This is a genomic window from Streptomyces sp. McG3 (assembly GCF_018619185.1).
Classification (GTDB): domain Bacteria; phylum Actinomycetota; class Actinomycetes; order Streptomycetales; family Streptomycetaceae; genus Streptomyces.
This window is the reverse complement of the sequence record NZ_JAAXYC010000036.1, coordinates 1-41,619: the sequence shown is the minus strand read 5'-3', so window position 1 is coordinate 41,619 and position 41,619 is coordinate 1. Positions and strand designations below refer to the sequence as shown.

At 70.0% G+C, this 41,619-nt stretch carries 41 protein-coding genes; 11 read left to right on the top strand and 30 right to left on the bottom strand.

Annotated elements, in window-relative coordinates:
- Positions 1-301: 301 nt before the first annotated feature.
- Complete coding sequence (locus HET64_RS09090; RefSeq protein WP_215103566.1) at positions 302-1,012, top strand: GntR family transcriptional regulator; 711 nt, start codon at positions 302-304, stop codon at positions 1,010-1,012.
- 39 nt (positions 1,013-1,051) lie between these two features.
- On the opposite strand, the gene HET64_RS09085 is transcribed toward HET64_RS09090, so the two are convergent.
- The 11 genes from HET64_RS09085 to HET64_RS09035 all read right to left on the bottom strand — a co-directional run bounded on the left by HET64_RS09085 (position 1,052) and on the right by HET64_RS09035 (position 12,195).
- Complete coding sequence (locus HET64_RS09085) at positions 1,052-1,900, bottom strand: amidohydrolase (protein ID WP_215103565.1); 849 nt, start codon at positions 1,898-1,900, stop codon at positions 1,052-1,054.
- Positions 1,897-2,889: an aldo/keto reductase gene (locus tag HET64_RS09080; RefSeq protein ID WP_215103567.1), complete on the bottom strand. Its 993-nt coding sequence runs from the start codon at positions 2,887-2,889 to the stop codon at positions 1,897-1,899. The genes HET64_RS09085 and HET64_RS09080 overlap by 4 nt, the downstream gene beginning before the upstream one ends.
- A 35-nt stretch (positions 2,890-2,924) precedes the next feature.
- Entirely contained in the window at positions 2,925-3,680 is a 756-nt protein-coding gene (locus tag HET64_RS09075) for an SDR family NAD(P)-dependent oxidoreductase (protein ID WP_215103564.1), read from the bottom strand.
- The gene (locus HET64_RS09070; RefSeq protein ID WP_215103562.1) at positions 3,677-5,038 is read right to left on the bottom strand and encodes an enolase C-terminal domain-like protein; all 1,362 of its coding nucleotides are present in this window, start codon (positions 5,036-5,038) and stop codon (positions 3,677-3,679) included. Before HET64_RS09070 ends, HET64_RS09075 begins: the two co-directional genes overlap by 4 nt.
- A gap of 7 nt (positions 5,039-5,045) precedes the next feature.
- Positions 5,046-5,897 (bottom strand): fumarylacetoacetate hydrolase family protein, encoded by an 852-nt coding sequence (locus HET64_RS09065; RefSeq protein WP_215103560.1) that lies wholly within the window; start codon positions 5,895-5,897, stop codon positions 5,046-5,048.
- A 73-nt stretch (positions 5,898-5,970) separates the two neighbouring features.
- Positions 5,971-6,294: an L-rhamnose mutarotase gene (locus tag HET64_RS09060; protein ID WP_215103558.1), complete on the bottom strand. Its 324-nt coding sequence runs from the start codon at positions 6,292-6,294 to the stop codon at positions 5,971-5,973.
- The gene (locus tag HET64_RS09055; protein WP_215103557.1) at positions 6,291-7,835 is read right to left on the bottom strand and encodes a sugar ABC transporter ATP-binding protein; all 1,545 of its coding nucleotides are present in this window, start codon (positions 7,833-7,835) and stop codon (positions 6,291-6,293) included. The genes HET64_RS09060 and HET64_RS09055 overlap by 4 nt, the downstream gene beginning before the upstream one ends.
- Entirely contained in the window at positions 7,832-8,911 is a 1,080-nt protein-coding gene (locus HET64_RS09050; RefSeq protein WP_215103556.1) for an ABC transporter permease, read from the bottom strand. Before HET64_RS09050 ends, HET64_RS09055 begins: the two co-directional genes overlap by 4 nt.
- A complete protein-coding gene (locus tag HET64_RS09045) occupies positions 8,908-9,984 on the bottom strand; it encodes an ABC transporter permease (RefSeq protein WP_215103555.1) in 1,077 nt (358 codons plus the stop codon). The genes HET64_RS09050 and HET64_RS09045 overlap by 4 nt, the downstream gene beginning before the upstream one ends.
- A complete protein-coding gene (locus HET64_RS09040; RefSeq protein WP_215103554.1) occupies positions 9,981-11,069 on the bottom strand; it encodes a mandelate racemase/muconate lactonizing enzyme family protein in 1,089 nt (362 codons plus the stop codon). The genes HET64_RS09045 and HET64_RS09040 overlap by 4 nt, the downstream gene beginning before the upstream one ends.
- A gap of 37 nt (positions 11,070-11,106) precedes the next feature.
- Complete coding sequence (locus HET64_RS09035) at positions 11,107-12,195, bottom strand: sugar ABC transporter substrate-binding protein (protein ID WP_374105548.1); 1,089 nt, start codon at positions 12,193-12,195, stop codon at positions 11,107-11,109.
- Positions 12,196-12,424: 229 nt separating this feature from the next.
- Here HET64_RS09035 and HET64_RS09030 point away from each other — a divergent pair, with 229 nt between their 5' ends.
- A complete protein-coding gene (locus tag HET64_RS09030; protein WP_215103552.1) occupies positions 12,425-13,162 on the top strand; it encodes a GntR family transcriptional regulator in 738 nt (245 codons plus the stop codon).
- A 226-nt stretch (positions 13,163-13,388) separates the two neighbouring features.
- On the opposite strand, the gene HET64_RS09025 is transcribed toward HET64_RS09030, so the two are convergent.
- On the bottom strand, positions 13,389-13,988 hold the full coding sequence (locus HET64_RS09025) for a flavodoxin family protein (protein WP_215103549.1): 600 nt from the start codon (positions 13,986-13,988) through the stop codon (positions 13,389-13,391).
- A gap of 219 nt (positions 13,989-14,207) precedes the next feature.
- Positions 14,208-15,392: an alcohol dehydrogenase catalytic domain-containing protein gene (locus HET64_RS09020; protein WP_215103548.1), complete on the bottom strand. Its 1,185-nt coding sequence runs from the start codon at positions 15,390-15,392 to the stop codon at positions 14,208-14,210.
- A gap of 205 nt (positions 15,393-15,597) precedes the next feature.
- Between HET64_RS09020 and HET64_RS09015 the strand changes: the two genes are divergently transcribed.
- The gene (locus HET64_RS09015; protein WP_215103547.1) at positions 15,598-16,986 is read left to right on the top strand and encodes a PP2C family protein-serine/threonine phosphatase; all 1,389 of its coding nucleotides are present in this window, start codon (positions 15,598-15,600) and stop codon (positions 16,984-16,986) included.
- Positions 16,987-17,117: 131 nt separating this feature from the next.
- On the opposite strand, the gene HET64_RS09010 is transcribed toward HET64_RS09015, so the two are convergent.
- From HET64_RS09010 to HET64_RS08950, 13 genes are all read right to left on the bottom strand, one after another.
- Positions 17,118-17,594 (bottom strand): Asp23/Gls24 family envelope stress response protein, encoded by a 477-nt coding sequence (locus HET64_RS09010; protein WP_215103546.1) that lies wholly within the window; start codon positions 17,592-17,594, stop codon positions 17,118-17,120.
- A gap of 122 nt (positions 17,595-17,716) precedes the next feature.
- Positions 17,717-17,995, bottom strand: coding sequence for a gas vesicle protein K (locus tag HET64_RS09005; RefSeq protein WP_215103544.1), 279 nt, complete (start codon positions 17,993-17,995; stop codon positions 17,717-17,719).
- Positions 17,992-18,219: a gas vesicle protein gene (locus tag HET64_RS09000; protein WP_215103543.1), complete on the bottom strand. Its 228-nt coding sequence runs from the start codon at positions 18,217-18,219 to the stop codon at positions 17,992-17,994. Before HET64_RS09000 ends, HET64_RS09005 begins: the two co-directional genes overlap by 4 nt.
- 2 nt (positions 18,220-18,221) lie before the next feature.
- Entirely contained in the window at positions 18,222-19,061 is an 840-nt protein-coding gene (locus tag HET64_RS08995; protein WP_215103542.1) for a GvpL/GvpF family gas vesicle protein, read from the bottom strand.
- Positions 19,058-19,453 carry a gas vesicle protein gene (locus HET64_RS08990; protein WP_308369925.1) on the bottom strand — a complete coding sequence of 132 codons (396 nt, stop codon included), beginning with the start codon at positions 19,451-19,453 and terminating at the stop codon, positions 19,058-19,060. The genes HET64_RS08995 and HET64_RS08990 overlap by 4 nt, the downstream gene beginning before the upstream one ends.
- The gene (locus HET64_RS08985; protein ID WP_215103541.1) at positions 19,450-20,544 is read right to left on the bottom strand and encodes an SRPBCC family protein; all 1,095 of its coding nucleotides are present in this window, start codon (positions 20,542-20,544) and stop codon (positions 19,450-19,452) included. The genes HET64_RS08990 and HET64_RS08985 overlap by 4 nt, the downstream gene beginning before the upstream one ends.
- Positions 20,545-20,550: 6 nt before the next feature.
- The gene (locus tag HET64_RS08980; protein ID WP_215103540.1) at positions 20,551-21,447 is read right to left on the bottom strand and encodes a histone protein; all 897 of its coding nucleotides are present in this window, start codon (positions 21,445-21,447) and stop codon (positions 20,551-20,553) included.
- A 5-nt stretch (positions 21,448-21,452) separates the two neighbouring features.
- Complete coding sequence (locus HET64_RS08975; RefSeq protein ID WP_215103535.1) at positions 21,453-21,707, bottom strand: gas vesicle protein GvpG; 255 nt, start codon at positions 21,705-21,707, stop codon at positions 21,453-21,455.
- Between the two features lie 2 nt (positions 21,708-21,709).
- Positions 21,710-22,468: a GvpL/GvpF family gas vesicle protein gene (locus HET64_RS08970; protein ID WP_215103534.1), complete on the bottom strand. Its 759-nt coding sequence runs from the start codon at positions 22,466-22,468 to the stop codon at positions 21,710-21,712.
- Positions 22,469-22,471: 3 nt separating this feature from the next.
- Positions 22,472-22,933, bottom strand: coding sequence for a gas vesicle protein GvpJ (gene gvpJ, locus HET64_RS08965; RefSeq protein ID WP_215103533.1), 462 nt, complete (start codon positions 22,931-22,933; stop codon positions 22,472-22,474).
- A gap of 34 nt (positions 22,934-22,967) precedes the next feature.
- Positions 22,968-23,288 carry a gas vesicle protein gene (locus tag HET64_RS08960; protein ID WP_215103532.1) on the bottom strand — a complete coding sequence of 107 codons (321 nt, stop codon included), beginning with the start codon at positions 23,286-23,288 and terminating at the stop codon, positions 22,968-22,970.
- 855 nt (positions 23,289-24,143) lie between these two features.
- Positions 24,144-25,697: an alkaline phosphatase gene (locus tag HET64_RS08955; RefSeq protein WP_215103531.1), complete on the bottom strand. Its 1,554-nt coding sequence runs from the start codon at positions 25,695-25,697 to the stop codon at positions 24,144-24,146.
- Positions 25,694-26,272 carry a phosphoesterase gene (locus HET64_RS08950; protein ID WP_215103530.1) on the bottom strand — a complete coding sequence of 193 codons (579 nt, stop codon included), beginning with the start codon at positions 26,270-26,272 and terminating at the stop codon, positions 25,694-25,696. Before HET64_RS08950 ends, HET64_RS08955 begins: the two co-directional genes overlap by 4 nt.
- Positions 26,273-26,403: 131 nt before the next feature.
- Here HET64_RS08950 and HET64_RS08945 point away from each other — a divergent pair, with 131 nt between their 5' ends.
- The 4 genes from HET64_RS08945 (at position 26,404) to HET64_RS08930 (ending at position 32,354) form a co-directional block, all read left to right on the top strand.
- A complete protein-coding gene (locus HET64_RS08945) occupies positions 26,404-26,664 on the top strand; it encodes a hypothetical protein (protein WP_215103529.1) in 261 nt (86 codons plus the stop codon).
- A gap of 141 nt (positions 26,665-26,805) precedes the next feature.
- Positions 26,806-28,875 carry a discoidin domain-containing protein gene (locus HET64_RS08940; protein WP_215103528.1) on the top strand — a complete coding sequence of 690 codons (2,070 nt, stop codon included), beginning with the start codon at positions 26,806-26,808 and terminating at the stop codon, positions 28,873-28,875.
- Between the two features lie 126 nt (positions 28,876-29,001).
- A complete protein-coding gene (locus HET64_RS08935) occupies positions 29,002-31,068 on the top strand; it encodes an alpha-galactosidase (RefSeq protein WP_215103527.1) in 2,067 nt (688 codons plus the stop codon).
- Entirely contained in the window at positions 31,065-32,354 is a 1,290-nt protein-coding gene (locus tag HET64_RS08930) for an MFS transporter (protein ID WP_215103526.1), read from the top strand. The genes HET64_RS08935 and HET64_RS08930 overlap by 4 nt, the downstream gene beginning before the upstream one ends.
- 26 nt (positions 32,355-32,380) lie before the next feature.
- Here the strand turns inward: HET64_RS08930 and HET64_RS08925 are convergent, their stop codons facing one another.
- Positions 32,381-33,001, bottom strand: coding sequence for a TetR/AcrR family transcriptional regulator (locus HET64_RS08925; RefSeq protein ID WP_215103525.1), 621 nt, complete (start codon positions 32,999-33,001; stop codon positions 32,381-32,383).
- A 61-nt stretch (positions 33,002-33,062) separates the two neighbouring features.
- On the opposite strand from HET64_RS08925, the gene HET64_RS08920 reads away from it, so the two are divergent.
- Positions 33,063-34,403 (top strand): GH1 family beta-glucosidase, encoded by a 1,341-nt coding sequence (locus HET64_RS08920; protein WP_215103524.1) that lies wholly within the window; start codon positions 33,063-33,065, stop codon positions 34,401-34,403.
- Between the two features lie 147 nt (positions 34,404-34,550).
- Here the strand turns inward: HET64_RS08920 and HET64_RS08915 are convergent, their stop codons facing one another.
- The gene (locus tag HET64_RS08915) at positions 34,551-35,621 is read right to left on the bottom strand and encodes a hypothetical protein (RefSeq protein ID WP_215103523.1); all 1,071 of its coding nucleotides are present in this window, start codon (positions 35,619-35,621) and stop codon (positions 34,551-34,553) included.
- A gap of 2 nt (positions 35,622-35,623) precedes the next feature.
- Positions 35,624-36,073, bottom strand: a complete 450-nt coding sequence (locus HET64_RS08910; RefSeq protein WP_215103522.1) for a hypothetical protein — start codon at positions 36,071-36,073, stop codon at positions 35,624-35,626.
- Between the two features lie 77 nt (positions 36,074-36,150).
- Between HET64_RS08910 and HET64_RS08905 the strand changes: the two genes are divergently transcribed.
- The 3 genes from HET64_RS08905 to HET64_RS08895 all read left to right on the top strand — a co-directional run bounded on the left by HET64_RS08905 (position 36,151) and on the right by HET64_RS08895 (position 40,513).
- Positions 36,151-39,174, top strand: coding sequence for a CHAT domain-containing protein (locus HET64_RS08905; protein WP_215103521.1), 3,024 nt, complete (start codon positions 36,151-36,153; stop codon positions 39,172-39,174).
- A gap of 498 nt (positions 39,175-39,672) precedes the next feature.
- Positions 39,673-40,098: an aspartate 1-decarboxylase gene (gene panD / locus HET64_RS08900; RefSeq protein WP_215103520.1), complete on the top strand. Its 426-nt coding sequence runs from the start codon at positions 39,673-39,675 to the stop codon at positions 40,096-40,098.
- A 61-nt stretch (positions 40,099-40,159) separates the two neighbouring features.
- The gene (locus tag HET64_RS08895; protein WP_215103519.1) at positions 40,160-40,513 is read left to right on the top strand and encodes a GNAT family N-acetyltransferase; all 354 of its coding nucleotides are present in this window, start codon (positions 40,160-40,162) and stop codon (positions 40,511-40,513) included.
- Positions 40,514-40,586: 73 nt separating this feature from the next.
- Here the strand turns inward: HET64_RS08895 and HET64_RS08890 are convergent, their stop codons facing one another.
- Entirely contained in the window at positions 40,587-41,357 is a 771-nt protein-coding gene (locus tag HET64_RS08890) for a PIG-L family deacetylase (protein ID WP_215103518.1), read from the bottom strand.
- Between the last annotated feature and the right edge of the window lie 262 nt (positions 41,358-41,619).

Sequence of the window (41,619 nt, the reverse complement as noted above, 5' to 3'; positions counted from 1 at the left end):
GATCGAACATGTGGGTGCGGCTCCTTCGGTGGGGGCGGGCCGGACTCGGCGGCACAGCAGAAGTGCAGCGGCATGCAGGGGGCATGTCAAGAGATTCGACGTCATTTCCTATAGGAGAAAAGGTTGCTCTGCCGTGAACGCGGAGAATGTCTTCGGTGAATGACCGCCTTCTATGCCTGTTTCCTATGTGATTTTGAGGATTCCGTGGTCGGACCGTAGGAGGTGCGATGGGTGGGACCGGAGGTCCGTCTCGCTAAACTGCCGGGGCCGAACGCGCAGTGAAGTGAGGACCTGGATGCCGATGCGTGACCCGCATGTCTTCGACGACCGGGCCGACGGGCCCGCGCCCCCCGCGGCGCCGGTTCGCCAGCCGCTGTCCGACAGCGTCTACGAGCAGGTCAAGGCCATGGTCATGGACCATGAGATCGCTCCGGGCGCCCGTGTCGGCATCGAGGCCCTGTCCCGCAGGCTCGACGTCTCACCGACCCCGGTCCGCGAGGCACTGGCCCGGCTGGAATCCGACGGTCTCGTGGTCAAGCGTTCCCTCTCCGGCTACCGCGCGACCGAACTGCTCACCCGGCAGGGAGTCGAGGAGTTGTTCGAGATGCGGCTCCTCCTGGAACCGAAGGCCGCGGCACTGGCGGCCGTGCATGCGGACGAGTCCCAGCTCGATGCCATCGAGGCCATCCAGGACGACATGGAGACGCACCCCGGCCCGGCCGGGCCGTACGCGTCCTACCGTGAATTCGCGGCCCTGGACCAGCGCTTCCACGACGTGGTGGCGGCGGCCGCCCGTCGCCCCCTGCTCCTGGACGCGGTCGAGCGGCTCCACACGCATCTCCACATCTTCCGTCTCAGCAGTCTCCCCGTCGCGGACGACCCGACCGCGGCCGAGCACGAGCGGATCGTCCGCGCGATCCTCCGCCGGAGCCCCGAGCGGGCCGCACAGGCGATGACGGACCATCTGGCCCACAGCCTGGAGCGCCAGCTCAGCCGGTTCGAGGGGGAGTGACCGGCCGGACCGACGCCCCGACCGGGGACCGGCGGACGGCTACGGGGCCAGCCGGTAGACCCGCCGCGCGGTTCCGGCCCACACCTCGTCCCGCTCGGCGGGGGTGAGCTCGTCGAGCAACTCCGCGGTGGACTCCACGACCCGGCCGTAGCTCGCCGCGAGCGTGCTCACCGGCCAGTCGGAGCCGAACATCAGCCGCCGAGGCCCGTAGGCCTCCCGCACGGTGTCGGCGTAGGGCGCGAGGTCATCGACGGTCCATGACCGCCAGTCCGCCTCGGTGACCATTCCGGAGAGCTTGCACACCGTGTTCGGCAGGGCGGCCAGCTCGCGTACGCGGCCGGCCCACGGCTCCCGTTCGCCCGAGGCGATCGGGGGCTTGCCCAGGTGGTCGAGGACGAAGGTGAGGCCGGGAACCGCCGCCGCCGCCCGGGTCGCCGCCACCAGTTGGTGCGGCAGCACCAGGAGGTCGTAGACGAGTCCGGCCGCCGCCACCGCGCGCAGGCCCCGCAGCACCTCCGGACGCGTCAGCCACTCCGGGTCCGCCTCGCCCTGGACCTGATGGCGGATGCCCCGCAGGAGTTCGCCGCCCGGCAGTGCGCGCAGCCGGGCGAGTTCGTCGGCGATGCCCGGCGAGGTGAGATCGGTCCAGCCGACGACCGCGCCGATCAGGTCACTGGCCGCAGCCAGGGCCAGGAACTCGGGTGTCTCGTCGGCCACGGTGACCGTCTGCACGAGCACCGTGGCCGACACCCCGGCCTCCCGGGCCTCCGCCTCCAGGTCCTGGTGGAGGAACGAGCGCCGCAGCGGGGCCAGTTCAGGCCCCTCGATCCACGCCTGGTCGCGTAGGCCCAGGTCCCACAGATGGTGATGGGCGTCGATGACGGTCATGTCGCTCTCCTCCCGGGCACCGGCACATCGGCCCGCAACAGGTCCTGTGCCCGCAGCCCGTCCCACACGGCCTCGGGAAGAGTCCGGTGGAACTGTTCGACCGCGTCATGGACCTCCTCGGCCGACCGGGCCCCGAGGAGGACGGAGCTTACCGCCGGATGCCCGAAGGGGAAGCGGAGCGCCGCCGCGCGCAGCGGCACCCCATGGGCCTCGGTGACATCGCGCATCCGCAGCGCCCGGCCCACCAGCGCGCCGGGGGCGGTGGCGTAGTCGTACGTGGCGTCAGGTGCCGGGTTCGCCAGCAGACCGGAGTTGAACACGCCACCGATGATCACGCTCTTGCCCGCCGCGACCGCGGCGGGCAGCAGCGAGTCCAGCGCGCCCTGCTCCAACAGCGTGTACCGTCCCGCGCAGAGCACGGCGTCGATGTCCGTGTCCGTGACAAAGCGTGTCAGCATGCGCGTCTGGTTCATCCCGACGCCGATCGCCCGCACGACTCCCTGCGCCCGCAGCTCCTCCAGCGCCGGATAGGCCTCCTCGATGGCCTGTTCCCCGTGCTCATCGGGGTCATGGAGCAGTACGAGGTCGACCCGGTCGAGCCCGAGCCGGTCGAGGCTGTCCTCCAGCGAGCGACGTACGCCGTCGGCGCTGAAGTCCCAGCGACGACGGTGCGTGGCCGGGACGGCGAAGCCGTCGGCCCGGTCGTCCCCGCCGCCGTCGTGCGGCTCCAGCACCCTGCCGACCTTGGTGGACAGGGTGAAGCTGTCCCGGGGCCTGGACCGGAGGGCCGCCCCGAGGCGGCGCTCGGACACACCGACCCCGTAATGCGGGGCGGTGTCGAAGTAGCGGATGCCGGCCGCCCAGGCGGCGTCCACCGCCGCTGCCGCCGCCTCTTCCCCCACGTCCTCGAAGAGCCCGGCGACGGCCGCGCCGCCGAAACCCAGCGACGTGACGGAGACGTCGCTGTCGCCGAGGGTGCGGGCGCTCATCACCGGTCCGGCGCCGCTGTCACCGGAGGCGCTCATCACCGGGCCTCCGGCCGTAGCCGCAGCCCCTGCATCCCGCCGTCCACCGCGAGGGAGGTACCCGTGACCGAGGCAGCGGCGGGGCTCGCCAGATACACGATGGCGGCGGCGACCTCCTCGGCGGTGACCAGACGGCCCATGGGCTGGCGGGCGTTGAGCGCCGCGCGCTCGGCGGCCGGGTCGGCGGCCGCGTCGAGCAGACGGCCCACCCACGGGGTGTCGGCCGTGCCGGGGTTCACACAGTTGACGCGGATGCCCTCGCGGACGTGGTCCGCCGCCATGGCCAGCGTCAGCGACAGCACCGCTCCCTTGCTGGCGCTGTACAGGGCGCGCTGCGGGAGCCCGGCCGTGGCAGCGATCGAGCAGGTGTTGACGACGGAGGCGTGCGCCGAAGCCCGCAGGTGGGGGAGGGCCGCGCGGGTCGTGCGCACCATGCCCAGGACGTTCACGTCGAACACCCGGTGCCACTGCGCGTCGTCGTTGTCCTCCACGGTGCCCGCCGCGCCGATGCCGGCGTTGTTGATCAGGATGTCGATGCCGCCGAGGTCGTCGGCGGCGGCCGCGACGGCGGCCCGTACGGACGCGTCGTCGCTCACGTCGGCGGTGTACCCGTGCAGGGGCCTGTCCACCGTCGACGGGTCGAGGTCCACCACGGCGACACCGGCACCGCGGGCGGCCAGCAGGTCGGCGGCAGCCCTTCCGATGCCGGAGGCACCGCCGGTCACCAGGGCTCTGAGGCCGGACAGTTCGCTCATCGGTTCGTCTCCTTCTCCTGTGCGGCGAGATCGGCCGCCCAGAAGGCGCCGTCCGGATAGCGGTAGGCGGCGAGCGAGCCGGCGTGCATCTCCGAGGAGAAGCCGGGTGCCCGGGGAGCCGTGTAGTGCCCGTTCGCGATGATCACCGGATCCTTGAAGTGCTCGTGCAGGTGGTCCACGTACTCGATCACGCGGTCCTCGGTGGTTCCGGACAGCGCGACGAAGTCGAACATGGACAGATGGCGGACCAGTTCGCACAGACCGACGCCTCCGGCGTGCGGACAGACGGGGACGCCGTACCGCATCGCGAGCAGCAGGATCGCCAGGTTCTCGTTGACGCCGCCGACCCGGGCCGCGTCGATCTGGAGGATGTCGATCGCACCGGCCTGCAACAGCTGCTTGAACATGATCCGGTTCTGGACGTGCTCGCCGGTGGCGACCTTGACCGGGCTGACGCCCTCGCGTATCGCCGCGTGCCCGAGGATGTCGTCCGGGCTGGTGGGCTCCTCGATCCAGTACGGGGCGTCGGCGGCGAGGGCGTTGGTCCACTCGATCGCTTCGGCCACGTTCCAGCGCTGGTTGGCGTCGACCGCGATCCGGATGTCGGGGCCGACCGCCTCGCGAGCCGCACGCAGCCTGCGTACGTCATCGGTCAGGTCCGCGCCGACCTTCAGCTTGATCTGGGTGAAGCCGTCGGCGACCGCCCGGCGGGCGAGCCGGACCAGCTTCTCGTCGGAGTAGCCCAGCCAGCCGGGGGACGTGGTGTACGCGGGGTAGCCCTCGGCCAGGAGACGCTCCTCGCGCGCCGCGGCGCCCTCCTTGCCGCGGGTGAGGAGGGCCAGGGCCTCCGCACGGCTGAGGGCGTCCTCGATGTAGCGGTAGTCGACCTGGTCCGCGAGCCATTCCGGTGGGGCGTCGGCGAGCAGCTTCCACAACGGCTTGCCGGCCCGCTTGGCGGCCAGGTCCCACACCGCGTTGACGACCGCGCCGATCGCCATGTGCATCACGCCCTTCTCCGGCCCCAGCCAGCGGAGCTGGCTGTCGCCGTTCAGGGCGCGGCTGACCGAACCGGGGTCGGCGCACACCGCGTGGACCGGCAGACCGACGACGTGGTCGCGGAGCGCGGCGATCGCCGCTGCCTGCACCTCGTTGCCGCGGCCGATGGTGAAGGTGAAGGCGTGGCCCTCCAGCTCGTCGCCCGCGTCGGTCCGCAGGATCACGTAGGCGGCGGAGTAGTCGGGGTCGGGGTTCATCGCGTCGGAGCCGTCGAGCTCCCGCGAGGTGGGAAAGCGGACGTCGATCACGTCGACATCGGTGACGCGCGCGGTGCCGCCGACGTGCTTCTCGTGGGGGTTCATGCGGGCCTCACGCGTCCTGGAAGGTCTGTCGCTGGCTGCCGAGCCCGTCGATACCGAGCTCGACCGTGTCGCCGGCCCGCAGATACGGGGTCCCCGGGAGCCCGAGGGCCACCCCGGCCGGTGTCCCGGTGTTGATGATGTCGCCCGGCTCCAGGACCATGTACTGGCTCAGGTACCAGATGATGTGGGCGACCGGGAAGATCATGTTCCTCGTGGTGCCGTTCTGCCGGGTCACACCGTTGACGTTCAGGCGCAGGCCGAGGGCCTGCGGGTCGGACACCTCGTCCGCGGTCACCAGCCAGGGGCCGAGCGGGTTGAACGTCTCGCACGACTTGCCGAGGTCCCACTGCGAGGACTGTTCGAGCTGGAAGGCGCGCTCGGAGACGTCGTTGCTGATCGCGAAGCCCGCGATCACGCCCGCGGCATCGGCGGGCCCCTCCAGATAGCGGGCGCGGTGGCCGATGACGACCGCGAGCTCCACCTCCCAGTCGGTCTTCTCGGACCTGCGGGGGATGAGGACGGTGTCGTGCGGACCGACGACGGTGCCGGGATCCTTCATGAACACCACCGGACGCGGCGGTACGGCGGCCCCGGTCTCCTCGGCGTGGTCGCGGTAGTTGAGCCCGACGCACACCACCTTTCCGGGGCGGGCGACCGGCGCGCCGACGCGCAGCCCCGTGGCGTCCAGGGCGGGCAGTTCGCCGGCCATCAGGGCGGCCCTGGCCCGCTCGACTCCGTTGGCGGCGAGGAACGGCCCGTCGATGTCGCCGGTCAGGCCGGTGAGGTCACAGGTGCGTCCGTCGTCGGTGAGGACGGCCGGGCGCTCTGCGCCGGGCGCGCCGAGGCGCATCAGTTTCACGTGGTTCTCCTTGCGGGAGCGGCGCGTCGGCGCCGCTGGATGGTTCGGGTGTGCGGGGGGCCGGGGCGACGGCCTACTCCATGAGGAAGACCTGCTCCGCCGACGCCCACCAGGTGCCGGGCGCGGCCTCCTCCACGGGCGACTGGCAGGGGTCGGTGAGCCGCCACCATGCCCGGGTGGCCGGGTCGTCGGCCATCAGGGCGAGGTCGGCGTCCAGGTCGTCGCCGTGGTACTCGAAGTAGCTGAACAGCCGGTCGCCGAGCAGGTGGATCGAGTAGTTGGCGATGTGGCAACGCCGCAGCCGGTCGAGCACGGGCCCGGGGACGGCACGGTGCAGCTCCCGGTACTCCTCGGCCTTCTCGGGGCGCAGGCGGACGACCTGCGCGACCCGCCTCACGGAGCCGGGGCCTTCGGGGACCCGGCGGAGACCGGCCGGTCGTGGATGATCCGGATGATGCGACCGCTCATCCGCCCGTAGTCGTGGTCGTTGGTCACCTCGCCGCGGATGCGGTGGCCGGCCATCACGACGACCCGGTCGGCCAGGGTCACCATCTCGGCCAGGTCGCTGCTGATCAGCAGGATCGGCAGTCCGCCGCGGGCCAGTTCCCAGATCAGCTCGTGGAACGCGTGCTTGGTACGCACGTCGACGCCGACGGTGGGCTCGTCGACCACCAGCAGCCGGGTGTCGGCCGCCAGCCATTTCGACAGGCTGACCTTCTGCTGGTTGCCGCCCGACAGCTCACCGGCGTTCTGCGCGAGACCGGAGATCTTGATGCCGAGGCGGTCGACGAGGTCCGCCGCGGTCTCGCGTTCCCGGCCGGCGGGGACGTATCCGAGGGCATTCGCCAGCTTCCTCCATACCGTCACGGTGATGTTGCGGAGGATGGGCTGCTCCAGGAAGACGCCCTCCTCCTTGCGGTTCTCGGTGAGGTAGCCGATGCCGTACTGGTGCAGTGCCTGCCGCGGCGAGCCGATCCTCGCGAGCTCTCCGTACACGCGGATCTCACCGCCGGTGACGCGCTCCAGACCGAGCACCGCCTTGACCAGTTCGCTGCGCCCCGCGCCGACCAGACCGTACAGCCCGACGATCTCGCCGGGTCGCACGTCGAGCGAGATGTCCTGGTGTCCCGAGGCCGTCGAGAGTCCGCTGAGGGAGAGGGCGGGAGCCGCGGACGTGTCCACGGGGCGTGGCGACATCGCCGTCACCGCGTGGGCACGTCCGACCATCAGGGTCACGATGTCGTCCTGGGTGTGCTCCGGGAGCGGCGCCGATTCCAGTACGGACAGGCCGTCGCGCAGCACGGTGACGGTGTCGCAGACGGAGAAGACCTCCTCCAGTTTGTGACTGACGAACACCACGCACGTGCCGCGCTCGGTCAGCCGGCGGACGACATCGAAGAGACTCATCGCCTCCTGCGGGGAGAGCGAGGCGGTCGGCTCGTCGAGCAGGAGAACCTTGCTGTCGGTGTGGAGCGCCTTGGCGATCTCCACCAACTGCTGTTGTGCGACGGAGAGTTCGGACACCAACTGGTCCGGTTCGATATCGAGGCCGAGTTCGGCCAGGCAGCGCCGGGCCGGCGCGGTCATGGCCTCCCGGTCGACCAGGCCACGGCGCGAGGGAGGATTCTGCAGGGTGATGTTCTCGGCCACGGAGAACCCGGGGATCAGGTTGCGTTCCTGGTGGACGACGCCGATGCCGGCGCGCATGGCGTCCAGGGGGGAGCGCGGATGGATCTCCTGGCCGCCCCGGAGCAGGCGGCCGCCATCGGGCGCGTGCACGCCGGTGATCACCTTGATGAGGGTGGACTTCCCCGCCCCGTTCTCGCCGAGCAGGGCGTGCACGGACCCTGCGGTGAGCCGCAGACCGACGCCGTCGAGGGCCCGGACACCGGGGAAGACCTTGACGATCTGATCGCATTCCAGCAGGACTTCGCTCATCGAGCCTCTCCCGTCGGCGTCGGTACGGATGTCGGCCGGGGTGTTTCCCCGGGAGCCGTCGGCGGGGGTGTGCCGCTCGGTGACACGGCCTTCTTGGCGAGGCGGCTCTGGTGGACGCGACCGCCGACGACGGTGCCGAGAACGACGACCCCGATGAGGAAGTTGACCCAGCTCGGGTCGAGGGAGAACTGAGCCCGCGCGGTATCGATCAGACGCATGACGAAGGCGGCGAGTACGGTCCCGAGGACGGCGACGGAGCCGCCGGTCAGCGCCACGCCGCCGATGATGGGCGCCGCGAAGCTGGGCAGCAGCCAGTCTCCGCCGACACTCCGGTTGACCCCGGGCAGCGAGGCGGTGGCGGTCAGGGCCGCGACGCCGATCAGCAGCCCGGACAGGGTGTGCGCGAGCACGATCTGCCGGTCGGTGGAGATGCCCGACAACTTGGCGGCGAGCGGGTTCCCGCCGGCTGCCAGCAGCCGCCGCCCCGCCACCGTGCGGTACATGAAGGCGGCGAGGAGACCGGCCGAGACCAGGGCCGTGACGAAGACGAGCGGGATGTTCAGCGGCGCGGCACGGCCGAAGTCGCGCAGCGTGGCGGAGTACCCGTCGATGGTGCGGGTGCCGGAGAGCCGGTACTGCGCCCCCAGCAGGATGGTCATGGTGCCGAGCGTCACGATGAAGCCGTTGATGCGTGTCGCGACGATGAACACGCCGGTGATCAGCCCGATCAGAGTCGCGCCCAGGACGCCGGTCAGGACGGCGAGCCCGGCCGGGACACCGGCGTCGACCATCAGCACGCCCATCAGACAGGCGCTGAACCCGCCCAGCGCGCCGACCGCGAGGTTGAGCTGCCCCACACTCAGCGCGACCATCTGGGCCAGCCCGATGAGGACCGGTGTGGCGAGGTACTGCAGGAACGTACGGAGGGAGGGCCCTTCGAAGAAGGTGCCGGATGACGAGATACCGAGGGCGAGATAGCCGACGATCGCCACGCCCAGCAGGGTGGTCGTCGTGGAGCGCGAGAAGCGGTGCAGTGCGGACCGGGCCGCCGCCTTTCCGCCCTGGAGCGGGGTCATGTGGAACGCACCACCTTGCGGTAGGACACGACGGTGCGTACCCGGTCGGCGGACAGGGCCAGGAGCAGGACACACCCGAGGTAGATGTTGAGGCTTTCGAGACCGACGCCGAGCAGGTCCAGACCCTTGCGGATCACACCGACGAGCGACGTGCCGAGCAGAGCGCCGATGACGGAGACGACACCGCCGGTGAGCAGAGTCCCGCCCAGGACAGCGCCCAGGAACGAAGGGAGCATGAAGTCCTCGCCGATGGACGCGCGGAACGTGCCCGTGCCGACGGCGGCCATGAAGCCGGCCAGTGCGGCGAGCAGGCCCGACAGGGCGTGCGCGAGCACGATCCTGCGGCCGGTGGGGATGCCGGACAACTCGGCGGCCTTCGGATTGGCGCCGGTGAGCAGCAGTTCGCGTCCCATCCGGGTACGGGAGTAGAGGAAACCGAGGCCGACGAGGGCGATCAGGGTGAACTGGATGATCTGCGGGACGGCCGCGGAGCCACAGACCGGTCCGATACAGACGTCGGCGAGTGAGGAGGACCGCAGTTCCGTCAGCCCGTCGGGACGGGTGGTGAACGCGGCGTTCTCCGTGAAGGCCGAGTAGAGCAGCGAGACGAGTCCCAGCAGGGCGAAGTCCATGGCCAGCGTCACGACGAAGGAGTTCACCCCCGTGCGGGCGATGATCCAGCCGGTCAGCGCGCCGATCGCACAGCCTGCCACCAGGCACAGCACCAGCCCGAGCGGCAGCGACAGGCCCAGCCGGTCGTAGCCGAAGCCGGCGAAGAACGCGCCGAAGGCGGCCATGCGCCCGACGGCGAGGTTCATGTGCCCGATGGACAGCACCACCATCTGCGCCAGTGCCACCACCGTCAGCGTCGAGATGTCCCTCATGAGCGGGAAGAGAACCAGCCGCTCGTCGAAGAACGTCGGCCGCAGGACACCGAACAGAGCGGCGAGCGCGACGATGAGAACGACGAGCCCGAGCCTCTGGTTGACCCAGAACGGCAGCCGGTGCGCCGGCCGGGCACCGTCGGTGGGGCGATCCGTCCCGCTGTCGGGCGGAGCGACGACCGTCTTCATGACACCCTCCTCCGGTCGATGGCGTCCATGTCCCAGTCGATCCCGATGCCCGGCTCGTCCGGAGCGACGGCCAGACCGTCCCGCACGGTCATCTCGGTGCGGGTGACCGCGCGCAGCTGCGGGATGTACTCGACGTACGCGCCGTTGGAGACGGCGGCGACGAGACTGACGTGCAGCTCCATCAGGAAGTGCGGGCAGACCTCGACGTTGAAGGTCTCGGCCAGGTGCGCCACCTTCAGCCACGGCGTTATCCCGCCGACCCTGGCCACATCGACCTGTACGACGGAGGCCGCGCCCGTCTCCAGATAGGTGCGGAACTGCATGGGCGAGTACATCGACTCGCCCACCGCGATCGGTATCCGCGTCGAGCGGGCGAGCCGGGCGTGGCCGCTGATGTCGTCCGCGGGCATGGGCTCTTCGAGCCAGTACGGATCGTACGGTTCGAGGGCGGCGGCCAACCGTACGGCGGAGGACAGCGACTGCGACTGGTTCGCGTCGGTCATGATGTGGAGGTACGGTCCCACGGCCTCGCGTACGGCACGCAGGCGCTCCGCGTCCTCGGCCGGGTGCGGCTTGCCGACCTTGATCTTGACGCCCGAGAACCGCGCCTGCTTCGCGGCGAGGGCCGACTCGACCAGCTCGTCGGTGCCGAGGTGCAGCCAGCCGCCCTCGGTGTCGTACACCGGGATCTCGCGGCGGTGGCCGCCCGCCAGCCGCCACAGCGGCTCGTCGGCGCGCTTGCAGCGCAGATCCCACAGGGCCGTGTCGATCGCGGCGAGCGCGAGCGAGGTGATGGCGCCCGTGGTGGTGGCACGGGTCAGACCGAACAGCTCCTGCCAGAGCCCCTCCACGTTGCGTGCGTCCTTCCCGGCGAGGAGCGGGAGCAGATGGTCGCGCAGCAGCGCCAGGACGGATGTGCCGCCGGTGCCGATCGTGTAGGCGTAGCCGGTTCCCCCGATACCGTCCGCCGTCGTCAGGGTGACGAGGATCGTCTCCTGTTTGACGAACGACTGCACGGCGTCGGTGCGGTCGGTCTCCACCGCGATGTCGGCCAGCAGGGCCGACGCTTTCGTGATGATGGTCATGCGCTTGGGCTGACTTTCTGTCGGTGTGCCGGGGCGGTCAGCCGCAGGAGAGGTACTCGTCGGCGAACTGCTTCTTCAGCTCCGCTGTCCTGGCCTTGCGCGCCTCGTCGTAGTCGCCGACGTTGTCCTTCGTGACGACGAAGGAACCCGAGTCGGCGATCTGGCCCGGCTGCTTCATCGTGCACTGCCCGGTCTGCAGCAGCGCGAGTGCCCAGGCGCCGATCTCGGCCTGACCCACCGGGTTCTGCACGACCGTGGCGCTCACCGATCCGGTCTTGATCGAGGAGAGGATCTTGGCGTCGTCGTCGATCGCGACGACCTTGGCCTTCGAGCCGGTCTCCTGGACCGCCTCGGCGGCGGCGACCGCCGGGTTGTACGCGGTCGAGACGATGCCCTGGATCCGCGATCCCTTGGTCGCGAGCAGGTCGGAGACGGCCTTCTGCGCGGTCTGGAGGTCCTTGTCGATGTCGGTGATGTTCTGCAGCAGGTCGATCTTGCCGCCGGACTCCTTCACCGCCTTCTCCACGCCCTTGATCCGCAACTGTGTGTTGGCGTCGACGTTGTTGCCCGTCAGGTGAACGAGCGTGCCCTTGCCGCCCATCGCCTCGATGGTGGCTTCGGCCGCCTTGTAGGCGGCGAGTTCGACATCGGTGGAGAGGCAGAAGTCGGCCTCGTTCGTGCCGCCTGCGGGGCATGAGCCCAGGGACGCCACCGCGAAACCCTGGGACTTGAGGTCGGCGAACGTGGTGTTGATGTCGGTGGGGGACACCCCGAAGACGCCGAAGGCGTTGTAGCCGCGTGCGGCCAGGGTCGACAGCAGGTTGTTCTGCTTCTGCTGGTCCCATTCGGCGGTCTCGTCGAGCGTCACGTCGCCCAGCTTCAGTGTCTTCCCGGCGTCCGCGCCCGCCTGCTTCCACGGCTGGAAGTACGGGTGGGCGCCGCCCGGGACCAGGGCGACCTTGGTGCCGGAGCCATCGGCGAGTTCGGCGCTTCCCTTGCCCGTTCCGGCGGCCGCGGGCCCCGCCTGCTCGCCGTCGTCGGAGGACTTCACGGTGCATGCCGTCGAGGCGATGGCCAGGAGGGCGATCGCGGCGATGCCGGACACTGCGGATCTGCGAAGGTTCATGATCATTGCCTCAGTCGAATCAGATAGGATTCCGATGCCGAGATGCTGCGGGAGGGGAGATCGCCCCGTCAAGGCCTGCGCAACGAATACTTTGGGCAAGAGGTGCAGTTGCCCCGTGTGATCTGCGGATTCCCTCTCCAGGGGGCGAGATCTCGACTTGGCGAGGCGTGGCCTTCTGGGCCCACGTCATGTTGAATCACATAGGATTCATGAACTTGGGGGTAGTGCTATGCCGGTGAACGCCGATGGGTCGGAGACCCTCCCGCTCGCCACCGCTGAGCGGGGCGAGGGCGCGGCGGTGAAGCGCGAGGTGCTGGGGGACAGCGTCTACGAGGCCGTCAAGGCGATGGTGATGGACCATGTGATCCAGCCGGGTGCCCGTGTCGGCATCGAGGCGCTGTCCCGATCGCTCGGTGTCTCGCCCACCCCGGTGCGCGAGGCGCTCGCCCGCCTGGAGGCGGACGGCCTGGTCCTCAAGCGATCGCTTTCGGGCTACCGCGCGACCGAACTGTTGGGCCGCCGGGATGTGGAGGAGCTCTTCGAGATGCGGCTCCTCCTGGAGCCGCGGGCCGCGGCTCTCGCCGCGGAGCGGGCGGACGACGCCGCGCTCGACCTGATCGAATCCCTGGTGGAGGAGATGCAGGGCCTGCCCGACAAGGGCCACAGTTTCGCCGTCTACGGCCGCTTCGCGTTGCTGGACCAACGGTTCCACGACGCGCTCGCCGCCGCCTCGGGGCGCACACTGCTCGCCGCCGCGGTGGAGAGGCTGCACACGCATCTCCACCTCTTCCGGCTCAGCCCGGTCACGGGCGGCAGCCCCGCCACGGCCGTGGAGCACAGCCGGATCTTGCGCGCGGTGCTCCGGCGCAACCCCGACCGGGCGGAGGACGCCATGCGCGAGCATCTGGAGCTGAGCCTCGGGCGTCATCTCAGCCGGTACGAGGACGGCGACCGACCGCCGCGATGACAGCGGAGAAGACGGCCGTATGGCCCCGTACATCCGGCCCATTCCCTGCTCTACGCGGGTACCGGGCGCTCCGCGTCCCCATCCCCTCCGGGAAGAACGTACCGCTGCGCGGCCGTAGCTGCGGTACACCGAAGGCCTTCTGGAGCACGAAGACGAAAGACATCAGCCACCGCCACGAGTTCCTCGCCGCGCTGAAGCCCGTCCATCAGAAGCGGGCCCCAGGTCGTCAGACTGCTGGGTAGGGGCTGTCGGCGAGGAGGCGGGCCAGGTGGGCGGCGTTGGCCGCGAGGGCCCTGGTGGTGGAGGCGACGGCGTCGGGTGTCTCGTCGAGGTCCTGGTAGTCGGTGCCGTGCATGGCTTCGCCGACCCAGTAGGTGACGGCTCCGGGTGCCAGGGAGAAGCCGACGTCGTTGAGTCCCTGGAACAGGTCCGCGCTCACCTTGTGCGCGCCGTCCTCATTGCCTACGACGGCCACGGCGGCGACCTTGCCGTATGTGTGCGGGCGGCCATGGCCGTCGGTCTCGGAGGACTCGGCGTTGAGGCGCTCCAGGACCCGCTGGCAGACGCTGGAGGGGTGGCCGAGCCAGATGGGCGTGGCGATCAGGAGGATGTCGGCGGCCAGGACCTTCCCTCGCAGGGCCGGCCAGGCGTCACCGTCGCCCATGTCCACCCCGATCCCCGGGCGCACGTCGTGGTCGGCGACCCGGACGATCTCGCCCTGTACGCCATGGCGTGCGAACTGGGCCATGACCTGCTCGGCGAGAAGCTGGCTGCTGGAAGGGGCCGGTGAGGCGTTCAGGGTGCAGACGAGAGCGAGAGCACGCATGCCGGGGGCTTCTCCTTGGTCTCAGGGGCGGGGGATTCGCGAGTGTTTCCCGGAGCGCAACGGGGCGCCTGCGCGGGGCGGACCGGGTGCGTAGGGCCGTCAGCGGTCGCCGGTGGCCTTGTCGTCGGCGCCCGTGACCACCACCCGCTTGCCCGGTTGCCGACAACTGTTCTCCACGCGGAGGTTCCTTCCTTTCGTCGCCGGGCCGCTTCGCGGGCATCAGGGGATGAGAAGGGTTTTGATCATGCCGTCGGCCTTCGTTCGGAACGTCTCGTAGGCCTGGGGTCCCGCTTCGAGCGGGAGATGGTGGGTGGCGAAGGAGTCCACGCCCAGCGGGTCGTCGTCGGTGAGCAGGGGCAGCAGGTCGTCGACCCAGCGCTTGACGTTCGCCTGGCCCATACGGAGCTGAATCTGCTTGTCGAACATGGTGAGCATCGGCATCGGGTCGGCGGAGCCGCCGTACACGCCGGAGACGGAGATCGTGCCGCCCCGGCGCACCAGGTCGACCGCCGCGTGCAGTGCGGCGAGACGGTCGATGCCCGCTGTCTCCATCATGCGCTGCGCGAGGGCGTCGGGCAGCAGGCCGACCGCTGTGTGTGCCGCCTTGGCCACGGGGGAGCCGTGGGCCTCCATGCCGACCGCGTCGATCACCGCGTCCGTACCGCGCCCGTCCGTGAGGTCGCGGACGGCGTCCCCGAGGTTCTTGCCGTAGCGGCGCAGGTCGAGGCAGGTTGCGCCGTACGTGCTCGCCCGGTCGAGGCGTTCGGGGACCAGGTCCACGCCGATGACGAGGCCGGCGCCCCGGTGGAGGGCGATCCGGGCGGCCATGGCGCCGATCGGGCCGAGGCCCAGAACGGTGACGCTGCCGCCGGGCGGGATGTCCGCGTACTCCACGGCCTGCCAGGCGGTGGGCAGGACGTCGGAGAGATACACGAACCGATCGTCCGAAGGGCCGTGCGGGACCTTGATGGGCAGGTCGTTGCCGAAGGGGACCCGCAGGTACTCGGCCTGGCCTCCGGGCACCTGCCCGTAGAGCTTGGTGAATCCGAACAGGGACGCGCCCGTGCCGCGCTCGCGCACCTGAGTCGTCTCGCACTGCGAGTGCAGTCCCTGCCCGCACATGTGGCAGTGACCGCAGGACACGTTGAAGGGGATCACGACCCGGTCCCCCTGGACGACGCCGGTCACCTCGGGCCCGACCTCTTCCACGACCCCCATCGGTTCGTGACCCAGGATGTCGCCCGGGTCGAGGTAGGGCCCGAGAACCTCGTACAGGTGAAGGTCGGACCCGCAGATCCCGGTGGACGTGATCTTGACAATGATGTCCGTCGGATCCTGGATCGGCGGGTCCGGAACCGTATCCACCCGGACGTCCCGCTTTCCTTGGTAGGTCAGTGCGCGCATGGTGCCGCTCCTTCTTCCGATCGAGCTCGTGGACCGGTGTGCCGGGTTCCATCACGAGCCTCGCGAAACATGGTCGGTGGCCCGCCGGCCGGAGCACGGCCGGACCACGTCGCCGACATGCCCGGCGTACCCGCGTGCCGGAGACTGGGGGAGCCCGACGGCTCAAGGCCCCGGCTGTCACGTGCGAGAGAGACGAGGACCCGGTATGAGCCCGAAGCAGGATGACGCGGGTGCCCCGCCTCACCGCGGGGCCGACCCGGAGCAGGACACGGATGGGGCGGACTCCCTCGAAGTCGACGAGGAGGTCCAGCGCGCCCTGGACCGGCTCACGCTGCTTATCAACGCGGCAGAGGCCCTTTCCAGCACGCTCGAAGTGGACCAGGGGCTCCGACGGCTCTGTCGCACCCTCATCCCCGGCTTGGCCGACTGGTGCGCGGTAGACCTGCTGGACGACCACGGTCGGCTGCGCCGGATCGTCGTCGAGCACCGGGACGCCGATGTGACGTCCCCGGGCCTGGACGAAGGGCTGCTGCCCCCGGCCGAAGGCTCGGCCGCCTCGGTCGCCCGCGCGCTGCTGGGCGTGGGGCCGGTACTGCTCACGGAGTTTCCCTCGCCGAAGGACGCGGACGACCCGCTGTACTCCCGGGAGAAGGCTCTCTTCGAGCGGCTTGCGGCCGATACGGTGGTCGTCGCCCCGCTGAGAGCCCGGCGGCAGGTGCTCGGGGTCCTGACCCTGGCCCGTTGCCGTAAGGAAGCCCGGCTGACCGAGGACGCCCTCTCTCTCGTCGAGGACCTCGCGCACCGGGTGGCGCTCGCTGTCGACAACGCGCGCCTGCACGCCGAGGCTCAGCACACGGCCGAGCGGCTGCAGCGCTCGCTGCTGCCCGAGCTGCCCACGGACGGGCCGCTCGAAGTGGCGGCCCGCTACCAGCCGGCGAGTACCACCGCGCGCGTCGGAGGCGACTGGTACGACGCCTTTGTGCTGCCGGACGGCGCGATGACACTGATCATCGGCGATATCGCGGGACATGATCTGCGGGCCGCTGTCATGATGAGCCAGACCCGCAACATGCTGCGAGGCATCGCCTGCGACCGCAAGGAACCACCCGGCAAGATCCTCGCCCGGCTGGACGCCGCCCATCACATCCTTTATCCCGATCAGACGCTGACCTGCGTCTACGCGCTGGTCGAGCGGCTCGGGGCGGACGAACCGTGGCTGCTGCACTACGCGGCTGCCGGCCATCCCGCCCCCCTGCTGGTGACGCACAACGGGGAGACGAGCTTTCTCACCGGCGGCCGCAGTGTCATGCTCGGGGTGAATCCCGAGGTGCATCGCCCTGCCGCGACCGACTCCCTGCCGCCCGACTCGACCGTGCTGTTCTACACGGACGGCCTCGTCGAGCGTCGCGAGGAGGACCTGGACCGGGGTCTGGCACGTCTGCGTCAGCACGCGGCGGCCCTGGCCCGCGAGCCGCTCACGACGTTCTGCGACGAAATCGTCGAAGGCATGGCCGGAGGCGGCTCGGACGACGTCGCCCTGATCGCGGTCAGGATGGCGCCCCCGCACGCCGGACCCTCCGTCGCTACCCCCTGAGCCGGGAAGGACGAGATCACGCGGCAGCCGACCCGCCCGAAACGAAGGCCGGGTCGGCCACCGGTCATGCCCGGCACGGCCCTCGGGCCGGTTGCTGCGCACGGCCGCCGGCTTCGGCCGGAACCACTCCGTCACTGCACGCGAGGCGTGCTTCCGCCCGAGCGGGCGCTTCCCTCGTCGCCCGAATCGCCCTCATCCTCGTCGTCGGGAATGTGCACGTCGAAGACGACGATGTTGATCTCGACGACCTCCAGCCCCGTCATCGTTTGTACGGCATCGCTCACGCGGGTTCGGATCAGGTCGGCGAGTTCGTGGATCGGGACGCCGTACTCCACCTCGACATCGACGTCTATCGCGGCCTGCTTCTCCCCGACTTCCACCTTGACGGCCCGTCGCGCGCCCGACGAGCCGGACATACGACCGGTGACGGCTCCCAAGGCCTTCGATGCTCCTCGTCCCACGGAGTGGACGCCTTCCGTCTCGCGGATCGCGATGCCGGCGATCGTGGAGACGACGTTGTCGGTGATGGTCGTTCTGCCCCGACCGCGAGATCCTTCCGCGCGTCCGTCGGTCGCCTTGCTCGCGCCCAGGGGTTCGGTGTCGGCCATGACTGCCTCACAGAGAGTGATTGCCACGGGCCCCTGCCCGTGCGGTCCCCTCTTCTCACTCTGCGCCCGCTCGCAGGCATACGCCATTCGAGTGGCGCGGCGTGACGGGCAGGACCGGGCCCTCAGTCGCGGGGCAACAGGGTCCCGAGCGGGCCGAGATCGAGATTGAGATCCTCCGGACGCACACCGTGCTGCTCGCAGAGTTCCTTCATCCGCTGGTCGAGCAGCATGAGCGTGGTTCCGATCTCCTCGACCTGCTCGTCGTTCAGGTCGCCCTGCTCCACGCGGCGGATGGCCTGCCGCTCCATCAGCTGCCGCAACAGCTCGACCACCGTCAGGACCAGGGCCACCAGGTCCCGTCCCATTTGCTCGGAGTCCAGGTCGACACGGGGGCCCGTCACAAGGGCCCTCCGTCGCTCCACGGCGAGGGCACACGTTCGTTGACCGACGACAACAGCGCGTGCAACGACACGCGAACGAGGGGTACGTCGGCGATGGCGATGACCAAGTCGCCGCTGACCACCACACCCGTGGCCAGCAGGCGGTCCAGCAGGTCGACGAGCGGCACCCCGAGAGGACCGCTCAAGGGTTCCGGGCTGTCCCACGGCACCACGTCGTGCGCCATGGTCACACCTCTCCTACGAAGGAATACGGCACCCAAGGACCCGACAGCTCGATCTGTGCTCCCGTACGCTCGCCCAACGTCTTCACCAGCAGGCCGACTTCGTCCGCCCTGTCGTCGGCGACCAGGTAGGTGGCGTTGAGTACGTGGGCCCGCTGGTCGCCCGACAGCGCCGCACCGTGCGTGCGCAACCGACGTGACGCCGCGGCGAGACCGCGCAGTTCGGCGTCCACCGACTCCGCGACCTCCAAGGCCTGTTCCCGGCGCTCCTCCCGCTGTACCTGGACGCCCCGCTTCCTGTTCAGATACGCGAGACCCGCCCCGGGGGCGGGAGCGCCGCGCCCGTCGACCGACTCCGGAGCTGTTTCGCCGGGCGCCGGGCTCGGCTCCGGGGCCGCAGGCTCGTAGACCTTCACTCCCCACTCGGCGTGGTGTGCGACGCGTTTCAGCGCGGCATGGAAGCGGTCCGCCTCTTCGTCCAGGCCCCGCCTGGCCCGGGCGTCGTCGTGGTACAGCGTGGCGAGGGGCAGGGGCACGACGGGACAGTGAGCTGCCACGGCCGACACCACCGAGTGGTGAGCTCGTGCGTATCGCTCGATCTCATCGCGGTCGGAGAGCCGACGCTGCCAGACCTCGTCGGTGAAGTCGGCGCCGCGGACGGTCTGCACCACGGCGGTCAGCAGGTCCGACACCAGCAGCCGGACCGCTGCACCGCCGGGCATGCCGGCCACGCCGGTGACGTCCAACGTGCTCGTGGCACGTGTGCTGCGGCAGATGGCGAACACATACGTGACGTCTTCGTCCGGGCCCGAGGGCGCGGCCCGTGAGTCCCATGGCTGCGTCATCTTTTCCTGTTCTCCTTCTCCTCGCCGGTCCGCTTCTCCTGTTCCGCCCGCTGAGGTGTCGACCGGTCGGAGGATGCCTCGGCGGACGGTTCGAGAGCCCGGAGGCGCTCCCTCAGCTCACGGTTCTCGTCCTCCAAGGCGTTGCGCGACGCCTGGGAACTCAGCGCGGGATCGGTCTCCCACCAGTCGATTCCCGCCTTCTTCGCGGTGTCGACCGACGCGACGAACAGGCGGAGGCGGATGGTGAGCAACTCGATGTCGAGGAGATCGATCTTGATGTCTCCGGCGATGACGATGCCCTTGTCCAGGACGCGTTCGAGGATGTCCGCGAGGTTGGTGGTCTGAGGCCCGGGAATCGGCCGATCTCCCTGTCGGAAGTCGAGATCGGTCACCGTGAGGCCCTCGCACGACGCGAACGGCTCCGGCGCTCAGGAGCGGGGGGCTCCTCCTCGTCCTCCTCGTCCTCCTCGTCCTCCTCGTCCTCTTCGTCGTCCTCGGCCTCTTCGTCTTCCTCGGGCTCCTCGTCCTCGGCCCCTTCGTCGTCCTCGGGCTCCTCGTCTTCTTCGTCGTCCTCGGCCTCTTCGTCGTCTTCGGGCTCCTCGTCCGCGCCGTCCTCGTACTCCTCGTCCTCCTCGCCCTCCTGCTCCTCCGCCTCCTCCTGCTCGATGGCGTCCTCGTGGGAAACGACGACCTCACCGTCGCGGATCTCACCGCGCCAGCCTTCCGGCTCCTCCTCGGTGAGGGTGACGTAGCGCTGGAAGTGCTTGAAGTCGAGCCGCATGCGACGCCCCTGAGCGCGCCAGAGGTTGCCCGTCTTCTCGAAGAATCCGGAGGGGTAGTACTCCACGACCAGAATGATCCGGGTGAGCGTCGGCCCGAGTTCGTGAAAGCTGACCGCTCCGTTGGTCGTGCCCTTGGCGCCCTCGGACGACCACACGATCCTGTCGTCCGGAATCTGTTCCAGTACCGTGGCCTTGAAACTTCGGGACGAGGGGCCGACCTTCACCTTCCAGTCGCTCTCGGTGTCATCGCTCTTCGAAACGTCGCGCACACCCTTCGCGAAGCTGCTGAACTCCTCGTACTGGGTCCACGCGTCGTAGGCCGTACGCAGGGGCACGCCCACATCGAGGACCTCGATGATGTTCATGACCTTGCTACCACTGGACTTGCGCTTGCTCCTGCCCCCACCGCCGAGTGCGTCCTTGGCCTTGTCCACGACCGCGTCCTTCGCGCCCTTGGCCTTCTCCGAAACGAAGGCCTTCACAGGGGATTCGCCCTTCAGAATGCGTGAGCCGATTGCGGGCAACGAGCCGCCGTTCTCCGCGACATCACTCATCTGTCCGGTGAGATCGGTGAGTTTCTCACCGGCCTTCTCGGCGATTTTCTGCACCTGAGTACTGGCGTATTTCGACAACTCGCCCTTCAGACGGTCGACGCCCGACTCCTGCGCTTCCTCGGATTCGGCCTTGTCGGTCTTCGCCATGGCCCTCTACCTCCCGCTACCGGAGCGCTTGGACGCTGTCCGCTTCGCCGACGCCGATTTCTTGGCGGCCGACTTCTTGGCCGGCTGCTTCGACGTCGTCTTCTTGGCCGCCGTCTTCTTCGCTGGTGCGGACTTCTTGGCCGCGGTCTTCTTTGCCGGGGCCGTCTTCTTCGCTGGTGCGGACTTCTTGGCCGCGGCCTTCTTCGCCGGAGCGCTCTTCTTCGCGGGGGCGGTCTTCTTTGCCGGGGCCTTCCTGGCCGGGGCCGCGGGCTTCTTCGCCCGTGCGGACTTCCGGTGCGGAGCCTTCTTCTCGGGAGCGGCGGGCGCCCTCCTGCGCCGGGTCGGCGGAGCCGGGGCTTCCTCCTCCGGTTCCTCCTCCTCGGGCTCTTCGTCGTCCTCTTCGGGCACGTCGTCGTCCGGCTCCTCCTCTTCGTCTTCGTACTCGTCGTCCGTGCCCTCCTCGTCCTCTTCCTCGTATTCCTCGCCCTCGCTGTCCGGCTCCTCGCCTTCTTCTTCGCCCTCTTCCTCCTCGTACTCCTCTTGCGGCTCGTCCTCGTCCTGGTCCTCGTCAGCCGTGTCCTCGTCCGCCGCCTCACCGAGACGCAGCGTGCGGTCGCTGATGGCGTCCGCGAGCGTGCTCATGCCGCGGTTCGCAGCGGCGGTCACGGCCTGGCGTCCGGCGTCCAGCACTTCGCCCCTGAGCTGCTCCTGCAACTCCGCGAACTGGGGAATCTCTCCCAGCCGACGCATCCCCTCCGCCGCGAGCTGGCGGGGTTCGAGCCCGAAACGCCGTCCCGCCAGATAGGTCGCGACGCTCAGGGCGAGTCGGCCCTTCTTCGTCCGGCCCAGCACGTATCCGCCCACTACGGCGGCTGCCAGAGCCACCTTGTCCTGGTCATCCATGTCCGTCACCTTCTGTTGTCGGCGTGGGAGCGCTTCTGAGCGGCGTGGAGCCGGTCCAGCAATCGCTCCTCCTCCGTCTCGAACGCGTCGAGATCGATGAGTTGCTCGTCGAGTTCTCGGTTGAGCTCGGCGAGTTGCGCACGAATCGCACTCGGGTCGTACAGTTCGCGTTCAGCGGTTTCCTGGAGCTGCTCCGCGATCCACACCACACCGCGCGCCGGCGCGAGCGGCAGGAGCAGGAGTCCGGAGATCAGTCCCATCGTCAGCCTCCGGCGACCGCTGTCGGCCGGCTCGGGACGCCCGAGTCGCCGACGAAGCTGTAGCAGGGCAGCGGACCCGCGAAGCGGATGTCGACATGGCTTCTGCGTGCTTCCGCGAGCCGCTCGGTCGTCGTACGGAACCGGTCGCTGTGGGTGCGCGGGACGAGGAAGGAAGTGTTGATCGCGCATCCCTGGACGTCGGGGCCCGTGGCGGCCGCGCGAGCCAGTGGGGCGAGCTCGCGCAACACCTCGCGGCCCGCTTCGGCCGCTCGTCGCGCCAGGGCGGAGGCCACTGCTTCACCCAGCCGCACGCTGGCCTCGTATCCGGGGCGTCTGCGCGCTTCGTCGCGCAGCCGCCGTACGGTGGCGTCCTCGATCACCACTCTGGCGAGGGAGTCGGGTGCCGGCAGGGCCTTGACGTTGACCTCGACGTGCCCGTCCAGGTTCTTCAGGGTGGCGAGGTGGCTCGTCTCCGCCGCGGTCAGCTGGGCGAGCAGAGCGTCCTCGTCCGGCGCGACCATGCCGAAACGCATGGGCAGGACAGGGCCTCTCTCCGCTAGGCCCATCAGCAGATCCTGGTGTGCCAGCAGGTCGCGTCGCCGTGCGCGCAGCCGCGCGGGGGCGCTGCTGACGACTGCGGCGACCTTCCCCGCACCGACGGTGCGCAGGGTGGCGGGAGGATCGCCCACGCCTCCTGCGCCATCAGGCAGTGCGGTTCCCTCGCGCACCACCGCGTAGACGTACAGCCCGTCGCCGCTCATGGCTCAGGCCTCCGCTCGGCGGCGTCGGCTCGCGCCGCCCCCGCTGCGGGCGGGTGCCCGACGCCTCTTCGGGGCCTCTTCCTCGCCCTCTTCCTCCACCTCTTCGGGGTCATCGCGTCCCACGGCCTTGCGCACGGAGTCGCCGACCGATTCCGCTGCCTTGCGCACCTTGCGCTTGCCGATGGACTTCGCCGCGCTGCCGCTGAGCAGCTCGGGGACCGTCGTGCTGCCCGAATCCCGTTCGAGATCGAGTCGGTTGCACGCCTCGGCGAAGCGGAGATAGGTGTCCACGCTGGCCACGACTATGCGGGCGTCGATCTTGATGATCTCGATGCCGACCAGGGAGACCCGGACGAATACGTCGATCACCATGCCCCGGTCGAGAATGAGCTCCAGCACGTCGTACAGGGTGCCGGCGCGGGGCGGGCACGGAGCGACTTCGTCGGCGTAGGTCGTGGTCGTCATGGGTTGGTCCTTCCAGCTGTCGGACGGTCTCGGATCACTCGTCTGCGGCACCGCGCCGGTAGCGACGGACCCGGCGGTACTCCTGGAGCTCTCCGGATCTGTCCAGTTGCACCTCGTAGGAGGCGAGGAGGCTGGTCGTGTCCGGGATCCGAGGCACCTCGAGTACGTCCACGACCACGCACCAGCCGTCGTCGTCGGAGCGCCGGACCGCGGAGACGCCCTCGGCGGGATGGCCGATCAGCCCCTCCAGGCTCTGGCAGGCAGCCCGAGCGGCATGCTCGGGTCCCTTACTGGGCGCGGTCTTCTTCCGGGCCCTTGTCGGGCCGGTGGCCCGCTCCGAACGTTGGTCTGCCATAGCGCCCAGTCTCGTCACGTACAGACGCACCGCATCTTGGGAGGGCCGCTGGTGCGACAGGGTTCCCGGCCGTGCGGACGCGCCGGACGGAATCGGACGTCGGTCGGCCGGGCCCATTCCGGCTTCCCGGCCGCTTCTCGTCTCTCTCGTCTTCACCGGCTCCGTGTCCGCCGCATTGGGCCAAAGGCCTTCGACACGGTGGGTGAGCGCGCCAGGCTGCGGTCCGGGAGCGGCCGACACCTGCTTGCGGAGCACGGCTGTTCAGCGGCGTGAGGTGGAGGCTCTCACCGAGGCCGGTCACGACACCGTCGACGTGGCGCTCCACACCAGTGACCTTGAAAGACCTGACCGGGCTCCTGGAATACGTCGGGGACGCGCCGTGCGGACCTGCGGAGCATGTTCGAGGTTCCCCGGGGGCGTGTGCCGGAGCTGTTGCCGACAGTCGCGCCGCCGGGGAGCTTACGCCGCGTCCCTCGTCCCCGCGCTCTCAGCTCACGCGCGGAAACTCCTCGCAAGATGAGACCAAGCTGAAGATCTTCACTGTTGACGTCCGCCCCACCGGCGGCGTGCCCACTGGCCGCGGCGTGCTGACCGTCGAAAGCAGCACTGCCACGGACGGCGGCACGCGGTGGGTTCCTGGACGGCTCCACCATGCCGAGGGCCTCGCCATGATCAAGCCCAGCCGCTCGGAATCAGTACAGCTCGGTACGGCTGGGCCGTTGAGGGCCTGTCGCGAGCGATGCGAGCGGCATGGCTGCCGATCGTGATCCCGGGAGACGGGCGCGTACGAGACGCGGCGGACCACACGACGGTGTGACACGCGCCCCGTCCGTACCTGGGCGATGAGCCCGGCGGTCAGTCCCGTCGGTACTGCGCGGGCGACTTCTTCGTCGCCGGGTCCTCGTACGAGCCGACCGTCCCCCGTTCCACGTGGAAGGTGGTCAGGGTCGAAACGGGCGAGTGCGGGTCCCTGCGGTCCTCGATGACCCGCATATGGGTGGTGAACCGCCCCGGTGTGACCTCGTACACGTCGTAGCCGTAGCGGTTGCCCTCGAAGTACTTGAGGTGCGGGTTGGCCTTGCCCATCAGCGGGCCATTGGCCGCGTTCCACTCCGCGGAGTACGCCCCCGATGTGACCGAGTGGGCGGTGAACTCCGTGCCGACCACCGGCGACGTGGTGTCGTCGAAGTCGGTCCTGATGTCGTCGACGAACGCGGAGTGCCAGTCACCGGTGATCACCACCAGGTCCTCAAGGCCGCTTTTGTGCACATGGTCGAGCACTTCCTTGCGCTCGGCGAGGAAGCCGTCCCACTGGTCGGTGAACATGTACCCTCCACCGGGCCTGCCGCGCAGCTGGCTGAGCATGATCGAGTTGGCCCAGACATGCCAGGCGTCCGGCGCCCGGTCGACGTGTTGCTTGAGCCACGCCTTCTGGTCGGCGCCGAGGATCGTTCCTTCGGGCAGGTTCTGTGCCGACCGGTACGAGCGCAGGTCCAGGACGCTGAGTTCGAGCAGGTCGCCCCAGCGGCGGTTGCGGTGGATCACCGGGTCGGGCAGCGAGGACTCGCCCCCGTCCCGGTGCGGCATGTGCTCGTACCACGCCTGATAGGCGGCGGCCCGGCGTTGCATCAGGGGCGCGCCACCGCCGGTGCCCGAATAGTCGTTGACCACCTCGTGGTCGTCCCAGGTCAGGAACCAGGGGTGGGCCGCGTGGGCTTCGCGCAGCGAGGCGTCGCCCTTGTAGAGCGCGTGCCTACGGCGGTAGTCGGTGAGGGTGAGGATCTCGGGGGAGTCGTGGTCGCGGACATGGTCGCCGCCGACCGGGCCGTGCTCGTAGATGTAGTCGCCGAGGTGGACGACGAAGTCGACGTCCTCCCGGGCGATGGCGCGGTGTGCGCTGTAGTAGCCGTCGTGGAAGGCCTGACAGTTCGCTGCGGCGAACTTGACCCTGCCGATCCTTCCCGAGGGAGCCGTCCTGGTCCGCCCCACCCGGCTGGTCCTCCCCAGGGCCCGGAACGCGTAGTAGTAGTGCGTGCCCGCCCGTAGCCCGCCGACGGGCACATGGACGCTGTGGCCGAGTGTCGCGGAGGCCGGCGCCTTGCCGAGCGCCACGACCCGCCGCAGCGCCCGGTCCGTGGCGACGACCCATTCCACCTCGACGACCTCGGGCAGTGACTGCTCGGGGGCGAGAGGGTCGGGCGCGACCCTGGTCCACAGCACGACGCTCGTGGTCAGGGGATCACCGGAGGCGACTCCGAGGGTGAAGGGCGCCGGGTCGTACTGTGCGCCGAGGGCCTCGGCGGCCTCCCGGGCCTGCGCGGGCGAGAGCCCGGCACTCAGCGGCCAGACGACGTTGAGCGCGCCGACCGCGCTCGCGGCCTTGAGGAGATCTCGGCGGTTGAGTTTCATGACCGCTCTCCAGTGGTGTTCAGGGCGAGAGAAACCGCGTCCGCGTAACCGTCGTTGGAGGTGCCGCTCCCGGTCCGGGTGAAGACCAGCAGCAGTCGCGCCGACCGGGCTCCGGGTGGCACAGCTGCCTCCCCCTCGCGCTCGACCAGTCCGGTACGTCCGCCCCGTTCGCCCGCTGTCACAGGGCCGAGCACGGTCAGCGCGACCGGCGTCCCTCTGCGGTCCCGGAACTCCACGGAGAGTCGTACACCGTCCTCCTGGGCGGCGTATCCGCCGAGCCAGGCGCCGACGGCGTATCTGACCCGGCCCGCGTCGACGGCGGCCTGCCCGGTGGGCCCCCTGCGGGGCAGCGGAACATCCTGCATCAACGCCGTCCGCCGGCTGGCGCCCCCGGAGAAGAACCGGCTGCCGCGCCGGGCGGGCCCGGGGTCGGACGGGGTCGGATAGCCGCCGCCCACGTCGTAGCCGACCAGCGCGGGGGCACCCTGGGTGATCCTCCAGCCGGTGACCGACTGCACCGGCTCGGCGGTTCCGCCCGGCCCGGCCTCGGCGTCTCCATTGACGACCAGATTCACAAGCGCCTCCTGATGGGGGAATGTTCAGCGCTGGGAATCACAGCAGACCCGTGTGAACCGCGGGTACCTGTTGGCCGAATATCGTGCGGACCATCCAAGTGCCGGGTACAAAAGTCCAATTCCGCCGGTCCGTGCGGCGCCAGAGCATGATTCCCGGGCTGGACGCCACGCAGGACGATGCGATCGAGCGCCTTACGCAGCTGTACGCGGAGAAGAAGACCACGGCGCCGACCGTGGCGGCGGCCCGCCGTGAACTGGGCCGGCTGACGGTGGAGGAGTACGCGAAGCGGCGGCGTCCCCGGCAGCGCAGGATGACGGACTGCTCCACCGGATGGCACGCCAAGGGGCCATGGCGGCAGGTTGCTCCGCGTCGTGCCGCGGTGGACCTGTGACCGTACCCCGCTTCGTCCCGTTGTGACCGCACCTCGATGCCGGGATCTTCGGTGTCCTCCCGCCAGGGTCTTGGCCTCGCGGCCTCGCGTCCCTACCTTGAGAGCGGAATATGAGCCCGGCTCACATTAAAGGAGCACGCGATGGCCATCGTTCAACCCTTGCGGCGCAGACTCGGTTCCGTCACGGTCGTGTCGCTGCTGCTCGCCGTGCTGGCCCTGGTGCTCGGGCCGGCGCCCAGCTCCGCGGCACAGTCCAACTGGTGGGAGCCGTCGGCACGGCCCGCACCCGACTCGCAGATCGGTGTCACGGGCGAGCCCTTCAAGGGCACCGACGCCCGGGGCCGCGTCCGGGGCTTCGTCGACGCCCACGACCACATCATGTCCAACGAGGGCTTCGGCGGCCGGCTGATCTGCGGCAAGCCGTACTCGGAGCAGGGCGTGGCCGACGCGCTCAAGGACTGCCCCGAGCACTACCCCGACGGCTCCCTCGCCGTCTTCGACATGATCACCAAGGGTGGCGACGGCAGGCACGACCCCGTCGGTTGGCCCACGTTCAAGGACTGGCCCGCCCACGACTCGCTGACTCACCAGCAGAACTACTACGCCTGGATCGAGCGGGCCTGGCGCGGCGGCCAGCGCGTGCTGGTCAACGACCTGGTCACCAACGGCGTGATCTGCTCCGTGTACTTCTTCAAGGACCGCGGCTGCGACGAGATGGACGCCATCCGTCTTGAGGCGAAGAAGACGTACGCGATGCAGGACTACATCGACAAGATGTACGGCGGCCCGGGCAAGGGCTTCTTCCGCATCGTCACCAGCAGCGCGCAGGCCCGACAGGTCGTCGAGCAGGGCAAGCTGGCCGTCGTCCTGGGAGTGGAGACCTCCGAGCCGTTCGGCTGCAAGCAGATCCTGGACGTCGCGCAGTGCAGCAGGGAGGACATCGACAAGGGCCTGGACGAGCTGAAGGAACTGGGCGTCAGCAGCATGTTCCTGTGCCACAAGTTCGACAACGCCCTGTGCGGCGTGCGCTACGACTCCGGTGCGCTCGGCACGGCCATCAACGTGGGCCAGTTCCTGTCGACGGGCACGTTCTGGAAGACGGAGACCTGCCGCGGACCGCAGCACGACAACCCCATCGGCAACGCGGCCGCGCCGCAGGCGGAGAAGCGGCTCCCGCAGGGCGTGGACGTCCCCTCGTACGACGCGGACGCGCAGTGCAACACCCGCGGGCTGACCGACCTGGGCGCGTATGCCGTGCGCGGAATGATGCAGCGCAGCATGATGCTGGAGCTCGACCACATGAGCGTCAAGGCAGCGGGCCAGGCCTTCGACATCCTGGAGTCCGAGGCGTATCCGGGCGTCATCTCCTCGCACAGCTGGATGGACCTGGGCTGGACCGAACGCCTGTACAAGCTCGGCGGGTTCGCCGCGCAGTACATGGGCGCCTCCGAGGGGTTCATCAAGGAGGCCGAGCGCACCCGGGCGCTGCGCGAGAAGTACAAGGTGGGCTACGGCTACGGCACCGACATGAACGGCGTCGGCGGCTGGCCGGCCCCTCGCGGCGCGGACGCCCCGAACCCGGTGAAGTACCCCTTCCGCAGCACGGACGGCGGCTCGGTCGTCGACAGACTGACCACCGGATCGCGCACATGGGACTTCAACACCGCCGGTGGCGCGCACTACGGCATGGTCCCGGACTGGATCGAGGACATCGGGAGGGCCGGCGGCCAGAAGGTCGTCGATGAGCTGTTCACGGGCGCCGAGTCCTACCTGCGCACCTGGGCCGGTTCCGAGAAGTACGAGCCCGGGGAGAACCTCGCCAAGGGCGCATCCGCCACGGCGTCCTCCTCACAGTGGTGGAACCCCTTCGAGAACTTCAAGCCCGACAGGGCGGTCGACGGCGACACGGGCACCCGCTGGGCCAGCGAGTGGAATGACGACCAGTGGCTGCGGATCGATCTCGGTTCGGCGAAGCCGGTCGGGCGTGTCACCGTCGACTGGGAGGGGGCGTATGCGAAGTCGTACCGCGTCGAAGTGTCGGACGACGGCTCCGCCTGGAAGACGGTGTGGTCCACCGACGTCGGTGACGGCGGTCTGGACACGGCCCGCTTCGCCACGGCCCAGGCGCGCTACGTACGCGTGAAGGGGCTGACGCGCGGCACCCAGTGGGGCTACTCGCTGCGCGAGGTCGGCGTCCACGCCGCCGGCTGAGGCGGTACAGCACAGACCGGCCGGATCGGCGCTGCTGCCTGATCCGGCCGGTTGCGGCGACTGCTGCCTGATCCGCCCGGTGCCGACTCGCCTTCGAGGACCGGCCGGTCCCACTCACCTTCAAGGATGCGCGTGATCACTCACCACTCCGCGGCCCGCCTCTGGCTGCTGTGCACGCCCGGCACCTCCTACGCCTTCCGCCTTGACGCCGACGACGTCCCCCGGCACGTGCACTGGGGCCGGCCGCTGAGCCTGGAGCAGGCCGTCGCCGTCGCGGCCGACCTGCCCGCCGAGGACCCCGGCGGCGACGACCCCGGGGGAGAGGAGTACGCGGTCGAGGGCGGCCTGCGCTTCGGGGCGCCGTCGCTGACCGTCCGGTTCGCCGACGGGGTCCGCGGCTTCGCGTGGCGGTTCGTCTCGCACGCGGTCGAGGAAGGCAGGCTCACGCTGTCCTTCACCGACCGCGTCCGCTGCCTCTCCCTGGACCTGAACTACCGGATCCGGGACGGCCACGACCAGATCGAGCGTTGGGCCGTCCTCACCGCGGGTGAGCAGGTGGACGTCCTGCGCCTCGACTCCGCCGCCTGGACGCTGCCCGCCCGCGACGACTACCGGGTCAGTCACGTGGTGGGGGAGTGGGGCCGGGAGTTCCAGCTCCGGCGCGACATCGTGCCCGTCGGGGAGAGCGTGTTCACCAGCCGCCTGGGCATCACGGGCCAGCACGCGGGGCCCTGGCTGATGCTCGACGCGCGAGATGCCGCCGAGGAACACGGCGAGGTGTGGAGCGCGGCTCTCGCCTGGAGCGGCAGTCGCCGCATCACCGTGCGCCGCGATCCGTACGGCCGTGCCTCCTGGACCGGCGGGTTCGGCCACGAGGGTCTGATCTGGAAGCTGGCCGCCGGCGAGCACCTGGAGACCCCTGTCTTCACCGGCCTCTACGCCCCCGACGGCTTCGGCGGCACCAGTCGCCGCTGGCACGCCTATGTCGAAGGAGAGGTGCTGCCCGCTCGCCCGGCCGAACGCCCGCTGATCTTCAACTCGTGGGAGGCGACCGGGTTCGACATCGGTGAGAAGCAGCAGAGACAACTGGCGGGCCTGGCCGCGGGTCTCGGCGTCGAGGTGTTCGTCGTGGACGACGCCTGGTTCGGCGCTCGTACCAGCGATGCGGCCGGGCTCGGCGACTGGTGGCCCAACCCCGACCGGTTCCCCCACGGCCTCGGCCCGCTCGCCGACCACGTACGTGCCCTGGGCATGGGCTTCGGCCTGTGGGCCGAGCCCGAGGCGGTGAACCCGGACAGCGACCTCTTCCGCAGCCACCCCGACTGGATCCTGAGCCAGGACGGCCGCACCCGCACGCAGCGCCGCAACCAGCACGTGCTGAACTTCGCCCGGCGCGACGTCCGTGAGTGGGCGGTCGAATGGCTGGTCAGGACCGTCACCGAGCTGGACGTGGCCTTTCTGAAATGGGACATGAACCGGCCCTTCAGCGAGGCAGGACAGCCCGGCGCCACCGACCCCGATCGTATGTGGATCGAGCACACGCGTGGGGTCTACGAGGTGATGGACCGGCTGCGCGCCGCCCGCCCCGGCCTGTATCTGGAGTCCTGCGCGGGCGGTGGCGGCCGGGCCGACCTCGGTGTCCTTTCCCGTGCCGACCAGATCTGGGCGTCGGACAACACGGACGCTGCCGACCGGGTCGCGATCCAGCACGGCCATGGACAACTGCTGCCCGCCCGGACCATGGGCGCCTGGGTCACCGACAGCCCGAACAGCCACACCGCCCGCGCGACCTCGATCCGCTACCGCTTCCACGTCTCGATGGCCGGGGCCCTCGGCATCGGCGGCGACCTGCGGAACTGGAGCGAGGAGGAGCTGGAGTGGGCCCGCATGCTGGTGGGGCAGTACAAGCGGATCCGGCCCGTGGTGCACGGCGGCGTCCAGTACCGCCTCGATCACGACGCCGTGCAGTACGTCACCCGGGACGAGGCCGTCGTCTTCCAGTTCCAGCCGTCCGCGCTGACCCGCACCACTGCCCGGACCCGGCTGAAGGGCCTCGACCCCGACGCCCGTTACCGGAACGAGGACACCGGCGCCGTCCACGAGGGCGCCGTCCTGCTGAGCCACGGCCTTTTGCCGCTGCTGCCCTTCGACTGGACGAGCGAGCTCGTCCACATCAGGAGGCTGCCCCGATGAGCCCGGCCCCCGAGCAGCGCGAGCCCGCCGAGTCGCCGGAGCGCTCCGACGCCCTCGCCGAGCCCGTCCGCCGGGTCGGCCCCGGCTGGATCGCCCTGTATGTCCTGGCCAACGTCGGGGTGTTCATCCCGATGCACGTGCCGACCACGTTCCTGATGCCCGAGCAGATCGCACAGATCGACCCGGCGGGCAAAGTCGGCAGCTATGCCTGGGTCAGCATGATGGGCGCGATCTCGGGCATCGTCATCGCACCCCTGGCCGGCGCGCTCAGCGACCGCACCACCAGCCGGCTCGGCCGCCGACGCCCGTGGCTGCTCGCGGGCTCGCTGGTCTGTGTGGCGACGCTGGTTTTCACCGGCCTCCAGACGACGGTCGCCGGGCTCGCGCTCGGCTCCCTCGTCCTGTCCGCCTCATTCATGATCATCGGCGCCGGGCTCTCCCCGGTGGTGCCCGACCAGGTCCCGGTCACGCAGCGCGGCGCGGTCCTTGGCTGGGCGATGGTCCCGCAGGCAGGTGCCCTGATCGCGGGCGGCCTGCTGATCGGCCTGGTCACGGGCTTTCCCGCCCAGTACGTGCTGCTGGCCGGATTGCCGCTGCTCATCCTGCTGTTCGCGCTCAGGATGAAGGACCTGCCGCTTCCCCACGCGCACCGTGAGCCGTTCTCGCCGCGCGCCTTCCTGGACGGCTACCGGATCAGCCCGCGTGCCCACCCCGACTTCGTCTGGGCGATGAGCTCCCGCTTCATCATGGGTCTCGGCTACGGCATGGGCACCCTCTACCTGCCGTACTTCCTCGACGACGTCCTGCACTACGAGCGCCTGTTCCCCGGTCAGTCCACCGAGGACGGTCTGCTCATCGTGATCGGCATCAACAGCGTGGCCACGCTATCCACCGTCGTCCTCAGCGGCTGGCTCTCCGACCGGCTCGGCAAGCGACGCATGCTGGTCTTCCTCGGCGGCCTGACGATGGCCTTCGCCGCTGTTCCGCTCGCCCTGTCGCCCACGTGGACCATGACGCTCATCGCGGCCGTCATCCTGGGCCTCGGCTATGGCGTCTACCTGGCCGTCGACACCGCCCTGGTCACCGAGGTGCTCCCGGCGTCGGCGGACCGCGGCAAGGACATGGCCCTCGCCAACCTGATGACGTCCCTGCCGTACGTGCTCGTCCCCCCGATCGCCTCGCTCGTGCTCGAAGGTCCGGGCGGCTACAGCTCGCTGTTCCTGTGCTCGTCGGCCATGTCGGCGCTCGGCGCGGTACTGGTCTGGAGAGTCAAGTCCATTCGCTGAGCTGCCTGCTGACAGAGCGTCAAAATCTATAGCCGGTCGTTCAAGTAGCTGTTGAGGACGCGCTTGCACTCGGCGATCAGCTGGGGGTCGCCCTGCGGGTGCGTGCGGAAGGCCAGTTGCAGCACGCCGTCAGCGCACTCCAGGGCCACCCGCAAGGCGAGCTCCAGATCGGTGTCGTCCTTGACGCCGGTCAGGGAGGCGGTCAGCGCGCGCAGCTGTCCGGCGACCGCGGTGTTGTTGTCCCGGCCCGGCTCCAGGGTGTGGTCCTGGCCCACCGCGCCGAAGTCGACCACGCCGAAACCGGTGATCGTGCGCCGCATGGCCACGAACTCGTCGATGGTCACCTCCACCATGCCCGCGACCCCGTCGGGCGCCTCGCGCTCAAGGCGATCGGTGACCCGCCCCAGGAAGGACTCCAGGTTGCGGGCGGCGAGCGCTCCGACCAGCCCCTCCCGGTCGGAGAAGAACTGGTACAGCGTCCCGATCGGCACTTCGGCCCGGCGCGCCACCTCCTTGGTGGTCAGTGCGGAGTAGCCGACCTCGTCGAGGAGTTCGGCGCAGGCGTCAAGGAGTCGTTCGAAGCGTTCGAGGCTGCGCTTTTGGACCGGTCGCCGACGCGGCGTCCCTGTGGTGCGGTCTTGATTCACGCTTCCATCATCCCATCGAACCGATTAACATGAGCCCTACTCATGTTTCAGGAGGTTGTGCGTGACACTGAACCATCTGCCCGCGGACTTCGTCTGGGGCGCGTCGACGGCGTCTTACCAGGTCGAGGGCGCCACCCGGGAGGACGGCCGCGGACCTTCGGTCTGGGACACCTTCACCGCTCGCCCGGGCACGATCCGCGACGGGCACACCGGCGAGGTGGCCTGCGATCACTACCACCGGTACGAGCAGGACCTCGACCTGATGGCCGAGGCGGGCCTCACCGGCTACCGCTTCTCCATCGCCTGGCCGCGCATCCAGCCCACCGGCAGGGGCGAGGCCAACGTCAAGGGCCTGGACTTCTACGACCGCTTGGTCGACGGCCTGCTGTCCCGCGGCATCGAACCCGTCCCGACCCTCTTCCACTGGGACCTCCCGCAAGCCCTCGAGGACGAGGGGGGCTGGCTGAACCGCGACACGGCGCACCGCTTCGCCGAGTACGCCTCGATCGCGGCCGACCGGCTCGGCGACCGCGTCCGTACCTGGATCACGCTCAACGAACCGTTCATCCATATGGTCTGGGGCTACGGCCTGGGCACCCACGCGCCGGGCCGCACCCTGTTCCTGGACTGCCTGCCGGTCGCCCACCACCAACTGCTCGGCCACGGCCTGGCACTGCGGGAGCTGCGCGGCCGCGGGCTGCAGGTGATGATCTCCAACAACTGCACCCCGGTCTGGCCCGCCTCCGGCACCCGTGCCGACCACGCCGCCGCGCAGGCCTACGACAACCTGCACAACCGCCTCTTCAACGACCCGATCCTCAAAGGCGCGTACCCCGACCTGACGGCCTTCGGCGCGGACACCTCCCTCGACGCCTGGATCCAGGACGGTGACCTGGACCTCATCTCGGCCCCCCTGGACGCCCTGGGCATCAACTACTACAACCCCACCCGCATCCAGGCTCCGGCGACTTCTGACGGCCTCCCTTTCGAGGAGGCCCCCATCGAGGGCTACCGCCGCACAGCCTTCGACTGGCCGGTGGTCCCCGACGGCCTGCGAGAACTCCTCGTCACCCTCAAGGACCGCTACCCGACCACCCTCCCGCCCCTCTACATCACAGAGAACGGCTGCTCAGCCGAAGACGTCCTCACTCCTGACGGAAAGATCCTCGACCCGGACCGCACCGACTACCTGGAAACCCACCTCCAGGCCGTCGACACCGCGGTCGCCCAGGGTGTGGACGTACGCGGCTACTTCGTCTGGACCCTCCTCGACAACTTCGAATGGGCCGAGGGCTACCACCAGCGCTTCGGCCTGATCCACGTGGACCACAAGACGCAGGTCCGCACCCCGAAGACCTCCTTCGTCTGGTATCGCGACCTCATCCGCGCGCAACGGGGTTGAGCGAGGGGCTCCCCCAAGCGCGGGTTCGTGTCTCAGCGGGCCACGGACCGGACCGCACCGGGATTCACCACCCGGTCGACCGCGAGCGCGGTCAACCAGGGTCTGTAGGCGGGTCCGAGCAGGTGGGGAACTTGTCGGCGTCGGCGATCAGGTGCCGGCCGGCCCCGGCCTGCTCGCGTAGGGCGTCGAGCAGCTCGGTGTTGGTGTGCTCGTGCCACGGTCCGGTGCTGCGTCGGGTGGGGACGACGCCGATGTGGTGGACGACAGCGAGGAACCGGTGGCGCTGGGCGGCGGAGACGTCCGGGTCCGGAGACGGGCTGTGAGGGCGTCGCCCAGGGCCGCGTCCGGCGGGCCCGGGGGTTCAATCCGGAGCTGGTCGGCCAGATCGCCGACGTGCAGATGGGCTGAGGCCTCCAGGAGCTGGGCGTAGGCATCCGCGGCGGTGCGGATGCGGTGCCTGGCGACCAGTGTGAGCACCACGGTCAATGGAGCGGCGGGCCACCACCACATGGTCAGCGGGGCGTACAACAGCGCCCACCCGGCCAGCGTGCCCGCGCGGGTCAGCGCCTGTTCAGCGACGGTGATCTCGGCGCGCGTGGTTTCGGGCAGGGTCAGCCACAAGTGCGGCCACACCAAGGGCAGATCCACGTGATGGTCGCGCTCCAGGCGGACGACCACGGAGTGCAGGCGGTCGCCGCTCCAAGTGGGCCGGTCTGGCTCCTCGGCGGCGACGCGGAGCAACGCCCGGTGCAGGGCATGCCGGACCGAAGGGTCGGCGCGTCGGCCACTGCGCGCCAACTCCGCAGCATCGTGGTCCAGTTGCCGACGGTAGCGGGCGGCCGTAGAGGTCCAGCGGGCTCGGCGTCGGGCAACCAGGGTGCGAGCTCCCCGGCGCAGCGGACGCGGCCAGGAGTGCCAGTCGGCGGCCAGTACGGTGCGTTGCGCCAGCGTGCCCGCGCCCTGCGCGGCAAGCCCGGCGGCCGCCGCGGCCGCGAGGACCGCGCCGAGCAGGACGACCTGCCCGCCGACCGTGCTCGCCGCGGGCTTCTCGGCCCACCCCGTGACATGGGAGACGAGCAGTCGGCGGTCAAGGGCGTGGGCCTGGCCGAGGGTGTGTGCGGTGGCCGCGACGGCCAGGAAGAGGGCTCCGGGCAGCGCCAGAAGCGTCAGCCAACGTTCGGCGAGCTTCTGCCCCAGGGCAGTGAGGAATCCGCCCATCGCTACAGCCGTTCACGGCGCAACGGCTGACCGGTGATGCGGCACCCGGACGGCTCCTGAGCGTCCGGCCAGGCATGGCGTGAGCACTGTCCCGTGGGGCATAACAGCAGCCATTCATCAGGACGTTGGGAGTCGACCCCGATCGGGAACAGGCCACGCCCCTGACTGCGCACCCCCGTCGCGTCACCGGCGGACAGCAGCGCCTCGTGCAGCGCGTCCAGCGGCGCGGTGGGATCCTGCCCGGCGCGCACTGACGTCACTACCCGCTCCAACGGCTCGTCTCCATGCGGCCCATAAGTCTGGAGATCCTCGCGTATGCGGTCCAACCGGGAGCACACGTACGCGATGTCGTCGCCCGTACCCCCGGTCCGCGCGTCGTGCCGGTCGTCCATCGCATCCCTCGATCGCCGAAGCCCGCTCCGGCGGAACTGGAAGCGGACCTGTGCCGTCATGATGTGGGAGAAGGGTCACACCGGGCAACCTTCAGTTCCGGTACCTCGTGACCGTTCGGCCGCCGCAGGGAGCACGGATGAGTATGCGTGACGCACTATTGGAGTCGATCCGTGCCAGGCTCAACGAGGTTGTGGCCACCGGTGACCGATCGTCTGTCATGGAACAGGCCGCGATCGGCGATGCCATGGAACTCATGCAGTGCGGGGTGAACGAGACGGCGGTGGACGCCGAAGTCCTGGTCGCCCTGGGCTGGTTCTACTTCTGGCGCTCCCAGGAGCTTCCCGAGCCGCGTGCTGAGGCGGAGCGTGGGGTCGCGCTCCGGCTTCTCGCGATCCCGTTCGTCGACGGCGAGCAATTACTGCCGGAACCACTGCTGTTGCCCCTGGCCGAGTCGGCGATACCCGAAGCCGCCAACATGCTCGTACGCACTCTGCGAACGCCCGTGGGCGTGCGGGATGCGGTCCTGGCCGTGGCGGTGTGGAGCAGGATCACCCTCCATCTGCCGGAGGACCACGTGGCGTATTACTCGGGCTTGAGCAGCCTGGGCCTGGCCTGGCGGCGCAGGTGGGAGATCGCGGGCGATCCCGTCGACCTGAACTGTGCTGTGGAGGTCGCCCGCGAGATTACCGAAACCCTGCCTGCCGGCCGGCAGGGTCGGGCCACCTACTGGTTTCACCTCAGCACCGCTCTGCATCTTCGCTTCGAACAGGGAGAGGACGTCGAGGACCTGGACGGCGCCGTCGAGGCCGGTCGCGAGGCTGTCCGTACCGCGACGGATGACGACCGCGACCGCTGCCTGTACCTGACGGGCCTGTCCAAGGTGCTGCTGACCCGCTACGCCCGCATGGGAGACCGCCTCGACCTGGGCGCGGCACTGCAGACCGCCGGTGAGGCCATCACGCAGGCGCCCGATCGGCATCCCGACCACACCATGCTCCTGACCAACCACGCCAACGCGCTTCTCGCGCGGTACGCGACCTACCTTGAGGCCGACGACATCGTGGAGGCGGCACGAACCAACCGCTTCGTCGTCCGGATCTCGCCGCGCACCCATGTTGGATATGCCCGATACCTCTCCAATGCCTGCGAGGTGCTGCGGCTGCTCTTCGCGCACACCAAGAACCCCGACGACATGAACGAGGCGATCGAGTACGGCTACCGTGCGGTGCGGGCCACGCCCGCCGGTGATCCCGAGCGGACCGCCTACCAGATCGGGCTCGTCCAGGCGCTGCGGGACCGTTTCGACGCTGTGGGCGACTTCGGCGACCTCGATGAAGCGGTGGCGGTCTGCCGTGCGGCGGCCCGGGGCGCGGCCCAACTCGACCACCCGGACCAGGCGATGGTCATGAGTGTGCTGGGGAGCGTGCTGCGACAGCGGTACGAGCGCGACGGCATGAGCGAGGACCGTGACGAGGCCCTGGGGGTGTGGGAACGCACCGTCGCGATGAGGACGGCCCTGCCGCTGTTGCGGGTCGGCACCGCCCGGCTGGGTGCCGAGCTGGCCGCGCCGTCCGAGCCCGGGCGCGCGGCCCGGTTCCTCGAGCAGGCCATCCTCCTGCTGCCCGAGGTGGCCCCCCGCCGACTGCGCCGAGGCGACCAGCAGCGCGCACTGGGCGCCCACGGCGACCAGCTGACCGCGGACGCGATCGCGCTTGCCCTGTCCGACACGGGGGTGTCCGCACCGGAGCGGGCCTCAAGAGCGCTCCGCCTTGCGGAGGCCGGACGCGCGATCCTGCTCGCCCAGTCCCTCGACATCCGCGGCGACGTGAGCGAGCTGCGGAAACAATACCCGCACCTGGCAGAAGAGTTCGTCGAACTACGCGGCAGGCTCGATGAGGACACCGAGACGGTCGGCGCGCCGGCCGTCGTGCCGGGGGCGCCTTCGCACTCCGCACGCTTGAGGTCGGCCAGAGAGATGGAGGTGCTCCTGGAGCGCATCCGCGCCCACGACGGCTTCGCCCGCTTCGGGCTGCCTCCTGCTTTCGACGAACTGGCCGCGGAGGCCGGCCGCGGCCCCGTCGTCACTTTCAACGTGAGCCGGTACCGCAGCGACGCCCTGATACTCACCTCGGACGGCGTCACCGCCTGTCACCTTCCGGGGCTGGCGTTCGAGGAAGTCGCCCGCCGGGTCGTTCAGTTCCACCTCGCACTGGTCGCGGCGACCGCCCCCGACGCCGACCGAATCGCCGCCCAGCGCACGCTGCACGAGGTACTGGAATGGTTATGGGAGGCGGCCGCCGAACCGATCCTGGCCGCACTCGATGCCCTAGGTCAACTCACCGACCCACACGATGCGTTGCCCCACGTGTGGTGGGCGCCGGGCGGGATGCTCGGCCTGCTGCCCCTGCACGCGGCCGGGTTCCACCGGGACCCCGGCGGCGTGCAGAGCCGGCGCACCGTACTCGACCGCGTCGTCTCCTCCTACACCCCGACCATCCGCGCCCTGCGCCACGCTCGCGCCCGCCGCCCCGCCGCCACCGGGCGGCCGCGCACCCTGATCGTCTCCATGCCGACCACACCAGGCCACGCACCCCTGCCGCACGCGGCCCAGGAGACCGGCCGGCTCCGGGCCGTGCTCAAGGACCCGGTCGTCCTCAGCGCGTCCGGGGAACGGCCTGCGACAACGGCCACCGTCCTTGCCCAACTCGAGCACTGCGCCATTGCCCACTTCGCCTGCCACGGCATCACCGAGTTGGCCGACCCATCGCAGAGCAAGCTACTCCTCCAGGACCACACCGAGACGCCGCTGACGGTCTCCGCGTTGTCCCGGGTCGACCTGGCCGACGCCCAACTGGCCTATCTCTCCGCCTGCCGCACCGCGCACCCCGGCAACCCCCAGCTGCTCGGTGAGGCCATCCACCTCACCAGCGCCTGCCAACTCGCCGGCTTCTCCCACGTCATCGGCACGTTGTGGACCGTCGACGACCGCCTGGCCGCCGACATCGCCGAGACCTTCTACACCCACCTGGCCGACGGCCCGACCGGCTCGCCCGATCCCGCACGGGCCGCAACGGCCCTGCACCGAACCGTCAAAGACACGCGCGACCGCTTCCCGGCCACACCGTCCCTCTGGGCGGGCTATCTCCACTCCGGCGCCTAGCGGTGTCGGTGGATGGGCCGAGCGGGAGCGCGTGACGATGAGAATCGCGCGAGGGCGGGAGAGCGTCGGGTTCCGACCCTACCGAAGAAACAGCCTTCTACCCGCGCCAACCTCGCTCGTCCTGGGGGAGCAGAGCGACGTACTCCGGGGAAGGGCTGCGGAACTCACGGTGTCGCTGAGGGGCCATGCTCCGTGAGCCGGAGCGAATTCGGTGCCCGACAGGCCGGTGGTCCGGGCGCACGTCACCCCTGTGGAGAAGGGCCTCCCGCGTGTCTCATGGTTCATCAGGCACGTCGGGATCCGGTCGGTATGAGTTCCCGCGCGTTCCGGGGCGATCGTCCGAACAGGCGCCGCTGCGATGGGAAAGCCCAGGTAGGAAGCCGCCTCGCCCGTCCCCAGCGATGTTCCTCACCAACATCGAACGGGCGTGTCGGTGTAAGGTCGGGACCGCCCTTGACCTGCACAAAGCAGGCAGGGAGCCGTCTCAGAGGAGTCCCAATGCTGCGCACTCTGTTCAAGTCCAAGATCCACCGGGCCACCGTCACCCAGGCCGATCTGCACTACGTCGGTTCCGTGACGATCGATGCCGCCCTGATGGAGGCCGCCGACCTGCTCCCCGGTGAGCTGGTCCATATCGTTGACATCGACAACGGCGCCCGCCTGGAGACGTACGTCATCGAGGGCGAGCGCGGCTCCGGTGTCATCGGGATCAACGGCGCCGCCGCACACCTCGTGCACCCCGGTGACCTGGTCATCCTGATCAGCTACGCACAGGTCGACGATGCCGAGGCCCGTGCCCTCGTGCCGAAGGTCGTGCACGTGGACGCGGACAACCGGATCGTGGCGCTCGGAGCCGACATCTCGGCGCCGGTTCCCGGGACCCGTACGGAGCGGAGCCCGCAGGCCGTCGTCGCGGGCGGTTGAGGTCGCCGTCCGTGTTTCCGGCTGAGTGACGTCCAGGGTCACGAACGAGAAAGCAGGGGTCATGGCCGAGCAGGCAGCTGTGGAGATCAGGGACGACCGGGAGCGCGGCAGGCTCGCGGCGTACGAGGACGGCAAGCCGGCCGGGACCATCGCGTACTTCGTCATGGACCCGGCTCCCGGCGCGCTGGTGGCCGTACACACCGTCGTCCGGCCCGGGCATGAGGGCAAGGGCATCGCGGGGGCGCTGGTCCGTGAGCTCTACACCATGGCCGCCCGCGAGGGCGTTCCCGTCGTGCCGCTCTGTCCGTACGCGGCGAAGTGGGCGCAGCGTCATCCGGACGAGGCGCCCGAAGCGCCGGCCGAGCTCGTCCAGGAGGCGGAGCGGCAGCTCAGGAACCACCCCGAGCTGTTCTGATACCTGGAACCGGTGCGGGTGTGGCGGGCGGGGTTCGGAGCGGTTCTCCGGCCGCCGTTCGCCACGCTGCCCGTCACACCGTGAGCGCCGTGGCCGACCCGCTCCGGGGCACGAGGTCCCGGCGGATGTACCACTCGGTCCCCAGTACCTCGCGCTGAACAGCCGCGGGCAGAGAGGCGATCCGGCCGGGCGCCGCTCCGCGGTCCACCTCGCTGCGGTGCGCGAGGATCGCGGCCAGCTTCTGCGGAAGGCAGGGGGAGACGTCGACGGTCGTGGTGATCCACGCGTCCTGAGAGCAGTACAGCGCGTCGGCCGGGGTTCCCGGCCGGGCCAGCCGGCCGCCCACCGGAACAGCAGCCGAGCGGGGGTGCGTGGCGAGGTAGAGGGCGCTCGGCTGCCAGGGATCACCGGACCCCGGGCAGAAGCGGGGCAGGCCGGCGGCCCGGACGGCCAGCGCGGTGATCCGGTGGGCGTGCACGTGGTCCGGGTGGCCGGTCATGCCTCCGTAGGCGTCCACCGTGATCACGATCTCCGGCCGGACGTCACGGATGTGGCCGACGACGGCCTCCACGGCCTCCTCCAGCGGCGCGTCGAGGAACCGGGTCCGGCCAGAGGCCGACTCCGGCACGCGGGCGTCCGCGTAGCCGAGCAGCCGTGGGGCACCCGCGCCGAGGGCGTCGAGGGCCTCGGCGAGCTCGGCGGCCCGGTGCGTGCCTTCCGCCCAGGTCGCCGTGACCACCGCGGTCCGGGCGCCGGAGGCCGCGTGCTGAGCGAGGACGCCTCCGCAGAACAGGGACTCGTCGTCCGGATGGGCGTGCACGGCGAGGACGCTCGGCAGGGGCATGAGGGGCACCTTTCGCATCGACGGCGCCGGTCGCGGATCCGGACGGCTCCAGCCGGGGCCAGCCGGGTCCGGGCGGCCTGCCGGAGTCCTGCCCACTCGGGGCGGTCCGGCACACTCCGGCTCGCGCCGCTGTCGCCGGGCGCATGTGTGGACTCGGCAGGCGCGGGCAGCCGCTCCGGGAGACGGTGGAGGAAAGCTCCATCTGTCCATTTCGTGCCGTTGTGGAGGATCGCGATGACCCACCCGTACCCCGACCCCGTAC

Excerpts from the sequence above, each read along its gene's own strand:
- HET64_RS08985 (WP_215103541.1), bottom strand. The coding sequence starts at position 20,544 with ATGGCGAAGACCGACAAGGCCGAATCCGAGGAAGCGCAGGAGTCGGGC.
- HET64_RS08980 (WP_215103540.1), bottom strand. The coding sequence starts at position 21,447 with ATGGATGACCAGGACAAGGTGGCTCTGGCAGCCGCCGTAGTGGGCGGA.
- HET64_RS08970 (WP_215103534.1), bottom strand. The coding sequence starts at position 22,468 with ATGAGCGGCGACGGGCTGTACGTCTACGCGGTGGTGCGCGAGGGAACC.
- HET64_RS09070 (WP_215103562.1), bottom strand. The coding sequence starts at position 5,038 with ATGAACCCCCACGAGAAGCACGTCGGCGGCACCGCGCGCGTCACCGAT.
- HET64_RS08895 (WP_215103519.1), top strand. The coding sequence starts at position 40,160 with ATGGCCGAGCAGGCAGCTGTGGAGATCAGGGACGACCGGGAGCGCGGC.
- HET64_RS08930 (WP_215103526.1), top strand. The coding sequence starts at position 31,065 with ATGAGCCCGGCCCCCGAGCAGCGCGAGCCCGCCGAGTCGCCGGAGCGC.
- HET64_RS09090 (WP_215103566.1), top strand. The coding sequence starts at position 302 with ATGCGTGACCCGCATGTCTTCGACGACCGGGCCGACGGGCCCGCGCCC.
- HET64_RS08935 (WP_215103527.1), top strand. The coding sequence starts at position 29,002 with ATGCGCGTGATCACTCACCACTCCGCGGCCCGCCTCTGGCTGCTGTGC.
- panD (WP_215103520.1), top strand. The coding sequence starts at position 39,673 with ATGCTGCGCACTCTGTTCAAGTCCAAGATCCACCGGGCCACCGTCACC.
- HET64_RS08995 (WP_215103542.1), bottom strand. The coding sequence starts at position 19,061 with ATGACGCAGCCATGGGACTCACGGGCCGCGCCCTCGGGCCCGGACGAA.
- HET64_RS09045 (WP_215103555.1), bottom strand. The coding sequence starts at position 9,984 with ATGAAGACGGTCGTCGCTCCGCCCGACAGCGGGACGGATCGCCCCACC.
- gvpJ (WP_215103533.1), bottom strand. The coding sequence starts at position 22,933 with ATGACGACCACGACCTACGCCGACGAAGTCGCTCCGTGCCCGCCCCGC.
- HET64_RS08890 (WP_215103518.1), bottom strand. The coding sequence starts at position 41,357 with ATGCCCCTGCCGAGCGTCCTCGCCGTGCACGCCCATCCGGACGACGAG.
- HET64_RS08915 (WP_215103523.1), bottom strand. The coding sequence starts at position 35,621 with ATGGGCGGATTCCTCACTGCCCTGGGGCAGAAGCTCGCCGAACGTTGG.
- HET64_RS08975 (WP_215103535.1), bottom strand. The coding sequence starts at position 21,707 with ATGGGACTGATCTCCGGACTCCTGCTCCTGCCGCTCGCGCCGGCGCGC.
- HET64_RS08940 (WP_215103528.1), top strand. The coding sequence starts at position 26,806 with ATGGCCATCGTTCAACCCTTGCGGCGCAGACTCGGTTCCGTCACGGTC.
- HET64_RS09035 (WP_374105548.1), bottom strand. The coding sequence starts at position 12,195 with ATGAACCTTCGCAGATCCGCAGTGTCCGGCATCGCCGCGATCGCCCTC.
- HET64_RS08960 (WP_215103532.1), bottom strand. The coding sequence starts at position 23,288 with ATGGCAGACCAACGTTCGGAGCGGGCCACCGGCCCGACAAGGGCCCGG.
- HET64_RS08905 (WP_215103521.1), top strand. The coding sequence starts at position 36,151 with ATGAGTATGCGTGACGCACTATTGGAGTCGATCCGTGCCAGGCTCAAC.
- HET64_RS09000 (WP_215103543.1), bottom strand. The coding sequence starts at position 18,219 with ATGGCGCACGACGTGGTGCCGTGGGACAGCCCGGAACCCTTGAGCGGT.
- HET64_RS08955 (WP_215103531.1), bottom strand. The coding sequence starts at position 25,697 with ATGAAACTCAACCGCCGAGATCTCCTCAAGGCCGCGAGCGCGGTCGGC.
- HET64_RS09020 (WP_215103548.1), bottom strand. The coding sequence starts at position 15,392 with ATGCGCGCACTGACCTACCAAGGAAAGCGGGACGTCCGGGTGGATACG.
- HET64_RS09040 (WP_215103554.1), bottom strand. The coding sequence starts at position 11,069 with ATGACCATCATCACGAAAGCGTCGGCCCTGCTGGCCGACATCGCGGTG.
- HET64_RS09015 (WP_215103547.1), top strand. The coding sequence starts at position 15,598 with ATGAGCCCGAAGCAGGATGACGCGGGTGCCCCGCCTCACCGCGGGGCC.
- HET64_RS09080 (WP_215103567.1), bottom strand. The coding sequence starts at position 2,889 with ATGAGCGCCCGCACCCTCGGCGACAGCGACGTCTCCGTCACGTCGCTG.
- HET64_RS09030 (WP_215103552.1), top strand. The coding sequence starts at position 12,425 with ATGCCGGTGAACGCCGATGGGTCGGAGACCCTCCCGCTCGCCACCGCT.
- HET64_RS09055 (WP_215103557.1), bottom strand. The coding sequence starts at position 7,835 with ATGAGCGAAGTCCTGCTGGAATGCGATCAGATCGTCAAGGTCTTCCCC.
- HET64_RS09025 (WP_215103549.1), bottom strand. The coding sequence starts at position 13,988 with ATGCGTGCTCTCGCTCTCGTCTGCACCCTGAACGCCTCACCGGCCCCT.
- HET64_RS09085 (WP_215103565.1), bottom strand. The coding sequence starts at position 1,900 with ATGACCGTCATCGACGCCCATCACCATCTGTGGGACCTGGGCCTACGC.
- HET64_RS09010 (WP_215103546.1), bottom strand. The coding sequence starts at position 17,594 with ATGGCCGACACCGAACCCCTGGGCGCGAGCAAGGCGACCGACGGACGC.
- HET64_RS09075 (WP_215103564.1), bottom strand. The coding sequence starts at position 3,680 with ATGAGCGAACTGTCCGGCCTCAGAGCCCTGGTGACCGGCGGTGCCTCC.
- HET64_RS08910 (WP_215103522.1), bottom strand. The coding sequence starts at position 36,073 with ATGACGGCACAGGTCCGCTTCCAGTTCCGCCGGAGCGGGCTTCGGCGA.
- HET64_RS09050 (WP_215103556.1), bottom strand. The coding sequence starts at position 8,911 with ATGACCCCGCTCCAGGGCGGAAAGGCGGCGGCCCGGTCCGCACTGCAC.